The following is a 54,130-nucleotide window of genomic DNA, read 5'->3' on the forward strand; positions in this document are numbered from 1 at the left end:
GGGGTGGGGGGGGGGGGGGGGAAAACCACTGCCACTTGTTTTCTTGAGAAAAAAACGCCAAAAAGACCCCCCTCCCCAACGAAAAAAAAAAAAAAACAAAAAAAAAACAACCCCCCCCCCCCCCCCCCCCCCCCCCCCCCCCCCCCCCACGGCGAGGTCAGTCCGCTGGTTGATAGTGGTCGAGGATCTGTTGTGCCAGTTCCCTGATGCGGCGGCGGGCCTCGGGTGGGTCGAGGACGGTGACGGTGTTGGCGAACTGGAGAAGTTGGCGCACGTCCTCCAGTTCACGGCAGTGCAGGACGGCCGAAGTGCGTCCCTGCCCGTCGGGCTCGGCGATCGTGAGTCGGCTGCCGAGGATTCGCTCGGCGCGCGGGACCTGGTAGTCCTTGATGAGCAGGCGGACTGTGAAGTCGCCCTTGGCCTCCCAACCAGAGGTCAGTTCAGCAGCGATGGAGGCGAGGCGGGCTCCGGGGCGCAGCCGCCGGGCGGTGCGGAGCGGTTCCCATGCGGCGATGCGCTGGAGGTTGAGCAGCTTCGGTTCGCCGGACTCGTCGGCGACGAGGTACCAGCGTCCGCCTTTCGCCAAGAGCCCGTAAGGGTCCACGGTCCTGCGGGTCGCGGTCTCGACTGGTCGCCGGTATTCGACGCGGAGCCGCACGCCGCGGCGCAGGTCGCCGATGAGCTGCGCGGGCGTCACGCCTGCAGGTTCGCGCCCGAACCACGGTCGGTTGTCGCTGACTACGAGGTCGCCGATCGGCAGCAGGTCCTCGGGCGGTCGGGCGCCGACGACCTTGCGGAGGGCCCGGCCGGTGACCGGTTCGACCCCGAGTCGTCGTCGCTGGTCGTCGTCCAGGCCGGTGAGCGTCAGGTGTTCGCGCTCGTGGGGCGTCAGCCGGGCCGCGTCCAAGGTGCCGCCGGGGAGCATGAAGACGCCGCCGTACTTGCCGCGCCGCATGAGGACCGGGAACCCGGCGTCCTGCAGCCAGTTGAGATCCCGGATCACGGTGCGGGCCGAGACGCCGGTCTCGTCCGCGAGCGCGGCCACGGTCGTCTCGGGCCGCGATTGCAGCGCGAGCAGCAGGGAGAAGAACCTTTCGGGAGTCACTTCTCCATGTTCGCAGTGAACATGACAGATCCCGGCATGTTTCCCCTTTACGGTGGCGCCTTCGACAACATCGAAGGAGAGCAGTGATGCCCGGACCGAACCAGTTCATCGTCTACGTCAGCGACGCCCCCGCGGCGGCGCGCTTCTACGGCGACCTCTTCGACATGGAGCCGGTCTTCGAGACCCCGGGCTTCGTCGCGTTCGACCTCGCCTCGGGAATCCAACTCGCGCTGTGGAGCCGATCGGAGGTCGATCTGGCCGCGACGTCGGTTCGCACGAGCGAACTGTGCCTGGCGGTCGAAGGCGCTCCCGCGTCGGTCGACGCGCTCTACGAATCCTGGACGGCCAAAGGCGTACGGGTGGTGGCGGAACCGGTCGACGAGGTCTTCGGTCGCACTTTCGTGGTCGCCGATCCTGACGGCAACCTGATTCGAGTTGCCCCGGTCGACTGACCGACCGCATTACGCGGCAGGGTGCGCCGGGACCGCTTCCGGTCTCGGCGCACCCCGCCTACTTCGGTGCGTGCTACTTGGTGAGGGTGAACACCGGGGATTGCCAGTGCTCCCAGTGGGCCGGATTCGCCTCGTCGCCAAGGGCTTTCAAGACCTTGACGTGGAGGGTCCACTGGCCCGGTTTGAAAGCGGCGGGCCGCTGTTCGGCGAGGTCTTGGAGGTGGATGCCCATGGCGTCGTTCGGTCCGGGGGAGCGCTGGAGGTACTGCTCGCGTTCCCATTCGATGACTTCGCCGGTGTCGGCGTTCTCGGCGCTGACCTCCATTGCGGACACTTGGTGGCCGAGGAAGACCAGTGCGGCGAGGTCCGGGCCCTCGGCGAGGCTGAAGGTCTCGCCCTCTTCCAGGTCTCGGTAGTCGAACTGGTGGGTTTCCGGGTCCTGTCCGACGATGGCCGCGAGGCGCGGGAATTCGGGGTGTTCGAGGACGGGGATCGCCAGGTAGTCGCCCTGGTAGCCGGAGTAGGCGGCGGTCAGTGATTCGCCGTTTTCCGGGCGGGCGGTGATGCGGCCTCCGAAGACGGTTCCTGCGGGGAGGTCGGCGCTCGGTTCGACGGTGACCTGCACTGTTGCTGTCTGGCCCGGGTACAGGTCCAGGGTCTTCGGCTCGAAGGTCACCTTGGGTTCGGCCGCAACGAAGTCCGGGGCGCGTTCGTCGCCCGTGGTCGCGATCGTGGACTGGTGGGTGAGTTCGTACGTGCGGGTCTGGTCGTCGCGGGACTTGAGCTGCAGCTCGAAGGTGCGCGGGGCCGTGCCGTCGCCGGTGTTGACGCCGGTGGGGAAGAGGCAGGCGCGGGCGTCGAGGGCGTCGATCACGTCGATGACGCCGGTGCCTTGGCGGTGGGCCGCTTCGAGTTCGCCCAGGTCCGGGTTCTCGCCCCACGCGACCGGCTTGGCGGAGTTGGCGAGTCGCGTGCGGATGTCGCGCGGCTCCAGGCGCGGTTCGGCGTCGAGCAGGAGCGCGGCCGCCCCGGCGACGTGCGGGGACGACATCGAAGTGCCGGAAAGGGACTCGTACGAGCCGTCGGCGACCGGCACAGTGGACCAGATGCCGCCGCCGGGGGCCGTCACGTCCGGTTTGAACGAGAGGTCCGGTGCGGGACCGTAAGCGGTGAAGGAGGACGCGAAGCCGCCGCGCGGGAGGTCGACCAGGACCGTCTCGCCCGTGAACTCCAGGACCGGGGCCTTGCCGATCGCGGCCAGGTCGTGCAGGTCCGCGCCGTCGGTGTCGGTGAGGGCGAGCGCCGGGACCGGGCCGTCCTCGATGCCGCTGCCGCCGAAGGGACCCGAGCGGTCGTTGTAGATGACGACCGCGGTAGCGCCCTCGGCGACGGCCCGCGCGTACTTCTCCTTGAACGTGCAGGTGCCGCGCACGATGAGCGCGGTCTTCCCGGAAACGTCCCCTTCGGACGGATCGTCGGCGCAGGCGCGGCCGAACCACACGAGCGGGTCGGTCGTGCCGGTCGGCTCGGCGGTGTCGTCCACGGTGCGGAAACCGACGCTGCGGTCCAGGGCCGGGACGAACGCGGCGTCCATGCGCTGCTTCGGATTGTCGGTCGAGGCCACGGCGATCACCTCGGAGCCGAGGCTCGGCGACGAACCCGAGTAGACCCCGGCCTCGCCGTCGTTGCCCATCGAGGCGACCACGGTGACACCCTCTTCGACGAGCTTGTCGGCGGCCACGGCGGTCGGGTACTCCGGCCACTGGAAGGACTGGCCGAGAGAGAGGTTCACGACGTCCATGCCGTCGACGAGCGCCGCTTCGAGCGCCTGCATGATGACCTCGGAACTCGTGGAACCGTTGCAGCCGAAGACTTTGTAAGCCCCGAACTCGACGTCGGGGGCGACGCCGGTGACCTTGCCGTTCGCGCCCACGATGCCCGCGACGTGCGTGCCGTGGCCGCCGCAGTCGGCCGGGTCGGCGTCGGGCGCGGGTTCGGCGTGCTCGGGGTCGTCGGAGTCGAAGTCGTCGCCGACGAAGTCGGTGCCGTAAGCGACCCGGCAGTCGGGGCCGAAGCAGCCACCCAGGTCGGGGTGGGTGTAGTCGATGCCGGTGTCGATGATGCCGACCTTGACGCCCTCGCCGGTAACGCCCCTGGCGTGCGCGTCCGCTGCGCGGGTGGTCTGGATCGCTTGAGCCAGTTCGGGTTGCCCGGTGTCGGCGGTCGTGGCGGGGCCCATGAGGAGGACGTCGGACCAGACCTCCTCGACGAGGTCGAGCCGTTCGAGGCGGCGGGCGGTCGCCGGGTCGGTCTCGACCGAGATGCCGTTCCAGACCCGGGAGAAGTCGTGCCTCACGGTGTAGTCGAGCCCGCGGGCCGCCGTGTCAAGCGCCGAGGCGCCCGCGCCTTCGGTGAGCTCGACGAGCCAGACCTGGGACGGGCCCTCGTCCGGAGTCGCCTGCGCCGCAGGGGCAGAGGAGGCGAGGAGCGGCAGCGCGATCGCGGCGGCGACGAACGCGGCCGGTCGGCGGGAGCGTGCGGATCGTTGCGCGAGCGCGCGGGAGCCGGGCATCAGGGGTCCCTTCGAGTCGCGCCGGTCGGGCCCCGGGCGACCCCGGCGCCCGACCGGCAGCTTTGGCAGGACCTCGATCGTCGGGCATGGGGGTGCTTGAAACGCGCATTTGGCGGCGGCGGCGCGTGTCGGGATCGGGAAGGGGAGGTGGGCGGTGCGGCGGTGGTTAGGCGGTGATCAGGTGCGCTAGGGCGAAGCCGAGGAGGCCTGCGCCTAGACCTCCTGCGAGGTTCGCCGCCACGTTCCAGAGGGCGTGGTGCCAGCGGCCTTCCTCTGCTAGGCGCAGCGTCTCGTACGAGAGGGTTGAGTACGTGGTGAGCGCTCCGCAGAAGCCGGTCACCAGCAGCGCCGACCAGCCTGGGTCCGCGACCGCGACCACCAGGAACACGGCCAGACCCGAGCCGAAGACGTTGACTATCAAGGTGCCCCAGGGGAGGAACCGGCCCGCGTAGTTGGCGACCACCAAGTCGGTGATGAATCGCGCCGGTGCGCCGACGGCCGCGCCGGCCGCTACCAGCAGCAGGGTCATGAGCGGCCTCGCACTAGAAGACGGCGCGTCGCGAACATCCCCAAAGCCGCCGCGAACAGCGCCGCCGCCATCGTCGCGAACGCGAAGACCACCCCGAGCGCGGTCGCCCCGGCGTTCGCGGCCTGGCCGATGTCGACGATGTAGGTAGAAAACGTGGTGAACCCGCCCAGGATGCCCACGCCGACGAACGGCCGTATCCGGCCCAGACCCGGCGCGACCTCCGTGACCGTGATCATCAGGACCCCGATGAGGAACCCGCCCACCGTGTTCGCGATGAAGGTGGCCGTGTCGAACTCGCCCGGCTCGAACGGGAAGGCGACATTGAGGCCGTACCTGGCGACCGCCCCGATCGCGCCGCCCGCAGCCACCGCGACCAGAGCGGGTACAGAGATGCCGCGCAGCGCGCGGCGCAAAGACGGAGAGTCAGGCACTCCCCGAATCTAGTCGCAGGTCGGGCCCTTATTCCCACTCGCGGTCCCGTATGCGGTCTCTCACTGACCCTTGCGCCCGATATGCGAGAACCGCTACCGTTGGCGGGCGATGCGCTACACGATTACGAACCAGCACCTGACACGCAGGCGTCACCTCGACTTCTGCCGCGTGTCCACGGTGCTCTGTCGTTAGCACGAACCTCTTCACCGGCGGGCTCGCCGATGACTCCCTTCCCCGCTGGCCTTGAGCCCACCCCAGCGTTTCCCTGGTAATTCCCGCAGCACAGCGGTGCCCTCCGCGTGCTGTCCGCAAAAAAGAGGTTCACCATGTCCGCAACCGCGGCAGCAAACGACACGAAGCGGCGCAAACGCTTCAAGATCCCGTTCGCCTGGCAGCTCCTGATCGGCCTCGCGCTCGGCCTCGTCCTCGGGTACGTCGCCCGCGAATGGTCCGTCGCCTGGCTCGGCACCACCCTCGAGACGATCGGCACGCTGTTCGTGCAGCTGCTCTTCCTCATCGTCCCGTTCCTGGTGTTCACCGCGATCGTCGCCTCGATCGCGAACCTGCGCAACCTCGCGAACGCCGGCCGCCTGGTCGCCAAGACCCTCGGCTGGTTCGCGCTCACCTCGGCCATCGCGGTCGCCATCGGCCTCGCGATCGGCCTCACCACCAACCCCGGCCAGGGCGTGACCCTGACGAGCTCGGCCGCCGCCCCGGAGACCACCGGCTCCTGGACCGACTTCCTCACCGGGATCATCCCCACCAACGTGGTCGACGCGTTCATGAACGTCAACGTCCTCCAGATCGTGTTCCTCGCGATCGTGGTGGGCGCGGCCGCCGCGAAGCTCGGCGACAAGGCCGAGCCGTTCCTGAAGTTCAACGCCTCCGCGCTGGCGCTCATCCAGAAGGCCCTGTGGTGGGTGATCCGCTTGGCGCCCTTCGGCACCGCGGCGCTCATCGGGAACTCGGTGTTCGCGTACGGCTGGGACCTGCTGGAGCCGCTCGCGGTGTTCAGCATCGACATCTACGCGGGCGCGCTCATCGTGATGCTCGTGGTCTACCCGGTGCTGCTGCGCCTGGTCGCGAAGGTCTCGCCGATCCAGTTCTTCCGCAAGGCGTGGCCCGCGATCCAGTTCGCGTTCGTCTCGCGCTCGTCGGTCGGCACCCTGCCGCTCGCGCAGCGGATCGTGACCGAGCGCCTCGGCGTAGCGCGCGACTACGCGTCGTTCGCGTCGCCGTTCGGCGCGACGACGAAGATGGACGGTTGCGCCGCGATCTACCCGGCGATCGCCGCGATCTTCGTGGCGCAGGTGTACGACGTGCCGCTCGGCATCCAGGACTACCTGCTCATCGCGTTCGTCTCGGTGATCGGCTCGGCCGCGACGGCGGGCCTGACCGGCGCCACGGTGATGCTGACCCTGACGCTGTCGACGCTGGGCCTGCCGCTCGAGGGCGTCGGCCTGCTGCTGGCGATCGACCCGATCATGGACATGATCCGCACGGCCACCAACGTGACCGGGCAGATGGTGGTGCCGGTGATCGTGGCGAAGTCGGAGAAGATCCTCGACCGCGAGGTGTACGACGCGGCGCCGGTGCCGCTCGACGCCGAGTCCGCGTTCGACGGCTCGGACGAGCCCGTCCGCAAGGGCGAGCCCGCGCTGCAGCCCGCATAAAGGCTTTACTCTCTCTCCTGAAATATCGGGGGCCGGTCCGCACAAGGACCGGCCCCCGTTGCGCTGCTTACGATTCGCGGGCGACTGCGGTGCTGGCCCAGATGCTGGGTCGGTCGAAGGCCTCGCCGTTCTCGACCGCTTTGATCCAGTCGGCAGTGGTGACGACCGTGGCGAAGTTCGACTGCATGACGGTGAGGACGCCGTTGTGCACGGCTTCGGCGCTCATGGTCCCGGCGGCGTTCGCGAGCGGCACGGTGCCGGTGGCGTCGGCGAGGAACTCGACGGCGTAGCCGAGGTGGAAGGCGTCGCGGGCGGTGGACTCGTCGCAGTTCTGGGTCATGTAGCCCGCGATCGAGACGACGTCGACGCCCGCGAGCAGGTCGTTCAGGTTCGTGCCGTGGAAGGACGAGGCCTTGGCCTTCTCGACGAGGTGGTCGTGGGCGCCGAGGTCGGCGTGGAGCTCCCAGGCGTGCGAGCCGCGCGCGAACAGCGGGGAGGTCTCCGGTGAGGAGTGCTGCACGGCGATCACCGGGACGCCAGCGGCGCGGGCGGCATTGATGGCCGCGTTGATGTTCGCGAAGCTCTCCTCGCGGGGCGGGAACGCGATGGGGAGGTTCCCGGTGAAGTACTCGTTCTGGACGTCGATGACGACCAGGGCGCGTTGGACGGTCATGCAGCCCAAGATAATCGCGCCGCGAGCCGGTAAGCCCTGGGGCGGGTGGTGCTCTCGGGCACAGCGGGGTCAGACCCGCTGCTCGATATGGCGTTCGAGGCCGTCGAGGACGCGTTCGAGCCCGAACACGAAGTAGTCCTCCATGGCGGCCTCGGACGCGGAGCCGGGTTCGGCGAGCCGCGCGAGGTTGGGGAAGCGCGCGCGCATCGCGGGGTCGGCGAGGAACTGGAACATCTCGGTGTCGCCGTCGGTGCTGCCGCCGACCTCGGGGCGGACCGCGCCAAGCACGAAGCAGTCGACGGTGAGCACGCTGATGAGCCCGAGCTCGGCGGGGAGCCCGACGGCGGTGAGCTTCCCGAGCATGGCGTCGACCCACCCGGCCTCGCCGGGGCCCATGGCGCGTTCGGAGGTCCCGACGACCACCGCCCACGGGTGGGCGGTGAACAGGTCGCGCACGCCGAGTCCCCAGTGGCGCAGGAGGTCCCGCCAGTTGTCGGCGTCGGCGAGGGGCGCGGGCGCGGCCATGAGCGAGTCGTACATGAGGATGACGAGCTCGTCCTTGCCCGGGATGTGCCGGTACAGGGACATGACGCCGCTGCCGAGCCGCTCGGCGAGGTGCTTCATCGAGACCTTCTGCAGGCCTTCGGCATCGGCGATGGCGACGGCCTCGGCGACGATCCGCTCGCGGCTGAGTCCGGCGGGGCGTCCGCGTCCGGGGCGGGCGGTGTCGCCCCACAGCAGGTCGTAGTCGGCTTTCCCCACTGGCGCGCTCCCTTCGCTCGGTCTCGAGCAGCCTACGTCGGGGCCGGAAACCGACGGCACCCATCAGTCGTGCGTATGATGTACGCTAATTAGCGTATCGCATACGCATCGATCGGACCCCGTGATCGGAGAACCCCATGGCCGAGCCCCACGTCCTCGCACCCGCACCCGAAACCCCGCCCGCACAGGCGAAACCGAAGTGGTACCGCCGCCCCTGGATCGTCCCGCTGTTCGTGATCGTGGGCCTGTTCGTCGCGGCCCGCCTCCCCAGCTACCTCACCTTCGACACCACGGACTCGCTCGTCGAGCTCCAGGAGGCCTTCCCCGAGACGCACTACCTGATGCTCACCGGGCACATCCTGTTCGGCTCCATCGCGATCATCACCTGCTCGATGCAGGTCTGGCCGTGGCTGCGCCAGCACCACCCGAAGGTCCACCGCATCTCCGGCCGCGTGTACGTCTTCGCGGGCGTCGTGCCCTCGGGGCTGTTCGCGCTGGTCGTGAGCATCGTGTCGGTGATCGGCCCGGCCGGGAAGATCGGGAACGTCTTCCTCTCGCTGCTGTGGTTCGGCGTGACGTTCGCCGGCCTCGTCGCGGCCCGGCGGCGGCGCTTCCAGGAGCACCGGCGCTGGATGATCCGCAGCTTCGCGCTCTGCACTTCCATTGTGGTCAACCGGGTGTGGCTGGTCCTCTTCCTGTTCGGGCTCATGCCGTTCCTCGACGGCTACTACGGCGGCGACATGGACGCGCTCATCGAGGACGCCGCGGTCGCCTCGATCTGGATGAGCTGGATCGTCAACCTGATGATCGCCCAGTGGTGGCTCGACCGGAAACCCAAGCGCGGGAAGCGCTTGGCTGCCACCAAAGTCGCAGTCGGGACCTGAACCCCCGACTTTCGGGGCGGCCGGAGATACGCCTCCGGTCGCCCTTTGCGCACGTGAAAGTCCATGCCGCGGAAGGATTCTTTCGGCCCCGCGACGCGCGAACCTGAGTACATGCACACCTCTACCGCGGTGGCCCCGGCCGCCGAAACCGCGCCAGCCTCGAAGCGACTGCCGCTGCTCGACGTCCTCCGCGGCGTCGCGATCCTCGGCACGCTCGGCACGAACATCTGGATCTTCGCCTCCCCCGCCGGGGAGGCCGGGCCCCTGCTGGGCAGTTCCGGGGCCACCACCGACGACTCGTTCGTCGGCGCGCTCTTCGAACTGCTCACCAACGGCAAGTTCCTGTCGATGCTCACCGTGCTCTTCGGCGTCGGCCTCGCCATCCAGTTCCGCTCGGCCGAAAAGAAAGGCCGCCGCTGGCCGGGCCGGTACCACTGGCGGGCCCTGTTCCTCTTCGCCGAAGGCACCGTCCACTTCGTCCTCGTGTTCGCGTGGGACGTGCTCATGGGGTACGCCGTGACCGCGATCCTCGTGGCCTGGATGCTCCGGCGCTCGCAGCGGGCGCAGCGCATCGTCATGTGGACCGCGCTCGGCCTGCACCTGGCGCTCATGGGCCTCATCACGGCCGCGATGACTGCCGGGCCGGGCCTGGAGCAGCAGACCGACCCCGAGATCGAGGCGCTCTACGCCTCCGGGTCCTGGTGGGAGCAGGTGCAGTTCCGGCTCGACAACGCCCTCGCGTTCCGCATCGAACCGGTCGTCACCTTCCCGCTCCTGGTGTTCCTGTTCATGCTGGGCGTCAAGCTCTTCCGCGCCGGAGCCTTCGGAGGGGACGCGGCCGGGGGCCGCATCCGCCGCCGCCTCCTGGTGTGGGGCCTCGGGATCGGCATCCCGCTCAACCTCGCGGTGATGAACGGGCCCGACGGGCTGTTCTTCCTCGAGCGGTACGTCGCCGCGCCCGTGGTCATGCTCGGCTACATCGGCCTCGTCGGGCTCATCGTGGAGAAGGCGCGGCGCGGGATCGTCATGGGCGCCTTCGAAAGCCTCGGCCGCACCGCACTCAGCGGGTACATCCTGCAGAACGTGCTCGCCTCGGCGCTCTGCTACGGCTGGGGCCTCGGCCTCGCCGCGAGGTTCGGCTACAGCGCCTGGCTGGTCGTGGTCCTGTGGATCGGCATCAGCGCGGTCCTGCTCGTCGGCTCGCGACTGTGGTTGCGCCGCTTCACGACCGGCCCGGCCGAGATGCTGCAGAAGGCCGCCCTCCGTTAGCAAAAACGAGGTGCGGGCCGGAAGCCCCCGGCCCGCACCTCCCCCTCTGGCAGTTAAGCAGCGACGGCCTCGCGGTCGCGCACGGCCCGGCGGCGGAGCAGCGACACCAAGGGCCACAACGCGATCACGGCCACGATCGCGTACACCGTCCACGACACCGGCCCGCCGATCAGGCCCGTCAGGTCGCCGCCCGAGAGCTGCAGCGACATGCGCGCCTGGCGTTCGGCCATCGGGCCGAGGATCACGCCCACGATCATCGGCAGCATCGGAATCCCGAAGCGCCGCATAGCGAGCCCGATCAGGCCCAGCGCGATCAGGATGTACAGCTCGAACGCCTGGCCGCTGGTCGCGTACGCGCCCATCGAGGCGAAGAACAGGATGCCCGCGAACAGGTACGGCTTGGGGATGCGCAGCAGCTTCACCCACATCGGGATGAGCGGCATGTTCAGCACCAGCAGCATCGCGTTGCCCACGAAGAGCCCGGCGATGAGCGTCCACACCAGCGCCGACTCCTTCTCGAACAGGAGCGGGCCCGGCTGGATGCCGTACGTCTGGAACGCCGCCAGCATGACCGCCGCCGTAGCGTTGCACGGCAGGCCGAGCGCGAGCATCGGCACGAGCGTCCCGGCCGCCGAGGCGTTGTTCGCCGCCTCCGGGCCCGCGACACCCTCGATCGCGCCGTTCCCGAACTCCTTCTTGTGCTTCGAGAGCTTCCGTTCGGTCACATAGGACAGGAACGTGGGCACCTCGGCGCCGCCGGCGGGGACCGCCCCGAACGGGAATCCCAGCGCGGAGCCGCGCAGCCACGGGCCCCACGAGCGGCGCCAGTCGCTCTTGCCCATCCACACCCGGCCGACCGGGATGATCTCGTCCGTGCCGTTCTTGCGGCGCGCGGCCGTCCACAGTGCTTCACCGACCGCGAAGGCGCCCACGGCGACCACGACGATGTCGATGCCGTTCGCGAGCTCCGGCACGCCGTAGGTGAGACGCTGCTGGCCGGTCACGGCGTCGATCCCGATGGTGCCGATGACGAGGCCGAGCAGGAGCGACGCGAAGCCGCGGATGCGCGAGGAGCCGAGCACCGAAGCGGTCGCGACCAGCGCGAGCATCATGATCGCGAAGTACTCGGGCGCGCCGAGGCCGATCGCGAACTTCACGGTGATCGGGGTGACGAACACGAGCGCGATCGTCGCGATCGTCCCGGCCACGAACGAGCCGATGGCGGCGGTCGCGAGGGCCTGCCCGCCGCGCCCGTTCTTCGCCATCTTGAAGCCCTCGAGGACCGTGACCACCGAAGACGACTGGCCCGGCGTGTTCAACAGGATCGCCGTGGTCGAACCGCCGTACATGCCGCCGTAGAAGATCCCGCCGAACATGATGAACGCCTGGGTCGGCTCCATCCCGTACGTGATCGGCAGCAGCAGCGCGATCGCCATAGCGGTGCCCAGGCCCGGCAGCATGCCCACGGCCGTGCCGATGGTGACGCCGATGAGCGCGATGAGCAGGTTCTGCGGCGTCAGGATCGCCGCGAAGCCGTCGAGGAGCGAGTTGAGGTTCTCCATGCCAGCCCCCTACAGGATTCCCTGGAGCACGCCGGCCGGAAGGCCGAGGCCCAGGCCGATCGCGAACCCGTAGAACGTGGCGAGGCCGAGCACGACCGCCGCCGCGAGCGTCAGGAAGTACCGGCGCGAGCCGAGCACGATCGCCGCGCCCCAGAACAGGAGCGACCCGGAGATGACCCAGCCGAGCCAGTCGATGAGCAGCGCGTTCGCGATGAACACGGCGCACAGGAGGCCGATGGTCTTCCAGTCGTACTTGTCGCCCGCGTGCTTGCCCTCGTCCTCGCCGTGGCCGCCGCGCAGCACGTCGAGCGCGTAGAACGCCGCGACCGCGAACAAGAGCACCCCGAGGATGATCGGCACCGGTTTCGGGCCGATCGGGTCGTTCGACGCGGAGAACCCGCCGAGGCGGGAGGCGTCGACGATCACGAGGACGCCGAGCACCGCGAGGAACCCGCACACCCACAGCTGCGCGAGGTCCCGCTTCGGCGTCGCGACCTCCTCGACGGCCGCTTCGGTCTCGACGGTCATGCCAGGCCCAGTTCCTGCAGGGTGGCGGCGACCGTGGCGTCCTGCTCGGTGAGGAAGTCGCCGAAGTCGTCGCCGGTGATGAACGCGTCGGTCCAGCCCTGCTTCTCCAGTTCCTCCTGCCAGGCCGCGGAGTCGTGCATCGCCGTGAGCGCGTCGATCCAGGCCTTGCGGTCGGCGTCCTCGATCCCGGGCGGGGCCACCCAGCCTCGCCAGTTCGTGAACTCCAGGTCGATGCCCGATTCACCGAACGTCGGCGCGTCGGGGACGACGTCGACGCGCTCGGCGCCGGAGACCGCGAGGACCCGCAGCTGACCGGCCTCGATCTGGTCGATGAACTCGCCCACGCCGGACGCGCCGAACGCGATCTTCTCGCCCAGCAGCGCGGGCAGGAGCTCGCCGCCGCCGTCGTACGACACGTAGTTGACCTTGGTCGGGTCGATGCCGACGGCCTTCGCGAGCTGCATCGGCAGCAGGTGGTCGGGGCCGCCGGGGGAGGAGCCGCCGCCGACGGTGACGCCGTCGAGGTCGCCCTGCCAGGCCGCGACCAGGTCCTGGATCGTCTGGAACGGGGACGCGGCGGGCACGACGATGGCCCCGGACTCCTCGACGAGCTTCGCCAGCGGCGTGGTCGCCGTCAGCTTCGCCTCGGAGTTCTGCGTGTAGGAGGCGCCCACGACGCCCAGGCCCATCTGCATGGCGAGCTTGCCGTTCGCCTCTTCGCTGACCGTGCGCTGCAGGCCGACCGTGCCGCCCGCGCCTTCGAGGTTGAACACCTCGACGGCCTTGGCGATCGACTCGTCCTCCATGATGCGGGCGATGGAGCGGGCGGTCGTGTCGTAGCCGCCGCCGGGGCTGTTGGGCACCATGATCCGCAGACCGGTGAGCGGCCCGCCGTCGCCGCCGCCGTCTTCTGCGGTGAGACCGCAGGCCGTGGCCGTGGCGGCGAGGGGGACGGCCGCCGCGGCGCTGAGGAGGGCCCTCCGGGGAAATTTCATCGTCGTTGCTCTTTCATTTCGAGGGTGGTGTGAGAGACGATGGTCACCCTGACGCGGCCCCGGCGTCAGCCTTGTGTCCGTAACGATCATTGAGTTCATTGTGTTCAGCCCTCTGAAGCGCCCGACGCTCGCCGGCCAGCTGCTCGCCTTCCAGCTGACGGTGATCCTCCTCGTGCTCGCCGCCGTCGCGGGCGTCTCGCTCGCGCAATCGCAGGCGCTCTTCACGATCGAGGAGGGCCGCCGCGTCACCCAGCTCGCTGAGAGCCTCGCCGCCTCCGACCTGGTGCGCGGCCGCCTCCCCGCGCCCCTGCCCGAGCAGACGCTCGCTCCCGAGATCCAGTCGAGCCTGGAACGCTGGCAGGTGTCATCGGTGACGATCGCCGACGCTGAAGGCGAGATCGTGGCCTCCACGAACCCGCTGCTCATCGGCACTGAGCTGCCGCTCGGTACGGGCGTGTTGGACGGGCGCGGCTGGCGGGGCGAGATCGAGCTCGGCGGCCGGACCGAACTGGTCGGGCAGGCGCCCGTGATCAGCGACGAGACCTACGAGGTCCTGGGCGTCGCCGTCGTCGGCCAGGAAGTGCCCTCGGCGGGCGCGATGCTCGCCGGGGACAGCCCCGACCTGCTGCTCTACCTCGGGATCGCCTCGGCGCTCGGCGTCGCCGGGTCGGTGCTGCTCGCGCGGCGCATCAAACGCCAGACGTTCGGCATGGAGCCGCGCGAGATCGCCGGGCTCGCCGAGCACCGCGAGGCGATGCTCTACGGGATCGCCGAGGGCGTCGTCGCCCTCGACCCGCAGCACCGCGTCACCCTCGTCAACGACGTCGCGCGCCGACTCCTCGACCTCCCGGACACGGCCGTGGGCCGCACGCTGGGCGACCTCGACCTGTCCGCGCGCCTGCGCGACGTCCTCACCGGTACCGCCGAAGGCGCCGACCAGGTGGTCCTGCAGGGCAACCGCGTGCTCGTCGTCAACCGCATGCCCGTCGCCAAGGACGGCCGCCCGCTCGGCTCGGTCGCGACCCTGCGCGACCGCACCGAGCTCGCGCAGCTCGAACGCGACCTCGGCTCGTTCCGGTCGACCGCCGAGGCCCTGCGCGCGCAGGCCCACGAGTTCGACAACAAGCTCCACACGATCTCCGGGCTCATCCAGATCGGCGAGCACGACGAGGTCGTGCAGTACATCGACGCGCTCAACCGGCACCGGCAGTCCCTCGACCTGCACATCGCCGAGCCGATCCGCGACAAGGCGATCGCCGCGCTCCTCATGGCGAAGTCCGCGCAGGCCTCCGAGCGGCGCGTCCGCCTCGACATGGACCCGGGCAGCGCCCTCGCGCCGCTCGCCGCCGAAGACTCGGCCGACGTCGGCACGGTCCTGGGCAACCTCGTCGACAACGCCGTCGAAGCGGCCGCCGGGCTCGTGCGCGACGCGCCCCTGCCGCGCCGCTCCGACACCGACGCCTGGGTGCGCGTCCTGATTCGCGAAGACGAAGGGGCCGTTCGCATCACCGTCGACGACTCCGGCCCGGGCGTCCCGCCCGAGACCGCCGGGGAGGTCTTCGAGCACGGGTACACCACGAAGGCCGCCGCGGCCGAGCACGGCATCGGACTTGCGCTCACCAGGCTCGTGTGCGAGCATCACGGCGGCTCCGTGGCCCTGGAGCACACCGAGCGGGGCGCCCGCTTCACCGCGGTCCTGCCGCTCCTCTACCGTCCCGCCGTGAAGGAACCGACATGATCGATGTGCTGGTCGTCGACGACGACTTCCGGCTGGTCAACATCCACCGCGGCTTCGTCGAACGCACCCCCGGCTTCCGCGTCGTCGCGTGCGCCCGCACCGGCGAGGAGGCCCTGGCGGCCCTCGCCGAGCACCGGCCCGACCTGGTGCTCCTCGACCTGTACCTGCCCGACGTGTTCGGGCTCGACCTGCTGCCGCGCATGCGCGCCGAAGGCCACGAATGCGACGTCATGGTGATCTCGGCGGCCCGCGAGGCCGAGGCGGTGCGCGCGGCCGTGCGGCTCGGCGTCGTCTCCTACCTGCTGAAACCCTTCAGCTTCGACGACTTCACCGAGCGCCTGGAGCAGTACGCGAACCGCCGCGCGGGCCTTGCCGCCGCCGCCGTCCGCGACCAGGCCGACGTCGACCGCGCCTTCGACCGGCCCGCCACGGGGCCGATCACCATGCTGCCCAAGGGGTTCAGCAACGAGACCGCGAAGCTCGTGGAAGGGGCCCTGCGCGAGACCCCTGACTCGCTCTCGGCCGCCGAATGCGCCGAGCAGGTCGGCATCTCCAGGGTCAGCGCCCGCCGCTACCTGGAGCAGCTCGCCGAGACCGGCCGCGCCGAAGTGGCCCTGAAGTACGCGGGGCGGGGCCGCCCGGAGCGCCGCTACCGCTGGCGCTGACCGGACGGCTCCCCGCGCTAGCTGTCGGTGGTGTTCGCGTCGCCGTTCGCCGCCACCAGGTACCAGACGCTCTGCAGCCCTTGGCCGTCCGTCTCGCCCGGCTCGTCATCGTCCGCGTAGTAGTACAGCGGCCACTTGTTGTAGGTGACCTGCATGGAGCCGTCGCTGCGCTCCACGGTGCCGATGAGCGAGGCGTCGACCGCGCCGCTCGCACCCACGTCGGCGGAACCGGCGATCATCGGCGGCCACGCCGCCGCGCACGCGTCGTAGCAGGTCGGGTCGGCCTGCGCATCCGTCTTGAACAGGTACAGCGCGAAACCGTCGCTGTCCACAAGGAACTCGCCGTGGTCGTCGTCGGTGGCCGTCGCGAGCGAGGCGGCCGCGTCGGCGGTCGGCGCTTCCGTAGGCGACTCCGATGCCGAAGTGGGGTCGGTCCCGTAGGGGCCGCTGTCCGATCCGCCGTCGGAGTCGCCGCACGCGGCGGCCCCGAGCAGGGCGAACGCGGCCGCCGCGGCGGCGCACGCACGCTGGTGTCGTATCCATCTGGTCATGCCGGGAGCCTAAGCAGCGCAGGGCCCGGCCCGGGGGATTTCGGCCGCGCTGCTCAGAGCAGATCCGCCCCGGGCGGAAACGGTGGCGCGCCGGTCCCGCTCCGCCGCATCGTGGACCCATGAGTGAAAACGGGAAACCACTGATGTTCGACGACCGGGCCAGGCGCGAGCTCTACCAGCAGCGCGTGCTCGTCCTCGACGGCGCACTTGACGACGACAACGGCACCCTGCTCGCCACGCAGATGCTGTCCCTCGCAACGGAGAACCCGGCCGCCGACATCGCACTGTGGATCCACTCCCCGGGCGGGTCGGTCCCCTCCATGCTCGCGATCCGCGACGTCATGCGGCTCCTCCCCTGCGAGGTGTCCACACTGGCGCTCGGCTTGGCCTGCAGCGCAGGGCAGTTCCTGCTCTCCTCCGGCACCAGGGGCAAGCGCCGCGCCCTGCCGCACGCGCGCGTCCTCATGCACCAGGGCTCCGCGGGCATCGGCGGCGTGGCCGTCGACATCGAACTGCAGGCCAACGACCTGCGCTACACCCGCGACACCGTCCTCGGCCTCATCGCCGAGGACACCGGCCAGCCGCTCGAGCGGATCTTCGAGGACTCGCTCCACGACCGCTGGTACACCGCGACCGAAGCCCGCGACTACGGCTTCATCGACGGCATCGTGTCGTCCTTCGACGAGATCGCCCCGCCCGCGCGCCGCAGCATCGGCCTGAGCCTCCAGGGGGCCTCCGCATGAGCACCTACTCGATCCCCAACGTGATCACCAAGAACGAGCGCGGCGAGCGGATCATGGACGTCTACTCGTACCTGCTCAGCGAACGCATCATCTACCTGGGCACCGGGATCGACGCCGGGGTCGCGAACGCGCTCGTCGCGCAGCTGCTGCACCTCGACGCCGAGAACCCCGACCGCACGATCAACCTCTTCATCAACTGCGAGGGCGGCGACCCGAGCGCGATGCTCGGCGTCTACGACACGATCCGGTACATCAAGGCCAAGGTCGCGACCACCTGCGTCGGCCAGGCCGTCGCGGTCGGCGCAGTCCTCCTCGCGGCCGGGGCCGAGGGGATGCGGGCGGCGCTGCCGCACGCACGCGTCGTGCTCCACCAGCCCGCCGCGCAAGGCCGCGGGGCGATCCCCGACCTCATCCTCGCCGCCGACGAGATCGTGCGCGTGCGCGCCGACATCGAGGCGATCCTCTCGCGCCACACCGGCCAGACGCCCGAGGCGCTGCGCGCCGACACCGACCGGGACCGCGTCTTCACCGCGCAGGCGGCGAAGGACTACGGCCTCATCGACCAGGTGATGGAGGAGCGCTAAGCGGCCAGGGCGTAAGCCGAGCGGTGAACATACGCAGCCACAGAAGCAGTGAACTGCACGGAAAGCCGCTCGGCAACGGCCACAGTCAAGTCCGTCAGAGTAAGTTCCAGAGCGCCGGCAACCGCCGCGATCATCTCGCTCGAAGGGTCCTTCATCCCGCGCTCGATCTCGGAGAGGTACTGCGGCGAGATCCCGGCCCGGCCCGCGGTGTCGGTCAGCTTCTCGCCGCGGTCGTGGCGCAGGTCCCGGAGGCATTCGCCGAGGGCGTCGCGCCAGAGCGGCTCGCCGTCCGGCTTCGGTTCAGCAGTGTCGGCCATGCCTCATCGTAGGACCGCCAAACCCCCCGAGACCAGGCCGTTTCGCTGTGAGCAGATCAAGAACCCGATTTCCTTGCACTGACGATCCGGTCGAGCAATACTTAGCCATATGGCAAAGTATTCGGAGGAGCTCGACGGACTGTTCTGGGCCCTCGCCGACCCCACCAGGCGAGAGGTCGTCAGACGCCTCGGCCTCGGCCCCCAGAGCGTGGGCGACCTCGCCAGCGCGTTCCCGATCACCCTGCCCTCGTTCATGAAGCACGTGCGGACCCTGGAGGCGAACGGCCTCATCCGCACCGTCAAGTCCGGCCGGGTGCGCACCTGCGCGCTCCGGCGCGAACGCCTCGACCTCGTCGACGGCTGGCTCGCCGAGCAGCGCCGGACCTGGGAAGACCGCACCGACAGGCTCGAACGCCTCGTCACCGCACCCGAGGAGGAGCAATGAATCCCGAACTCGACCTGGCGCTCGAACGCGTCATCCGCGCCCCGCGCGACCGCGTCTGGCGCGCCTGGACCGACCCGGACCGCTTCGCCCAGTGGTGGATTCCGGCACCGATGACCTGCCGCGTCGACCGCCTCGAACCGCGCCCCGGCGGCGCGCTCGTGACCCGCATGAGCGAGGACGGCACCACGTTCGTCCCGCACCTGAACGCGTGCTTCCTCATCGCCGACGAGAACGAGCGGATCGTCTTCACCAACGGCCTCGACAGCGACTGGCGCCCATCGCAACCGCAGCCGGTCGCCATGACCGCCCAGATCACGCTCGCCGACCACCCGGACGGCACCCGCTACCAGGTACTCGTCCGCCACGGCGACCCCGCCGCCCGCGAGCTCCACGAGAAACTCGGCTTCGCCGAAGGCTGGGGCACCGTCACCGCCCAACTCGCCGCCCTCACCGAATCCGAACCCGCCTGACCGGGCCCGCAACACACAAAAACGGCACCGACCCAAAGGCCGATGCCGTTTTTCATTCTGGTGGAGCTTAGGGGATTCGAACCCCTGACCTTTTCCATGCCATGGAAACGCGCTACCAACTGCGCCAAAGCCCCTTGATTGGCGTTCTCAAGGTCGTAGACCTTGGAACCGGCACTACTTTACACGGTGTCGCGGGGCGGGCCCAGGGAGGGGCTGGAGACGGCGGTCACGTTGGCGAGCTGGGGGTTTGCGGTGCTGGTCGGGGGCGTGGCGAAGGCCCTCCGCGGCGGGCGCGGAGGGCCTTCGGCTGTGCGTCAGTCCCAGCTGAGGCCGGGGGCGTAGCGGCGCGGGCGGAGCTTCGCGATGAGCTGCGCCGCGACGTCGAAGAGGCGGCCGGTGGAGCCGGGCGGGCCGACGAGTTGCACGGTTGCCGGGGCGCCGTCGCTGCGCATGCCGACCGGGACGACCAGGGCCGGGAGGCCGGCGAGGCCGAACGGGGCGGTGAACGCGGCGGCGCTGGCGAGGTGGGTCACGTTGGCGCGCAGGGTCTCCGTGGACCACTCCTTGGCCGCGGGCGGCGCGGCGGGCAGCCCGGGGGTGATGAGCAGGTCGTAGTCCTCGAGGTCGAACCAGTCCTCGAGGTGGCGGCGGACGCGGTTGCCGTCGCCGAGGACGCCGCCGAACAGGCCCCTCAGGTAGGTCTTCTCGCCCACGGAGACGAGCCGCCTGGTGCGCCGCTGCAGGCCGTCGGGGCCGCATTTGAGGCTGCGCAGGTACGCCGCGCAGGTCCAGGCCCCGGAGGAGGCCGGGGTGAGGCGGGCGCCGAAGCGGGGCTTGGCGCGGAATGTGTCGTGGCCCAGGTCGGTGAGGGAGCGTACGGCTTTGAGCAGCCACTTCGTGGCGTCGTCGTCGACGCGGGCGGGGAGCGGCGCGATGTTCGTGGCGGCGATCCGCAGGCGTCCGGGATCGCCCGTGGAGCGCGGGTGGCGGTGGGTGAGGGCGGCGTAGGCGAGCGCTGCGTCCTCCACGGTGGTGGCCATGACCCCGGTGTGGGCGCCGAGCCAGTGCTCGGGGTCGGTGTTGATGTCGGCGGGGACGTGCTCGGGGCTGTAGGCGACGATGCCGCACGCGGCGGCCGCGGTGCGCACCCCGCCCGCAGAGCCGGGCCCGTCGAGGCCGATGCCGATGGGCGCGGCCCCGGTGGCGACGGCGAGTGCGGTGCCGCCGCTGGGGCCGCCGACGCCGCGGTCGGGGCGCCAGGGGTTGGCCGGGACGTTCCCGTCGTCGTCGGTGGCGGGCCAGAGCCCGAGCTCGGAGGAGCGCCCGAAGGCGACGATCACGGCGCCGGCGCCGCGGATGCGCTGCACCGCTTGGTGGTCGGTGTCGGCGATCGGCAGGACGGCGGCGTTGGAGCCGAGCCGGGGCGCGTGCCCGGTGACGGCGAGCTGCTCGCACACGGCCACGGGGACCCCGGCGGCGGGCAGGGAGTCGCGGTTGTCGATCTCGTCGACGGCCGCGGCCTCGGCGAGCGACTCGATCTTGCGGACGCTGGTGAGGGCGCCTTCGGCCTCCCGGTGGTCCTCGATGCGGCGGAGGTGGTGGTCGACGACGATCGCGGCGTCGGCGTCGCCGCGCCGGACTGCCTTGGCTATCTGCTGCGCGGTGGTTCCCGACCAGCTCACTGCACGTCCTTCTTTCTCACGGGGGCCTGCGGGGTGCCGTCTAGCCCAGGGCCTGGCGCAGGTCGGCCAGGAGGTCGTCGGCGTCCTCGATGCCGACGGACAGGCGCACGAGGTCAGCGGGGACCTCGAGGGCGCTGCCGGCGGCGGAGGCGTGGGTCATGCGTCCGGGGTGCTCGATGAGGGATTCGACGCCGCCGAGCGATTCGCCGAGCGTGAACACCTCGGTGCGAGCGCAGAGGTCGACGGCGGCTTGCTCGCCGTCCTTGTGGCGGAAGGAGATCATGCCGCCGTAGCGCTTCATCTGCTTGCCCGCCACGTCGTGTCCGGGGTGGGTCGAGAGGCCGGGGTAGCGGACCTCGGCGACTTTGGCGTGCCCGGCGAGGAACTCGGCGACGGCTTCGGCGTTGTCGCAGTGGCGGTCCATGCGCACCGCGAGGGTCTTGATGCCGCGCAGGGTGAGGAACGCGTCGAAGGGCCCGGCGACGCCGCCCATCGAGTTGTGGTGGAACGCGATGGCGTCGGCGATCCCGCTGTCCTGCACGACGATCGCGCCGCCGACGACGTCAGAGTGGCCGCCGATGTACTTGGTCGTGGAGTGCACGACGAGGTCGGCGCCGAGCGCGAGCGGCTGCTGCAGGTAGGGGCTGGCGAAGGTGTTGTCGACGACGGTGAGCGCGCCGTGCTTGCGGGCGAGGTCGGCGAGCTGCTCGATGTCGGCGATGTTGAGCAGCGGGTTGGTGGGCGTCTCGATCCACACCATCTTGGTGCGCGCGTTCATGGCCGCGGCGACGGCTTCGGTGTCGGCGATGGGCGCGGCGGTGTAGTCGACGCCCCAGCGCTTGGCGACCTTGTCGAAGAGGCGGAACGTGCCGCCGTAGGCGTCGTCGGGGATGACGACGTGGTCGCCGGGGGCGAGGAGGGCCCTGAGGACGGTGTCCTCGGCGGCGAGGCCGGACGCGAACGCGAAGCCGCGCGTGCCGCCTTCGATGGAGGCGAGGCAGGCTTCGAGGGCGGTGCGGGTCGGGTTGCCCGACCGGGAGTACTCGTAGCCGCCGCGCAGGCCGCCGACGCCGTCCTGCTTGTAGGTCGAGGTGGCGTAGATGGGCGGGACGACCGCGCCGGTGAGCGGGTCGGGCTCCTGCCCGGCGTGGATAGCGCGTGTGGAGAACCCCTGAGCCTCATGCATGGTCCCTACGCTAACCGACGCGAGTACCACTGCCTATGGATAGGCACGCTATCGTGCAGTCAACACTTTCCCACTTCAGTTAAGGGGCGCCTCATGGGCTTCGACGAAGTACACAAGATGGACATCACCGGTGACGGCGTCGACGAGACGGTCGGCGTGCGCCGCAACGAGGACGGCTCGGTCGAGTACCACGTGGACATCGACGGCGACGGCACCGCGGACATGAAGGCCGTGGACGTCGACGGCGACGGCGTGATCGACCACGTGCTGCTCGACCACGACGGCGACGGCAAGTACGACGCGGCCGTGGTGGACGCTGACGGCGACGGCGAGCTCGACGCCGTGGCCGAGAAGTAAGGACCCCGCTCTCCTCGGCAGGACCCACGGCTCACGCCGTACAGACTTCGCGCCGCGGGCGCCCCGTGCGATACGGGACGCCCGCGGCGTTGCGCTACCCCTCGGCGCGTTCGGCTTTGGAGCGTTCGACGCAGAACTCGTTGCCTTCGGGGTCGAGCATGGTGACCCAGCCCTTCCCGTCCGGTTTGCGGTGGTCCTCGAAGATGGTCGCCCCCAGGCCGAGGAGCCGTTCGACCTCCTCGTTGCGGGTGGTCTCGGGGGTGAGGTCGAGGTGTACGCGGTTCTTGACGGCCTTGCCGTCCGGGACGTTGATGAACAGCAGGCCCGGGCCGCCGCCGGCGGGGCCGATGAAGCACTCGGTGTGCTCAGGCAGGTTGGGGTCGTCGGGGTTCTCGGCGTAGCCGGTGACCTTCGTCCAGAACAGCGAGAGGGTGTACCCGTCGCGGGCGTCGAAGGTGATGTGGTTGATAGATGAAACCATGCGCATACGCTAACGTGCCGCTCTTGCGGCTGGCGATCGTTATTCACGCGTGACAGACTTGCCTGATGAGCACCGAGCACCCGATTCTGAAGCACCCCATCGAAGGCTCCCCCGGCCCTGACGCCGAGACGGCCTATTTCGGCATGGGCTGCTTCTGGGGCGCCGAACGCCTGTTCTGGCGCGTCCCGGGCGTTTGGACGACCTCCGTGGGGTACATGGGCGGGAACACCCAGAAGCCCTCCTACGAGGAGGTCTGCACGGGTCTGACCGGTCACGCCGAGGTCGTGAAGGTCGTCTGGGAGCCCGGCGCGGTCGCCTACGAGCAGCTGCTCAAGGTGTTCTGGGAGAACCACGACCCGACGCAGGGCATGCGCCAGGGCAACGACGTGGGCACCCAGTACCGGTCGGTCCTGTTCACCACCACTCCCGCGCAGCAGGCCGCCGCCGAGGCCAGCAAAGAGGTGTTCGACCCGATCGTGCGCGCCGCCGGGCTCGGCCCGATCACCACCGCGATCGTCGGCGCCGGCCCGTACTGGCTCGCCGAGGACTACCACCAGCAGTACCTGCACCACAATCCGAACGGGTACTGCAACCACGGCCCCAACGGCCTCTCCTGCCCCGTGGGTGTCGTCCCGGCACAGGTGGACCTGCTGCCGCCGAGTGCCGAGTAAGGCCCTCACCCCGCCGGGCCCCCCGGAGTAAGGGCCTCAGGCCCTCACGGGCGCGGAACTAAGGCCCGTAAGGGCAGGGACTGCGTGGAACGCTGATGCCCCTAGGCGGGCCTCAGCCGGAGGATTGGTGTCAGGCCGGAAAACCCGGCCAGCGACACCAAAGGAAGTTCACATGAACGACTTCGACCTCCACTACCTCCACTACGCCCGCTCCGAGGAGCTCATCAAGCAGGCCGAGAACGAACGGCAGGCCCGCGCGCTCGTGAAGGCCGCCAAGGCCACCCGCCGCGGCGGCGAGCACGTACGCCACGCCGGGATCGCGGCCCGCGTCGCCAAGGCCCTCGGCCGCGGCGAGCGGTCCGGCGAGAACGCCGGTGGACCGGGCAATGCCCGTGTCCAACCGGCGAAATGACAGGCGCGGAACGTCATAGGCCCGTGTCATGATTGCTGACATGCCGCGCCTGGGTTCCGACCTCCCCCTGTTCGCCCGCGACGCCGAACTCGCCTCGCTCCGCGAGACGCTCGACGCCGCCCGCGCAGGGCGCCCCGCGACGGTCCTCGTCTCCGGCGACGCGGGGGTCGGAAAGACCCGGCTCCTCCACGAATTCAACGACAGCGCCGGTGACGGTGTCCTCACCGTCACCGGCCACTGCCTCGACACCGCCGACTCCGCCCTCCCCTACCTCCCCTTCGCCGAGATCGTCGGCACCCTCGCCCGCGACAACCCCGACCTCGCCGCGAACCACCCCGGCCTCAGCCCCCTCCTCCCCGGCCACCCCACCCCCGCCGAAGGCGACCTCGGCCGCCTCGGGCTCTTCGAAGCCCTCCACGCCGCCCTCGCCGACCTCTCCGCCGCGCACCCCCTCGTCCTCACCCTCGAAGACCTCCACTGGGCCGACCGCTCCAGCCGCGACCTCCTCGCCTTCCTCACCTCCCGCCTCACCGGCCAGCGCGTCCTCATCGTCGGCACCTACCGGGCCGACGCCGTCCACCGCGCCCACCCCCTGCGCCCCCTCCTCGCCGAACTCGTGCGCCTCCCCGCCGTGCAGCGCCTCCACCTCGACCCCTTCGACGCCCAGCACGCCGCCGACTTCGTGCGCGAACTCAACACCGGGCTCGACGAGGAGACCGTCGCCAAGATCGCCGCCGCCTCCGAAGGCAACGCGTTCCTCGCCGAAGAACTCGCCGCCGCCGAGACCCACACGGTCACCTTCGAACTCGCCGAGGTCCTCCTCGCCCGGCTCGAACGCCTCCCCGACGCCGCCAAGCAGGTCGTACAGCTCGCCTCCGTCATGGGCCGCCGCTTCACCTACCGGCGCCTCAACGCCGCCGCCTGGTCGATGCTCGACGAGAACGGCCTGCGCCACGAACGCGAACTCGACCAGGCCCTGCGCGCCGCGATCTCGCACGGCATCATCGTCCAGAGGAGCGCCGACACGTACGCGTTCCGCCACGCCCTCCTCGGCGAGGCCGTCTACTCGGACCTCCTTCCCGGCGAACGCATCCGCTACCACCAGAAGATCGCCGCCTCCCTCGCCGACGACAACGGCAAGGGCGCCGAGGCCGAACTCGCCCACCACGCCCACGAATCCGGCGACCTCAGCTGCGCCCTGTCCGCGTCCGTGCGCGCCGCCGACGAAGCCGTCGAACTCGCCGCCCCCGCCGAAGCGCTCCTCCACCTCGAACGCGCCCTCACCCTGTTCGGCCAGGTCCCCGCGGAGCAGCGCCCCGAAGGCCTCACCGAACTGCGGCTCACCATCCGCGCGGCCGCCAACGCCGAAGCCTCCGGCGAGATCAAACGCGCCCAGTCGTACTCGGCCGCCGCCGTCAAACTCGCCGACGCGTCGGGGGACCGCCTCCAAGGCGCCTACACGCGCCGCAAGTACGCCAAGCACCTCCTCACCATCGAAGGCGACGAGCTGCAGGCGCTCCGGGTCGCCTGGGAGGCTTGGGAACTGGTCAAGGACGACGAGCCGCACACCGTCAAGGCCTGGGCCCAGGCCGTGGTCGCCCGCGCGACCTACTTCAACCGCCAGTACGAAGAGGCCGCCGTCTGGTGCGACCAGGCGATCGCCACCGCCGACGCGGTCACCGCGAACGGCACCGCCGACGAGTACTGCGGCCACCTCGCCGCCAAAGCCGACGCGATCCTCACCGCCAGCATCGGCGCCTTCCGCAACGGCACGCAGAGCCTCGAGCAGACCGTCGCCCGCAACAACGAGGCGCTCGACCTGATCCGCGGCACCGGCTGGCAGGACGTCGAACTGCGCGGGCACTTCAACAACGGCCTCGTCATGGTCGAGGCCTCCCGCATCGCCGAAGCGCTCGACCACTTCAACCGCGGTTGGGACTGGGCCCGCAGCACCGGCGACAAATGGAGCGGCTACGGCCTCGAAACCGCTGTACGCCAGGTCATCTCCAACTACATGGTCGGCCGCTGGGACGAAGTGGACGCGAACGGCGAGATGGCCTCCAGCGTCCTGCCCGGCGTCGTCCTCACCCGCCTCGCCGCCGCCGTCCTCCTCGTCGACGTCGCGCGCGGCCGGTACGAGGCGGCCGACCGGCGCCTCGACTACCTCGCCGACCGCTGGCAGCTCGACGGCCAGGTCCTCGCGCTCGCCTCGCTCTGCGGCGTCGAACTCGACCGCTGGCGCGACCGGCCCGCCGAGGCCCTGCGCCGCGCCGAGCGCGCCACCGAGCGCATGACCCGCATGCGCGGCTACTACCTCGCCGGGATCTCGGTGTGCACCGCAGGCGTCGGCGCCGCCGCCGACCTCGCCCAGCACCTGCGCCGCGACGGCGACGCCGCGGGCGCCAAGAACGCCGTCGCAGCGGGGGAGCGCCTGGCCGAGCGGGCCCGGTTCTTCCTCGAACACGGCCGCCCCCTCTCCGGCACCCTCGGCCCGGAGGGCCTGGCGTGGGTCGCCCAGCTCGACGCCGAGGAGTCGCGGCTCTACAGCGACGGCGACCCGGCCCTGTGGCGCGAGGCCGCCGCGGCCTTCGACTACCGCGTCATGACCGGCCGCAGCACCGCAGGCGGCGATGCCGATGCGGTTGCGGCCCAATCGGAACGCGGCGCCTCGAGCGCCGCCGACCCGATGCGGCTCGGCGAGCAGGAGCGGCTCGAGCTGGCACTGCGCGACCCGCTGGCCTCGGAGACCCTGGCGCTGCTCGAGGCGGCGCAGTCCGGAGGCACAGCCCCGTACGACGGGACCTGGGCCGAGCCGTACCGGCAGGCGTACGCGCGCTGGCGGCTCGCGGAGGCGCTCCTTTCGGAGAACGGCACCGGGGCCCGGGCCGAGGCGGTGGCGGTGCTGGCCGAGGCGAAGGCGACCGCGACCAGTCTGGGCGCGGCCCCGCTGGCGGCGCAGTTGTGCGCGCTCGCCGAGCGGGCGGGCCTGGACGCGGCGGTGCCGACCTCGACGCCGCTCACGCCGCGCGAACTCGCGGTGCTGCGGCAGGTGGCGCGCGGGCTCACGAACAAGCAGATCGGCGCGGAGCTGTACATCTCGGAGAAGACCGTGAGCGTGCACCTCTCCCGCGCGATGGCGAAGCTCGAAGTCGCCGGCCGCGCCGCAGCGGTGAACGCCGCCCACCTCCGCGGCTACCTCAACGAGGACTGACAGAGCAGTACGACGCGAAAGCGCCTACGAGGCCCGCGACCGGAACGGTCGCGGGCCTTCGCCGTGTCCGGCACCTCGTGCCCTCCGCGATCCCGCCCGCGAAGTTCGGAGCCTTGTGTCCTTCGCGACCCGCCCCGCAGCCCGCCCGAATGTTTTCGCAGCTCAGAAGCTTTTGTCGTACCCGTATGGGAGGGTGTCCTTTTCACTGGTAGTGGTGAAGGTGGGATCGGGTGGGTACCCGGGGCCTCCCGTACGCCCGCGCGGCGGCGCCGCGCCGCGCCGGGCCGCCGCGCGGGCGTACCGCGCCTCCGCCGTATCGCTACCGGGGGTTGACGCCGCCCGGCGGCGTAGTCCCGCAGTGGTACGCGGATTGCCTTCCCACGCCTGATGTATCGGGCGGGCCGCCGCACGAGTATTGCAAACATGAAGCGGCGTAAAGCACTCAAGTGGACCCTCATCGGCGTCGGGGGCGGCGTCGGCGCCGTCGTGCTCGGCGGGGCCGGCACCCTCGGATACTTCTGGAACAAGTCGAAGCTCGAGACCGTCGGCGCCGTCGACTTCGACACCCCCCTCGCCGTGCCCCCGCTCGCCGAGTCGACCCTCGACGCCTCGGGTGCGCGGGTCTTCGACCTCGCGATCCAGTCCGGCACCGTGGCGTTCAAGGACGGCCGCGAGACCGAGACCTGGGGCGTCAACGGCCCCTTCCTCGGCCCGACCATCCGCGCCAAGCGCGGCGAAGAGGTCGCCTTCGCCGTCCACAACGGCCTCGACGAGGGCACCTCGATCCACTGGCACGGCATGCACCTGCCCTCCGTCATGGACGGCGGCCCCCACCAGGAGGTCGAACCCGACGGCGTCTGGGCTCCCCAGTGGACACTGAATCAGCCCGCCGCGACCCTCTGGTACCACCCGCACCCCCACGGCCGCACCGGCGCCCACGTCTACCGGGGCCTCGCCGGGATGTTCATCGTCGACGACGACGAGGCCGGGAGCCTCAACCTCCCCTCCCAGTACGGCGTGGACGACGTGCCGATGATCGTGCAGGACCGCAAGTTCGACGACGACAACCAGTTCGACGACGACGGCTCCTTCATGAGCATGCAGGGCGTCCTCGGCGACGAGATCATGGTCAACGGCACCCTCGGCCCCTACTTCGACGTCACCACCCGCCTGGTGCGCCTGCGCCTGCTCAACGGCTCCGTCTCGCGCCTCTACAACTTCGGGTTCGGCGACGACCGGCCCTTCAGCCTCATCGCCACCGACGGCGGCCTCCTCCCGGCCGCGTGGGAGACCGACCGCCTCCAGCTCTCACCGGGGGAGCGCGTCGAGATCGTCGTCGCCTTCGAGCCCGGCGAGACGGTGACGCTCCGCTCCAACCCGGCCGACGAGGGCTACTCGGGCCCGCTCGGGCGGTTCAACGGCGGCGACGACCACCTCGACATCTGCGAGTTCCGCGCCGCCGCCACCCTCGCTGACACCACCGAGATCCCCGAGACCATGGGCGCCGCACCGGATCTCGCCGACGCCGACATCGCCGCCGAGCGCTCCTTCTCCCTCTCCGGGTTCAACCAGATCAACGGGGAGTCCATGGACCCCATGCGCATCGACTTCGGCGTCCGCGAGGGCACCGTCGAGGTGTGGGAGGTCGAGAACGCCGACGGCTTCATGCACAACTTCCACGTCCACGACGTCCAGTACCAGGTCCTCACCGTCAACGGCGAAGAGCCGCCGCCGCGCCTGCGCGGCTGGAAGGACACCGTCCAGCTCATCCCGCAGCAGCAGTACCGGCTGGCGATGCGCTTCGCCGACTACACCGACCCGAACCTGCCGTACATGTACCACTGCCACATCCTCGTCCACGAGGACTCGGGGATGATGGGCCAGTTCGTGGTCCTCGGCGAGGGCGAGGAGATCGGCACGGTCCCGGTCAGCGCCTCCGCCGCCTCCCACGGCGGGCACTAGCCGCCCCGGGCCGAAAGGGCCCGGGGATCGACAGCGCCCCTGAAGAGACTCGGCGCAGGACCTCCCGCCCGTAGGCACCACGAACGGGAGGCCCTGCGCCGCAACAGGTCTAGAGCGAGCAGGCCGCGATGTGCTTGGCGATCGCGGGCAGGTCCACGTTCTCCTTGAACTCGAAGCGGACCCGGCCGAGGCCGCTGAACCACAGGTCGAGCTCGCCGTCGTTGTCCATCAGGCCGTCGGTCTCGACCGAGTACGCCTGGATCTTGTTGTAGGGCAAGGAGGTGTAGTCCTTCTTGCGGCCGGTCATGCCCTGCACGTTCACGGCGATGACCCGCTTGTTCGTGAAGACCACGAAGTCGCGCACGCCCTCGAACGCGATCGCGACCTCCTCGCCGTCGACCAGCAGCGGCTGGACCTCGTCGCGGAACCCGGGGTCGTCAGTGAGCTTGAGCTTGAAAAGCGAACCGTTCTCGAAATCGATCATGCGGGCAGGATATCGGTACGGCCCCACGCCCGCGGTACGCCTAATAGTGCTCGGCCGCAAGCGCAGTGGCCTGCGCGATCACCACTTTGAGCGGACGCGACAAGGCCGCCGCCGCGGCGGCCGCGTCCTCGTACTCGACCGAAGTGTTCACGACCTCGCCGTGTTCCAGCGCGATCTTGACCCCGATCTGATGGCCGTCGACCTCGACGTGCGTGTACCGGCGTTCGAGCGCGTACTTCTCGATCTCGTAGGAGCGCATACCGATCGTGGTGGTGTGCCGCACGAGCGCCGACCGGGCCGACTCGATCATCTCGGGCCTGCACAGCACGTGGACCGTGTGCGCCGGGCGGCCCTTCTTCATGAGGATCGGCGTCAGCCAGGCGTCCGAGGCCCCGGCCTCCAGCAGCGCCGCCAGCGCGGCGGGCCACAGACGCGGATCAAGATCGTCCACATTGGTCTCAATGACGACGGGCTTCGCGGCGGAGGCCCCTTGCTCCGGGTGTGCCTGCGCCGCAGGCGAAGCGGGTTCATGCGCATGATTGCAAGCGTGCTCGTGGACCGATGCCTCGTGCGCGTGGCCGTGCCCCGCATCCGCGGCAACATGTTCATGGCCGTGACGGTGCACATGGGCCGCACCGGTCCTGCGCACCGCCACCACTTCACGGCCGATGACCAGCCGCAACAGGTTCGCGCGCTCCTGCGGGTCCCGCCCGCCCGCGCCCGCGCCGATCCGCTCCACCACCATCTCCGGCATCGACCCGTACCCCGAGGCGGCAGCAGCGATGATCGCCGCGCCCGTCGGAGTGCACGCCTCATACGGCACCGCGCCGACCACCGGCGCGCCCGCATCCGCGAGCACCCGCAGCACCGCCGGAGCGGGCAGCGGGATCGAACCGTGCGAGCCGCGCGTCGTCCCCCCGCCCACGGTCACCGTCGAAACGATCAAACGCTCGATGCCCAACGCCGCCAAGCCAGCCGCCGCACCCACGATGTCCGCGACCGAGTCGAGCGCCCCCACCTCGTGGAAGTGCACGTCCTCCTCGTCGATCCCGTGCGCCGCCGCCTCAGCGGCGGCGAGCCGCCCGAACGCCGCCAGCGCCAGCGCCCGCACCGGCTCGTCGAGCGCCGCGCCTTCGAGCATCGACCGGATCGAGCGCCAGCGCCGGTCCGTCGCGACCTCCGGGGCCTCCACGGCCACCTTCGTCGCCACGAGCCCGTGCCGCGTCACCCGCTCGGCCCGCAACCGGACCGGCTCGGTCCCGAGCGCGTCCACCGCCGCCTGCATCACCGCCAGGTCCACCCCGGCGTCGGCCAGGGCCCCCAGGAACATGTCGCCGCTCGCGCCCGCCGAGCAGTCCAGCCACGCGATCGTCACCGCTGCGCCCGCTTTCACTGTGCCGTCTTCACACTGAGCATCCGGGACGCGGCCATCGCCGCCCCGAAACCGTTGTCGATGTTCACCACCGTCACCCCCGGCGAGCACGAGTTCAACATCGTCAGCAGCGGCGCGAGCCCGCCGAACGCCGCCCCGTACCCGACCGACGTGGGCACCGCCACCACCGGCGCGGACACCAGGCCCGCCACCACCGACGGCAGCGCCCCGTCCATGCCCGCCACCACGATCACGCACGCCGCCTCCCGCAGCTCCGCGACCTTGTCGAGCAGCCGGTGCAGCCCCGCGACCCCCACATCGGCGACGAGCCGCGTGTCGATCCCGTTGGCGCGCGCCACGATCTCGGCCTCCCGCGCCACCGGCAGGTCCGACGTCCCCGCGCACACCACCGCGAGCAGCCCCGCCTCGGCAACCGGGAACGCGCCGACCGCGCACACCCCGCTCTCGACCAGCACGTCCTCGCCGAACGCCTCCCGCACCGCCGCCGCGCACGCCTCGTCGCACCGCGTCGCGACCGCCACCCGCCCCGGGTGCGCCTCCCGCAGCGCCGCAAGCGCGCCCACGACCTGCGCGGGCGTCTTCCCCGCCGCGTACACCGCCTCGGCCGTCCCCGTCCGCGCCGGGCGGCCCGTGTCGATCTTGGCCCAGCCCAGGTCGCGGTAGCCGCCCCCGACCTCGGCGAACGCCGACACCGCCGCCGCTTCGGCCGCCCCGCCCGGAGCCGTGGATTCAGGATCGTTCTGCACGAACCCATCCTCCCTCCCGGCCCGCACCCGCCGCCACCGGAACCGCACCCGTCCCAGCCGCAGGGAACCCGCCGTTCATCCAAAGCCCGCCGAGCCGGTGACGTTCACCGCCGCCACCCCGCCCGGACACCGCCAAGCAGGCCCGACGTCGGACCCACGGTCTATCGTCAAGAAATGTCCCAGCCGCTGATCGCCGCCCACCGAGGCGCGAACGAGTTCCTCCCGGAGCATTCGATCGCCGCGTTCCGGCAGGCCATCGTCGAAGGCGCCGACGGCTTCGAGTTCGACCTCCGCCTCACCGCCGACGGGCAGCTCGTCCTCCACCACGACCGCACCGTCAAACGCACCTCCGGAGCCAAAGGCGCAGTGGCGGATCTCACCCTCGCCCAGTTGCGGGACCTGAACTTCGCCCACCTGTTCCCCGACTGCTCCGGCAACCCCGAAGCCGAGCGCATCCCCACCCTCGAAGACCTCTTCGGCCTCGTCGTCGACTCCGGCAAAGACCTCAAACTGTTCATCGAGGCCAAGCACCCCTCCAAGTTCGGGCCCCGCCTCGAACTGCGCCTGTGGGAGACGCTGCGGCGCTGGCCCGGACTCGATGTGACCGTGATGTCCTTCTCCCGCGCGGCCCTCAGGACCTGGCGCGGCCTCGACGCCGACACGCCGCTGGTGTGGATCTTCGAGTACCCGTTCCGCCGCCCGCCCGAAGGCGTCCAGGTCCTCAGCTCCCGCGTCGACTATCTCGACTCGACCCCCGAATTCGTCGAACGCAGCCACGAAGCGGGCTACCAGGTGTACACCTGGACCGTCAACGACGCCGACACCGCCCACCGGATGGCGGGGCTCGAGGTCGACGTCCTGTTCACCGACCGCCCGGCCGCGATCCGCCAGACCCTCGCGGGCTGAAAGCGCCGCACCTCAAGACGGACTCAGGGTCCGTCCGTAATGCTGGCGTCATCGCAAAGCAACGGGTAGGTTGCTGTATAGCCTCCCCACGGCACGGAGGAAGGAAGGGGACCGCGATGCCCGCTGCGATACCGGCGCCAGAGCGGCTGCGCGTCCCCCACCAGTCCGGGGCCGCGAGCCAGGTCCGCCGGTGGCTGCGCGACTCCCTCCCCGACCTCCCCGACGAAGTCCGCGACGACCTCCTCGTGTGCGCGACCGAGCTCGTCTCCAACGCCGTCCGCCACGCCCGCCCGCTCCCCGGCGGCGACGTGGTCGTCAGCTACGAGCTCGGCCCCGCCGACGTCGAGGTCCGCGTCATCGACGGCGGCTCCCGCACCCACCCGCACGTGTGCGCGGTCAACCTCGACTCCGCGCACGGCCGCGGCATGTTCATCGTGTCCAAACTGTCCACCGACTGGGGCGCCCGCTCCCTCGGCGACGGCACCCAGGAGGTCTGGGCCCGCATCCCGGTGCGCTGAAAGCGAACCCGGACGAGGACAGCCCCGCCCGCACCGGCCCCGCGCGGCCTCGCACGGACCCGGCCCGGCCCTGATCGCGGAACCGAGCCCAGCCCATGCCGTCTCGCCCGGTCCAACCGCCCGACCCGGCCTCGCACGGACCCGGCCCGGCCGGACTGTCGTACCCCCGCGCGACAATCGAACCGGGGGGCCCGGGAGGCCGACACACCCGACCTCGGGGGGCGGCCGCACACCGATCCCGTTCGCGCCGTCCCCGTACGCTGTCCGGGTGTCCAACCGTCCGCTCATCATCGACCTCGCCTTCTACGGCCTGGCCGCGCTCTTCGCGGGCGCCACCGCGCTGTGGACCACCCTCGACTCGCACGCCCAGTGGGGCGCGGTCGCGTTCGGCGGCTACCTGCCCGCCGCGATCTGCGCCGCGATCCTCCTCGCCCAGCCCGGCCCGGTCTGGCGCCGCCGCATGTTCGTCGCCGTCGGCGCCGCCCTCGCCGTCACCGCGATCCCCCTGGTGCTCATGGCCGTCGAACGCGCCAGCGGCGCCAGCGGCCGCGCCCAGGAAGAAGTCCTCGTCGTCGAGTCCTCCGGCCAGCGACTCCTCGACACCGGAAGCCCCTACCTGCACGCCGACCAGATCGCGGCCCTCCCCGAGCCGCTCCTTGGCTACAACCCGTACCAGCCCGGCATGGCCGTCTTCGGCATCCCCGCCGCGGTCTTCGGCGAGCACTGGTGGACCGACGCCCGCGTCTACTTCCTCCTCGCCGCCGCGGCCTGCGCCGTCGGCGCGGCCCGGCTCCTGCGAGGCGGCCCCGGCAGCGACCCGGGCGTCGCGGGCGCCGGCAAGGGCCCGCTCCTGCGCGCCGTCCAGGCCACGTTCGTGTTCCCCGTGTGCGCCTTGACGTTCGCCACCGGCGGCGACGACATGCCCGTCGTCGCGCTCATGGTCCTCGCGCTCGCCTTCGCCCACCGCGAGCGCGGCTTCGCGGCCGGGCTCGCGATCGGCGCGGCCGCCGCCCTCAAGCTCTTCGCCTGGCCAGCGGCCGTCGTCATCGCGTTCCTGTTCTGGCAACAAGGAAGTCTGCGGTCTTGGCGAAGCTTGCGAGCCATAAATGTGCAGAGATACCTCGCCGGTTTCGCGGTCCCCGTCGCCGCGACGATGCTGCCGGTCCTGCTCGTCGACGCCCGCGGGTTCTTCGACAACGTGATCGCCTTCGGCCTCGGCCACGGCGTGGTCACCTCGCCCGCGCAGTCGCCGCTGCCCGGATTCCTTGTCGCCCACTACGTCCCGGGCGGCGACCTCATCGCCCCGGCCCTGCTCGGCCTCGCCGCGCTCGTCATCGCCGGGCTGCTGTGGACGCGCCCGCCGGTGACGGCCGCGTCGGCGGCGCTGTGGTGCGCGGCGGGCCTCTCGGCCGCGTTCCTGCTCATGCCCTCGACCCGGTTCGGGTACCTCCTGTACCCGGTGGTCCTGCTCGGCTGGTGGCTGCCGCTGCGCGACGCCGTGGCGGGCACCGTCACCGGCACGCTCTTCCAGGGCCTCGCCCAGGGCGACGAAGCCGTGGACGAACTCGAGGAGGAGACCGGGCTCGGCCCGTCCATCGCTGTCGAGTGGTGGCGCTGAGCGCCGCTTAGACCGCCATGTCGACGAAGCGCGAGAGGTGCAGCTGGGCCGCCACCGTGATCGTGTCCGTCGCGCCGTTGCGGTGCTTGGCGACGATGAAGTCGGCCTCGCCCGCGCGCGGCGACTCCTTGTCGTAGTAGTCCTCGCGGTGCAGCAGGATGACGACGTCCGCGTCCTGCTCCAGCGAACCGGACTCGCGCAGGTCGGAGAGTTGCGGGCGCTTGTCGGTGCGCTGCTCGGGACCGCGGTTCAGCTGCGCGACCGCGATGACCGGGCACTGCACCTCTTTGGCCAGGAGCTTGAGGCCGCGACTGATTTCCGAGACCTCCTGCTGGCGCGACTCGGTCTTCTTCGGCGAGGTCATGAGCTGCAGGTAGTCGACCACGATGAGCTTGAGGTCGTGGCGCTGCTTGAGCCGCCGGGCCTTGGCCCGGATCTCCATCATCGTCATCGACGCCGTGTCGTCGACGAACAGCGGCGCCTCGGAGATGTCGCCCATGCGCTTGGCCAGGCGCGTCCAGTCGTCGTCGGAGAGGTCGCCCGACCGCAGGACGTGCATCGGCACCCGCGTCTCTGCGCTGAGCAGGCGCATCACGATCTCGAGCTTGCTCATTTCGAGGCTGAACAGGGCCGCGGCGTGCCGGTGGTGGAGCGAGGCGTGCCGCATGAAGTCCATTGCGGCCGTGGACTTGCCGGCACCGGGACGCCCGGCGACGATGATCAGCTGCCCGGCCTGGAGGCCCGAGAGGAGCCGGTCCAGGTCGGCGAAGCCGGTGGGGATGCCGGTCATGAGGCCCTGGCTCGCGCCGATCGCCTCGATCTCGTCCATCGCGGGCTGGAGGAGGTCGGAGAGGACCGCGAAGTCCTCGCTCTGGCGGTTGTCGGTGACCTCGTAGACGGCCTGCTGGGCGAGGTCGACGAGGTCGTCGATGTCGCGCCCGCCCTGGCCGCCGCCGTACCCGTACTGGACGACTTTCGTTCCGGCCTCGATGAGGCGGCGCAGGATCGCCTTCTCCTTGACGATCTTCGCGTAGTACCCGGCGTTCGCGGCCGTGGGCACGGCGTTGAGTAGGTCGTGGAGGTAGGGGCCGCCGCCGATTTTCGCGAGGTCGCCGGTGTCGGCGAGGGCCGCGGCGATCGTGACGGCGTCGGCGGGCTCGCCGTTGCCGAACTTGTCGATGATCGCGTCGAAGACCATGCCGTGCTTGGGCTGGTAGAAGTCGCCCGGGCCGAGCACTTCGATGACGTCGGCGATCGCGTCCTTGCTCATGAGCATGCCGCCGAGGACCGACATCTCGGCCTGGACGTCCTGGGGTGGGGTGCGCTCGTAGGTGCGGGCACCGCCGCCGCCCGAGCCGCGGCCGCCACCGCCGCCGTCGTCGCTGAACGGGTCCTCGGGAGGGGTGTCGAAATAGGAGCTGCTGGAGCCGTTCGCTCCCCGCGAGTAGACGCCTTCCGCCGACACGTCGGTCATGCCGTCCACCCCCTCGGTCACCGTGCGTTCATGGAGAATGTACCGCCCGCATACGACAGATCGGCGGCGTCAACGACGCTATGTCGCGCCGGGCACGGTTGCAAACGGGTCTGTGGACAACCTGTGGACAAAGCTGTGGATAACCTGTGGATAACCGGGCCCGGCCTGTGGACAACCTGTGGACAAGAACGCGATTCGGGCTCGAATAGCGGCGTCGACCTGTGGCGGCGTTGTCCACTGCCTGTGGACGGAGATTCGTTCGTGCCAACTTCCCGCTAAGGTGAGGGGCGACCCCGGCACGGATCAGAGGAGCGAGACCCCATGAACGCCCCCCGGCAACCCGAGCGCAGGCCCCGGCTCGACCCCGACGGCGACGACCGCCCGGGCGAGCGGGCGTTCACGCCGACGTTGCTCGTGACGCTCGCCTGGTACGCGGTGCCGCTCTTCGTCTACCTGGCGTGGGTGCTCTCGCAGCCGCCGGTGGACGCGACGTGCGGCGACGGCGGGTGCACGGTGGCCGGGCGGCTCTCGGCGGCGATCGCGGGCGGCTGGGCGTGGACGCTCTCGGCGCTGACGGCGAGCCTCCTGGTGGCGGTGCTGCTCCGGTTGCCGCGTGCGGGCTGGCGGGCGGGGGTCGCGGGCTCGGCCGCGGCGGTGCTCGGCGCGGGCCTGGTGACGGTGGTGCTGCGGACCGCGGGCTGGGTGATCTGAGCCGGGCGTGGGGCCGGCGCGGCGCCGCCGCGCGGGCGTACGGGCGGCCCCGGGTACCCACCCGATCCCACCTTCACCACTACCAGTGAAAAGGACACCCTCCCATACGGGTACGACAAACCACCGTGAGCTGCGAAAACATTCGGGCGGGCTGCGGGGCGGGTCGCGAAGGACACCAGGCTCCGGGCATGGCGAAGGCCCGCGACCGGAGCGGTCGCGGGCCTCTTGGTCGCTTTCGCGTCCTACTTCTTGCGGCGCTTCGCCGGGGTGACCTGGAGCTTGAACTTCGCGGTCACCTCCGGGTGCAGCTTGACCGTCACGTCGTAGGTGCCGACCGACTTGATCGCGGCGGGCAGCTCGACGCGGCGGCGGTCGATCTTCGGACCCCCGGCCTCGTCGACGGCCTTGACGACGTCGACCGCGGTGATCGAACCGAAGAGACGGTCCCCGTCACCCGTGCGGGCGACGATGTGGGCGTCGGTCTTCTTCAGCTGCTCGGCCACGGTGCGGGCCTGGTCGAGGTCGTGGATCTGGCGGGCCGCACGGGCGCGCTGGATCGAGTCGACTTCCTTCTGGCCGCCCTTGGTCCAGGCGATCGCCAGGCCTTGCGGCAGGAGGTAGTTGCGGCCGTAGCCGTTCTTCACCTCGACCACATCGCCGGCCGAGCCGAGGTTGGGCACCTCATGAGTCAGGATGATCTTCATGTTGCTCATGTCGCGCTCCTTCCTTAGCGGGTCTGGCTGGTGTAGGGAAGCAGAGCCATTTCGCGGGCGTTCTTGACGGCCGCGGCGATCTGGCGCTGCTGCTGGGTGGTCACGCCGGTCACTCGGCGGGCACGGATCTTGCCGCGGTCGGAGATGAACTTCCGCAGCAGCGCCGTGTCCTTGTAGTCGACGTACTCGATACCCTCTTTTTCAAGCGGGTTCGGCTTCTTCTTCGGCTTCCGCAGGGGAGCCGATTTCGGGTTCGCCATGTGTTGTCTTGCCTCTTACTCGAGATCGTTACCGGACTGCCCTAGCGGGCAGCGCCGGTTAGAACGGCGGGTCCTCGTCGAAGCCTCCACCGCCGGCGGAAGCGCCGGCAGGGGCGGCCGAGGCCCAAGGGTCGTCAGGTGCGGAACCACCGGTGTTGCCGCCGCCCCCGAAGGAACGACCGCCACCGCCGGAACCGGCGCCGGACTTGTTGAGCTTCGCGGTGGAAAAGCGCAGCGCGGGGCCGACTTCCTCGACGTCGAGCTCGTACACAGTGCGCTTCTCGCCCTCGCGGGTCTCGTAGCTGCGCTGCTTGAGCCTGCCCTGCACGATCACGCGGGTACCGCGCGAAAGCGACTCGGCGACGTTCTCGGCGTACTGGCGCCAGACGCTGCAGGTGAGGAACAGGGCCTCACCGTCTTTCCACGCGTTCGACTCCTTGTCGAACGCACGCGGAGTTGATGCGATTCGGAACTTCGCGACGGCGGCACCGGACGGCGTGTAACGCAGTTCGGGGTCGTCGACGAGGTTGCCGATAACCGTGATGACTGTTTCGCCTGCCATGACCTGGTCTCCTAAGGTCTCGCAGTTACAGGGTCGGGTTACCGAAGCTCCGGTCGCAGCACCTTGGTGCGCAGCACCGACTCGTTGAGCCGGAGCTGACGGTCCATCTCAGCGACGGGACCGGGCTCGGACTGCAGGTCGATGACGGCGTAGACGCCCTCGTTGCTCTTGTTGATCTCGTAGGCGAGACGGCGCCGGCCCCAGACGTCGATCTTGTCGACGGTCCCTCCGGCGTCCTTGACGCCCTTCAGGAACTTGTCCAGCGTCGGGCTGACCTGTGCTTCCTCGATGTTCGGTTCGAGGATCACCATGAGTTCGTAGTGCCGCAAGATCGCTCCACCCCCTTTGGTCTCAACGGCTGCGGTCTCTCCGCAGCAGGAGGATTCACTTGCGCGTGCCGCCCCGCCCCCAGCAGGGGCCGGAACGGACGACCGGGCAATCGTACCTGCTTACAGGCGGTGCGACTGCAGTGCGCCGCCTGAGTGTGACGCTACCGGCCGGGTACGACATTCCCCGCCCCGACACCGGGCGCCCCGAGCCCCGACTGAGCTTCGCCTCACACACGGCCCGCGCACCGTGCGCGCTAAGTTGGAACGCGTGACATCGGAGTTCCAGTACACCGAACAGATTCCCCTCGGCCCCGACACCGCCGAGTACCGCCTGATCACCGCGGACGGGGTGAACACGGTCGAGGCCGCCGGGAGGCGCTTCCTCACAGTGGAGCCCGAGGCGCTCACGCTGCTCGCCCGCGAGGCCGTCAAGGACATCTCGCACTTCCTGCGCCCCGCGCACCTCGCCCAGCTCCGCTCCATCCTCGACGACCCCGAGGCCAGCGGCAACGACCGGTTCGTGGCGATGGACCTGCTCAAGAACGCGAACATCGCCTCCGGCGAGGTCCTGCCGATGTGCCAGGACACGGGCACGGCGATCGTCATGGGCAAGCGCGGGCAGCACGTCCTCACCGACGGCCGCGACGCCGAGCACCTCTCGCGCGGCGTGTGGCAGGCCTACCGCGACCTCAACCTCCGGTACAGCCAGATGGCGCCGGTGACCATGTGGGACGAGAAGAACACCGGCTCGAACCTGCCCGCGCAGATCGAGCTGTACGCCGAGGGCGACGACGCGTACAAGTTCCTGTTCATGGCCAAGGGCGGCGGCTCGGCGAACAAGTCGTTCCTGTTCCAGGAGACGAAGGCGATCCTCAACCCGGACGCGATGCTGCGGTTCCTGGAGGAGAAGCTGCGGGGCATCGGCACCTCCGCGTGCCCGCCGTACCACCTGGCCATCGTCATCGGCGGCACGAGCGCCGAGTACGCGCTGAAGGCCGCGAAGTACGCGTCGGCGAAGTACCTCGACGGGATGCCCGTGGAGGGCTCGCCGCTCGGGCGCGGCTTCCGCGACGTCGAGCTCGAGCAGGAGGTGCTGGCCCTCACCCGCCAGTTCGGGATCGGCGCGCAGTTCGGCGGCAAGTACTTCTGCCACGACGTCCGCGTGATCCGCCTGCCGCGCCACGGCGCATCCCTGCCGGTGGCGATCGCGGTCTCGTGCTCGGCGGACCGCCAGGCCACGGCCAAGATCACCGCCGAGGGCGTGTTCCTGGAGCAGCTGGAGACGGACCCGAGCCGGTACGTGCCTGACGTGCAGGAGGACGACCTCGACGAGGACGTCGTGCGCGTCGACCTCAACCGGCCGATGAGCGAGATCCGCGCCGAGCTCGCGAAGTACCCGGTGAAGACCCGGGTGTCGCTCACGGGCACGCTCGTGGTCGCGCGCGACATCGCGCACGCCAAGATCAAGGAGCGCCTGGACGCGGGCGAGCCGATGCCGCAGTACCTGCGCGACCACGCGGTCTACTACGCGGGCCCGGCGAAGACCCCCGAGGGGTACGCGTCCGGCTCGTTCGGTCCGACGACGGCCGGGCGCATGGACACGTACGTCGAGCAGTTCCAGGCGGCAGGCGGCTCGTTCGTCATGCTCGCCAAGGGCAACCGCTCCGACCAGGTCACGAACGCCTGCCGGGACCACGGCGGGTTCTACCTGGGTTCGATCGGCGGCCCGGCCGCGAAGCTCGCGCAGGACAACATCAAGTCGATGGAGGTCCTGGAATACCCGGAGCTGGGCATGGAGGCGGTCTGGAAGATCGAGGTCGAGGACTTCCCGGCGTTCATCGTGGTGGACGACAAGGGCAACGACTTCTACGCCGAGACCCGCAAGCCCGTGCTGACGGTGGGCCGCAAGCCGAAGCTGCGCGTCGGCTAGCCACGGATCAATAGGGGCGGGGCCGTTCTCGGCCCCGCCCCGTTTCGCTACGGCAGGCTGGAGAAGTGCCCGCCCACGGTGTTCGCGAACTTGTAGCCGCTGGTCTTGTCCCAGTTGATCGACCAGGTCATGGCCCCGCCGATACCGGGGTAGGCCTGGTCGGGCGTGAAGTCGCCGCAGTTGGCGAGCTTCGTGAGGCAGTCCAGGGCGTTGTTGACCATCGACGGGTCCACATAGCCCGAACCGGCGGCGCTGGACACGGCCGGGAGGCCGAGGCCGACCTGGCTGGGCGCGAGCCCGGCTTCGAGCTGGATGCACGCCTGGGCGGTCAGGAAGTCGACGTCGCCCTGGGCGTACACCTGGCCGTCGCAGCCGAGCATCGAACCGGAGTTGTAGTACTGCATGTTGACGATCGTCAGGATGTCCTTGGTCTTCGTCGCGAGCTGGTAGTACCCGGCCGAAGTGGACTGGAAGTCGATCGTCTGCGGCGCCATCGTGTACGTGAAGCCCGGCTTCGCGGCGCTGACGGCGCGCAGCGCGGTCTCCAGGGCCCCGGCGTTGATGCCGTGCTCGAGGTCGATGTCGACGCCGTCGAAGCCGTACTCGTCCATCAGCCCGATCACCGAGCTGGAGAACGCGGACGCGGTCGTCGCGTCGTTGACGGTGACGTTGCCCTTCTCGCCGCCGACCGAGATCACGACGTGGCGGCCCTGGGCTTTGAGCGCGGTGATGTCGGCCTTGAACTCGGCCTCGGTGTACCCGGCGGCGGTGAGGCTCGCGTCGAGTGCGAAGTCGACCTGCCCGGTGGTGGTCGTGGCCTCGGCGAACGCGATCGCGACGATGTCGTACGCGGCGGGGATCGCGTTGAGCTCCATGACGCCCGAGCCGTTGTCGAAGTTGTGCCAGTACCCGGTGAGGTGCGCGTCGCCCGAGCCGGGCTCGCCGGTGGGCTCCTCGGTGGGTTCCTGCGTGGGCTCACTGGTGGTGGGAGCGGTGGTGGGCGAGGTCGTCGGCTCGGAGCCGGCGCAGGCGCCGAGGTCCTGCCAGACGCCCCATTCGCCGGTGGTGCCGGGGGTTTCACCGGTGGTCCACCACTTGGCCTTGTACTCGCGGCCGTCGTGGCTGACGAGGTCGCCGCCGACGTAGATCTCGCTCGAGACCCAGGCGGTCCCGGTGCAGGCGGTCTCGGCGGAGGCGTTGCCCGCCAAAGCCATCGGCACGGCGACGGCGGCGCCCGCCGCGGCGAGGGTGGCGGCGGCGATGATCGCGGTTCTGCGGATGCGTCCCAAGGGGCCTCCAAAGATAAAGAATCCTAAATATAACCTCCTCATGTTGTCCGGACGCGCCGCGAATGTCAAGGAACCCGAAGCAGAAAAATCCGACTCGCCCGGTTTGCGGTTGCGCTCTGCAAGGCCCGCAATGGAACGAATCGGATACTTTCCTATTTGGATCGGCTACGCGGCTTTGCGGCGGACGCGGTCCCCGGCGAGGCGGCGCTCCCGCTTGCCGCGCGCCAGCTCGGTCTCCAGGGCGTCGAGCGGCCCGCTGAACGTGTCCGCGAACCGCTCCAGCCAGGCCCGGACCGCGTCGAGCCCGGCGTTGTCGACGCCGTAGATCCGCCTGGTCCCCTCGGCCCGCACGGTCACGAGCCCGGCCTCGCGCAGCACCTTCAAGTGCTGCGAGACGGCCGGCTGCGAGATCCCCGAGTGCGCCTGCAGGATCTCGGCGACGGCCCCGGCCGGGCGTTCGCCGTCGGCCAGGATCTCCATGATCCGGCGGCGCACCGGGTCGCCGAGGGCGTCGAACACCGTATCGGCCATGGGAACTCGCTTTCAGGACACGCGGGGGCGCAGGCGTGGGACCGCGCCATTATGCCGTCTCGCTATTTGCTCTCAGGCGGCACGGTGAAGAACCGGATGGCGTTCGCCGCCGCCGCGTTCGCGGCCTCGGGGTCGTCGCCGTCGGCGATCGCAGCCGCGCCCCAGGCCTCGCCCGCGGTGGTCGAGAACCGGACGCCCACAGGGCCGATCGCCCACTGCTCGGCTTCGGCCTGGTCGATGTCCTCGCCGCCGCTGACGTGCAGGTCGAGCCCGAACAGCGCCGAGTCCCAGCCGATGCCGACCGCGCCGGGGCCGAACCGGCCCCAGAACTCGGGGTCCACGGGCGCCTCGTGGACGAGTTCGAGCAGCGTGTCGTTGCCCGCTTCGCGCAGGTGCACCGCGACCCAGGACAGGCCGCCCCCGAACTCCCAGGTGACGGCGAGGTCGGCGGGCGCGTCGCACTGCTCGATGCGGCCCCCGGCGTTGCCTTCGAGCTGGTAGGTGCCGCCGAGTTCGAGGTCCCCGCTGAGCGGCAGGAACCAGCGCGGCAGCCGCTTGGGGCTGGTGATCGCGTCCCAGACGTCCGCCCGGTCGGCGCGGTAGGTGCGGCGGGCGACCACGAGCCTGGTCGGCCTGCCGTCGCGCTCACCGGTGCGGACTTCCCGCGCGACCGCGTTGACGGCCTCGATCGGGTCCACTGCGTCGAACATGTGCCCTCCTAATATAAGTTGCAACTTATATTAGGAGGGCGTCGCGGGTCGCGTCCAGGAAACCGCCGAAATCAGTGCTCGACGTAACTCAGCAAGTCCTGCCGGGTGAGCACGCCGACCGGCTTGCCCTCGGCGAACACCATGAGCGCGTCCCGGTCGTGCAGCGCCGCGACGGCCCGCTCGACCTGCTCGCCCGAGCCGATCGTCGGCAGCGCCGCGCCGATGTGCCGCTCGATCGGGTCGTGCAGCGTCGCCCGCCCCGAGAACAGGGCGTCCATCAGGTCGCGCTCGGCCACGGCTCCGGCCACCTCGCCGCTGGTCACCGGCGGCTCGGCCTTGAGCACCGGCATCTGGCTGACCCCGTACTGGCGCATGATGTCGATCGCCTCGCGCACCGTGTCCTGCGGGTGCACGTGGACGAGCTCGGGGATCTCGGCGCCCTTGCTGGCCAGGACCTCGCCCACGGTGGTTTCGCCGGAGCCGCCCATGAACCCGAACTCGGTCATCCACGCGTCGTTGAAGATCTTCGAGAGGTACCCGCGCCCGCCGTCGGGCAGGATCACCACGATGACGTCGTCCGGACCCGCATCGCGGGCGACCGCCAGGGCCCCGACCACGGCCATCCCCGCGGAACCGCCCACGAGCAGGCCCTCCTCGCGGGCGAGGCGCCGCGTCATCGCGAACGACTCGGCGTCGGTGACCTCCACGATCCGGTCGGCCAGCTTCCGGTCGTAGTTCTCGGGCCAGAAGTCCTCGCCCACGCCCTCGACCAGGTACGGCCGCCCGGTGCCGCCCGAGTACACCGAGCCCTCCGGGTCGGCGCCCACGACCTGCACCTTCCCGCCCGAGACCTCCTTGAGGTACCGGCCGATCCCGGTGATCGTGCCGCCCGTGCCGACCCCGGCGACCAGGTGCGTGATCTTCCCGTCCGTCTGCTTCCACAGCTCCGGCCCGGTCTGCGCGTAGTGGGACGCGGGGTTCGCCGGGTTCGAGTACTGGTCGGGCTTCCACGCGCCCTCGATCTCGTGGATGAGCCGGTCGGAGACCTTGTAGTAGGAGCGCGGGTCCTCCGGGTCGACCGCGGTGGGGCACACCACGACCTCCGCGCCGTAGGCCTTCAGGACGTTCCGCTTGTCCTCGGAGACCTTGTCCGGGCACACGAACACGCACTGGTAGCCGCGCTGCTGGGCGACCATCGCCAGGCCCACGCCGGTGTTCCCGCTCGTGGGCTCCACGATCGTCCCGCCCGGCTTGAGCGCGCCGGAGGCCTCGGCCTCGTCGATCATGCGCTGGGCGATGCGGTCCTTGATGGACCCGCCGGGGTTGAGGTACTCGACCTTCGCGAGCACGGTGGCCTGGACGCCCTCGGTGACCGAGTTCAGCCGCACCAGCGGGGTGTTGCCGATGAGGTCGAGCACGGTTTCGTAGTACTGCATGCTCACAGCCTAGGCCCGCCGCCCGTGCGACCGGGACAGTCCGCGCCCTGTGTCCGTGCGGGGTGTCCCGCTGCGTGGATACGATCGGCGGTGGGACCGCCCCCGCCTCGCCGCTCGGCGAGAATCGGGGCGCACACCTCTTACGCAACGTTGGGAGACCGAATGAGCACCGCTGACATCGGCGTGGTGGGGCTGGCCGTCATGGGCTCGAACCTCGCCAGGAACTTCGCCCGCCACGGCTTCACCGTCGCCGTCTACAACCGCACGCACGCCAAGACCACCGAGCTGATCGAGGCCCACGGCGATGAAGGCGACTTCGTCCCCTCCGAGGAGCTCGCCGACTTCGTCGCCTCCCTCAAACGCCCCCGCAAGGCCATGATCATGGTCCAGGCCGGGAACGCCACCGACGCCGTCATCGACCAGCTCGCCGCGCTCATGGAGCCCGGCGACATGATCATCGACGGCGGCAACGCCCACTTCGAGAACACGCGCCGCCGCGAAGCGGCCCTGCGCGAGAAGGGCCTGCACTTCGTCGGCACCGGCGTCTCCGGCGGCGAAGAGGGCGCGCTCCTGGGCCCCGCGATCATGCCCGGCGGCTCCGAGGAGTCCTACGAGACCCTCGGCCCGATCCTCGAGGCCATCAGCGCCAAGGCCCCCGACGGCACCCCGTGCTGCTCGCGCCTGGGCCCCGACGGCGCCGGGCACTTCGTCAAGATGGTGCACAACGGCATCGAGTACTCCGACATGCAGCTCATCGGCGAGGCCTACGACCTCCTGCGCCGCGGCGTCGGCATCGAACCGGCCGACCTCGCCAAGATCTTCTCGGAGTGGAACGCCGGCGAGCTCGACTCCTACCTCATCGAGGTGACCGCCGAGGTCCTCGGCCACACCGACGCCGCCACCGGCAAGCCGCTCGTCGACGTCATCGTCGACCAGGCCGGCCAGAAGGGCACCGGCCGCTGGACCGTGCAGATCGCCCTCGACCTGGGCGTCCCCGTCACCGGCATCGCCGAGGCCACGTTCGCCCGCGCCCTCTCCTCGGGCGTGAAGCAGCGCGAAGGCGCCGTCGACGTCCTCACCGGCCCCACCGGCAAAGTGGACTTCCCCGAGCACTTCGTCGAGGACGTCCGCCAGGCGCTCTATGCCTCCAAGATCGTCGCGTACGCCCAGGGCTTCGACCAGATCGCGGCCGCCAGCGCCGAGTACGACTGGAACATCGACCTCGGCTCCTGCTCGGCCCTGTGGCGCGCGGGCTGCATCATCCGGGCGCGCTTCCTCGACCGCATCACCGAGGCGTGGCGCTCCGACCCGGAGCTGCCGACGCTGCTGGCGGCGCCGGAGTTCACGAAGATCGTGACGGACGCGCAGGACGCGTGGCGCCGGGTCGTCTCGACCGCCGCGCTCGCCGGCATCCCGACGCCGGGTTTCTCGTCGGCGCTGGCGTACTACGACGGGCTGCGTTCGCGCCGCCTCCCGGCGGCCCTGATCCAGGGGCAGCGGGACTTCTTCGGTGCGCACACCTACAAGCGGGTCGACCGCGAGGGCACGTTCCACACGGACTGGTCCGGGGACCGCAGCGAGATCGAACTGTAAGGGCCGCAGGGCTTTCGACGGCGCCGCCCCCGCTCGTATCGAGCGGGGGCGGCGCCGTGCGTGTGCCTAGTGGCCCCAGCGGGGGCTGTAGGTGCCGCCGAGGTCGACCGGCTCCGTGGGAATGTCGCCGTCGCGCAGGCGCTTGACGAGCTGGACGGTGCGGTCGGGCAGGAGTGTCCCGTCGGCTGCGCCGCACTGCTCGATCGGCAGCCACGCGAACTCGAAATGCTGCTCGTAGGCGTCGCCGCCGGAGATGCGCGGCGTGAAGCGCTCGGTGCGGTGGAAGAAGTACCAGTTCTTCTGGACCAGCAGGCGGCCCTTCGGGAACGCCGTGAACACGCCGAACGCGACCGGGCCGATGAGCGCTTCCGGGTCGATCGCGTACCCGGTCTCCTCGGCGGCCTCCCGGACGGCGGCCGCGTGCAGGTCCTCGCCGTCCTCGACGCCGCCGCCGGGCGTGATCCAGCGGGTGATCCCGTCCAGGCACTGGTCGCCGCCCTCGTGGAGGACGGTGTCGTACTGGTCGAGGATCAGGATGCGGGCGGCGGTGCGGAAGGCCGCGCCGGTCTCGGACTCGATGCTCACAGGGGTGCTCCTCACGCCGCGTCGAGCTGGCGGCCGATGGTGTCGAGCAGGACGGGCTCGGCGGGGACGTCGCCGGAGATCAGCCGCTTCACCAGGTGCAGCAGCGGCTCGACCTGCTCGAATCCGTCGGTGGACAGGAACTCGTCCACCGGTATCCAGTTGAACTGCAGGTCCTGCTCGTAGGCGTCGCCGCCGGTCACCTTCGCCTCGAAGCGGTCGACGCGCACGAGGAAGAAGTGGTTCTCCTGCGTGAACACGGAGTCGGGGCGGACCTTGCGGTAGTGCTGGCGGGCGACCGGGCCGATGAGGTCGTCGGGGTCGACCCGCAGGCCGGTCTCCTCGTAGAGTTCGCGCGCGGCCGCGTCCCGCATGGACTCGCCCGGGTCGATGCCGCCGCCGGGGAGGATCCAGCGGGCGGGGCGCTCGGGGGTCGCGTATCCGCCGATGAACAGGACGCAGTCCTGTTCATCCACGATGATGCCGCGGGCGCCTCGCCGGTCGATTCGAGTGGGTTCGTTCGTCGGGCTCACCGGTCAAGTATGGGGGCGCGCTCGGTGACCGTCCAGCCCCTATCGGCGTCCCATCGCCAAGCGCCCCACGGGACCTGAACGGGCGCAACGGGAACCGCGCCGCCCAGGAGTCCCTTGAGCAGGCCCGCGATCCGGGCGGGGAACACCAGCGCGTCCGCTTCCGCGATTTCGTCGAGCGTGAGCCACCGGGCGGCGGTGAACTCGGCCTGCTCGATCTCTTCGAGCCGGTCGCGCACCGGGTCGAAATGCGGCACGCGCAGGAAGAAGAACGAGTCCCGGGAGTGGATCACCAGGTCGGGGCTGTCCGACCAGTCGCCCTCGGATTCGGCCACCACGGGGCCGAGCGCGCCCGGGTCGATCCGCAGCCCGGTCTCCTCGAACACCTCCCGGGCCGCGCCCTCCTGCAGGCTCTCGCCCGCGTCGAGCCCGCCGCCGGGCGTCACGTAGTACTCCACGCCCGGGCCCATGTAGTCGCGGCTGTAGAACAGCAGCACCCGGTCGTCCTCGTCCACGAGCAGCACCCGCGCGCACCGGCGCCGCACCACCGCGGCCTCAGGGGAATCCATGCGCCCGAGTATCCGCACGGTCTGCGCCCGCGTCCAGCCGCGCAGGTCACCCCGCTAGGTCAGGTCCACCCAGGGCAGCTCGACCGGCTCCTCCGGTCGCTCGCCCGCGAATAGGCGCTTGAGCAGGCCCGTGAGGCCGATCGGGAAGACAATCGCGTCGGTTGCGTCAAGATCCGCGAGCGAGAGCCACTCGCCCCGCAGGATCTCGTTCCGCTCGCCCTCGTCGAGGCCGCTGAAGTCGGGCTCGAAACGCGCGGTGCGCAAGAAGAAGTAGTGCTCTTCCGCATGGAACCGGCGCCCCGAGTTCGTGATCCAGGGCCCCTCCCTGCGGCACACCACCGCGCCCAGGACTTCAGGTGCGACCCGCAGGCCCGTCTCCTCGCGCAGCTCCCGCGCCGCCGCCTCGGCGAGCGACTCGCCCTCGTCGACACCGCCTCCCACGGTGAAGTAGTAGCCCGCGCCGCGCGCCGGCGACTCGCGGTTGAAGAACAGCAGCACATGCTCGTCTTCGTCGACAAGGAGCACGCGCGCCGAGCGCCGGAGAGGGGGATTCGTCATGTACACCAGACTAAGACGGGTGGCAAGCCGTTTCCGCGGGGCGCGGATCGGCCCGCGGCGGGGTGTCGCCGCGGGCCGGGTTTCCCGGTTGCGAGTTCAGGCGGTCGCGGGTGCCGCGTCCGTCTCGGCGGGCCTGCGGTCGGCGAGCAGCTGCTTCGCGTACCGACCCGAGGCCTCCGCCAGGCCCATGATCATGAGCGCGTTGATCGCGTGGAAGCCGAAGATGATCTGGCCCGGCGTCGTGCCCGCGACGCTCACCAGTGCGATCACCGACTGCAGGACCACGAGGCCGAGCACGCCCGCCGCCATGCCGACGAGCTTCCCGCCCGCCCGCGACAGCGCCGCGAACAGGATGCCCAGCAGCGCGACCGCCGCGATGAGCCGGCCGTTCATGATGTGCAGCGCGAACGACTCGTCCGGCGAGCCGGACCCGATCGCGCCGTAGCCCGCCAGGAAGAACTGGAGGCCGATCAGGACGTGCAGGACGCCGATCCAGACCCGGTAGAACCTAAGCATCGGAAGCCTCCAGAGCGTTGCTGCGCGTCTCGATCTCGTCCTGCAGGGCGTCGACGCCCGTCATCGTGCCGTAGGCGAGCAGGTGGACCACGCAGTGGTCCGAGTGCTTCTCGCCCCGCCAGGAGTCCACAAGAGACTCGTTCACGGCGCTCGGGCTGATCGCCGCCGCCACCGCGAGCCGGGCGCCCAGCGCGGGCCCGTCCTCCAGGCCGCCGCCGTCCACCAGCTCCGGCAGGCCCGCACCGATCGCATCCTCGCGGACGCCGACCGTGCGCGCCACGGCCTCCGCCGCGTCCCCGCCGATCAGGCCCGGGCCCGCCGACGCCGCGTACGCCCGCAGATGCGCGTACGCCACGCCCACAGGCGAACCCGCCGCCCACGCCGGCTCGCGCATCCGCAGCCCCCGGGCCCAGCCCGGCCGGTCCTCCAGCAGCGCCAGGCTCGCGCCCGGCTCCAGGTCCGCCATGACCGCCGTCCGCAGCGACCGCGACGCCACCGACCGGCCCAGCTTCGTGGCCGTCACCGGATGCGGCGACTCGTTGTGCGCCAGCACCTGCACCAGCCGCGTGATGAACTCGAACACCAGCGCCGTCCCGATGAACCGCGGCGCCGCAGAAGCCTTGAAGGGCCCCTCCGGACCCGGGTCCAGCGCCCACTGCGCCAGCGGCGCCCACTCCTTCGGCGGCGTCCCCGCGCGCAGCCCCTCGGCCAGCGCCGACTCGCCCAGCGCGTGCAGCAGCACCGTGTGCGCGTCCGTGCAGAACCGGCAGCCGTTGCGCACCGCTATCGCGGTCGCCACGACCTCCTTCGCGAGCCGCTCCTGCGGCCCGCCGCACATCAGCGACTCCCGCAGCAGCGACCACATGGACGCCAGCAGCTCCGGCGCGGGCGAGAGCATCTGGAACGGCGCGCCGACCGCGCCCAGCTCCCGCTTCGCCTGCCCGTACACCTCGGCGACCAGGCCGTCCGCCTGTCTGGCCTCGACCGGGTCCACATATCTGATCTGGGGCATGGGGGTCCTCCTCGAATCGCTTCCCGCCGAACCGTTCCGGCCCGGCGGGCCATGACTCCAGACTCCCCGCCGCGAGCCCTGGGCGCGTCGTCCCCGAGCCGACATTCCCGCCCCCGACGAGCGCCGCATCCGGGACCCCCGGCGTACACCCTGCGCCGTACACGGCCGCTGCACCGCGGGCCGACGCCGAGGTGACGGCCCCGCCATAGGATTGGGCCCATGCCGAATCCCCCCGGAAGCCGCCTCACAGGCCTGCGCCTCGACCTCGTCGTCGCCGCGATCCTGCTCGCCGACACGCTCGTCTCGGGCGCGGCCAAAGCCGTCGGCGACGGCCTCGCCTGGTACGGCTGGCCGCTCCTGGCGATCGGCCCCCTCGTGTTCCCGCTGTGGCGGCGCTACCCGCGCGCGGTCATGCTCGTCAGCGTCGGCGCCCTGGTCGCCGGAGGCCACCTCGGCGTCGGCCCGCTCGCAGCCGTCCCGGCACTGGTGGCGATCGCCGTCGCGATGTACCGGGGGCACCGCAGGCTCACCGTCGGCCTGGTCATGCTCGTCTCAGCCGCGACGATGCTCGGCAACTGGGCCGGTGCCGGATTCCACTTCACCGGCGCGGTCATGGAGCAGTCCATGCTCGTCATCGGCTGGCTCCACGTCGCCCTCATCTCCGGCGAGTCCCGCCGCCAGCGGGACGCCTACATGGCCGAGGCCGAGCACACCCGCGAAGAGGCCGTCAAACGCAAGGCCGCCGACGAGCGCGTCCGCATCGCCCGCGAGCTCCACGACTCCCTCACCCACTCGATCTCCGTCATCCGCGTCCAAGCGGGCGTCGCACTCCACCTGGCGCGCAAACGAGGCGAGGAACCGGCGCCCGCGCTCGTCGCCGTCGAGGCGGCCGCCAAGGACGCCACCCGCGAACTGCGCGAGACCCTCACGATGCTCCGCGACGACGAGGGCCACCGCCTCTCCCGCGTCAAGCCCCTCGCCGACCGCTACAGCGGCCTCGGCTTCCACATCGACGTCGACTGCGAGGTCGACGAGACCGCCGTCCTCGACGAGGAGGTCGACCACGCCGCCTACCGCATCGTCCAGGAGGCCCTCACCAACGCCGTCCGCCACTCCGCGGGCGACCGCGTCCGCGTCCGCGTCCGCCGCGGCGACGACGCCCTCCACATCGAAGTCGCCGACAACGGCCGCGCCCGCGACTTCACCCCCGGCCGGGGCCTCACCGGCATGCGCGAACGCGTCGACGCCCTCGGCGGCACCATCACGTTCGGGAACAGCACCGCCGGACCGGACGACGGCTTCACCGTCACCGCCCGCCTCCCCCTCCCCGAACCGCTGATCCCCGCCCAGACCGCCGCGACCGAACCCGGAAGGACCCGATGATCCGCGTACTCCTCGCCGACGACCAGCCGCTCATGCGCGGCGGCTTCCGCGCCCTCATCGACGCCGAGGACGACATGACCGTCGTCGCCGAAGCCGCCGACGGCCCCACCGCCGTCCGCCTCGCGGACGAGTACCGGCCCGACGTCGCCCTCCTCGACGTCGAGATGCCCGGCGGCGACGGCATCACCGCCGTCCGCGCCATCGCCGCCGACGACCGCCTCGCCGACCTGCGCGTCGTCATGCTCACCAACTACTCCTTCGACGCCTACGTCTTCGACGCCCTCCGCGCCGGAGCCGCCGGATACCTCGTCAAGGACACCGAACCCGAAGAGCTCCTGCGCTGCGTCCGCGCCGCCGCCGCAGGCGAAACCCTCCTCTCCCCGCAGATCGCCGCGAAACTCGTCGCCGAGTACGTCGCCCACCCGCCCTCCCGCCTCGCCGGGCAGGTCGAGGGCCTCACCTCCCGCGAGACCGAGATCGTCGCCCTCGTCGCCCGCGGCCTCACCAACGGCGAGATCGCCGAACGCCTCTTCATCAGCCCCGCGACCGCCAAGACCCACGTCCACCGCGCCATGATGAAACTCGCCGTCCGCGACCGGGCCGGGCTCGTCGTCTTCGCCTACGAATCGGGCCTGGTGCAGCCCAAGAGCACCTAGGAGACGCTCGGTTCCGAGGCCTCGCCCCCGGCGGTCCCCGCCGCATCCGCCGCAGGCTCGGCCGCCGCGTTGAACTCCGCGCCGAACACCAACGCCGCGTTCGTGATCCACAGCCACACCAGGAACACGATCACCCCGCCCAGCGCCCCGTACGTCCGGTCGTAGCTGCCGAAGTTCGCCGCGTACAGCCCGAACGCCGCCGACGCCGCGAGCCACAGCACCACCGCCAGCGCCGCCCCGGGCGCGCGCTGGCGCAGCCTCGAGCGTTTCGCAGGGGCGAGCCAGTACAGGAGCGCCACGATCACGACGACGAGGACGATCACCACGGGCCACTTCACCCACGCCCACACGGCGACAGCGGTGCCGCTCGACCCGAGCGCGTCGCCGATCGCGCGCGCCACCGACCCGCCCGTAGCGGCCACGAGCCCGCACACCGCAGTCAGCGCGCCCACGACGAGGGTGAGCACGATCCGGACGATGAGGACCGTCCACCACCTCCGGGTCTCGCCGGTCCCGTTGACCGCGTTGAGGGCCCGCGAGAACGCCGCCACGTAGTTCGACGCCGCCCACAGCGCCGCGACCAGGCCGACCAGGGCCAGGAGTCCCGCCGCGGCCGGGTTCATCTGGAGCCGCGCGACCGCGTCCTCGATGATGTCGTGGCTCTCGCCCGGGGCGAGGGAGGCGACGCCGTCCAGCAGCGCCTCGGTGGCGTCCTCGTCGAGCAGGCCGATCACGGAGGCGCCCACGAGGATCGCGGGGAACAGGGACATCACCGAGTAGTACGTGAGGGCCGCCGCGGTATCGCCGCGGCTGCCTCCGCCGAACCGCTTGGCGGCCTCCCACAGTCTGGCCATAACCCCACGGTGCCAGGCACGGTGGGAGGACGGGCCGGTTCGCGCGAACCCGGCACGCGTCAGAGCCGCCCGGCCGCCTCGCCGCGGGTGCGCGTGGCGAGCACCCAGATGGCGAACACGTCGAGCGCGATCACCACAGAAGCCCACAGTGGATACTGCGGGGCGAGGAGGACCTGGTTGACCGCGGAGACGGCCGCGACCGCGAGCGCCGGAGCGGGGTGCGCGGCCCAGCGCGTGAGGCGCCGTCCCGCGCCGAGCTGGCCCAGGCCGGTGAGGACGGCCGCGAGGCCGATCACGAGGTTCACCCAGCCCCAGCCGGTGTTGTCGCCCCGGTACCAGTAGCCGCCGCCGGTGAACACGAACGCGTCGCCGCCCGCGACGACGTACCCGATGACGACCTGCCAGGCGCCCATGAGCAGCAGCAGGATCCCGGCGAGCGCGGAGCCGCCCGCGCTGCGGCGAGGCAGCCAGTCCTCTTGAGCCATGTGCGTCCCCCCGGGGCGCCGGTCGGCGCCGCTTGCCAGCTTAGGCGACGCGCCGCGCCGCGCGCGGCTTCCACGCCGAAGCGCCGATGCGCAAGGGCCGCATGGCGACCGCCCGGTCTAGGGGGTGTTTAAGAATCCCTGACGGCCGCTATCCGGCCCGTTCGCCCGTTCGCTGCGTTGTCGGGGCCTTTGCATACAACACCGGTATGCAAAGGCCCCTCCGCCTTGCGAGCGAACGAACGGACTCGGATATCGACTCGCCACGGATTCTTAAACACCCCCTAGTCCTTCGGCAGGCGCCGCAGCCAGTTCCCCAGGAGCGCGCTGCCGTCCTCGGTGAGGATCGACTCGGGGTGGAACTGCACGCCCTCGACGTCGAGGTCGCGGTGGCGCAGCCCCATGACCGTCCCGTCGTCGCTCGTGGCCGTGACGACGAGCGGTTCGCGCACGCTGGAGGGCTCGACGGCCAGCGAGTGGTACCTGGTGGCGGTGAACGGGTTCGCGAGCCCGGCGAAGACGCCCTCGCCGTCGTGGCGGATCGGGGAGGTCTCGCCGTGCCGCAGCTCGGCCGCGCGGGTCACCTTCGCGCCCCAGTGCTCGGCGATCACCTGGTGCCCCAGGCACACCCCGAGCACGGGCACCTCACCGGCGAACCGGTCGAGCAGGTCGTGGCCGAGCCGGGCCTCGTCGGGCCGCCCCGGGCCGGGCGAGAGCAGCACCCCGGCAGGGCGCAGCTTCACGGCCTCGTCCGCGTCGGTCCGGTCGGAGCGGCGCACCTCCACCCGGGCGCCCAGCGCCCGCAGGTAGGAGACGATGGTGTGGACGAACGAGTCGCGGAAGTCGACGACCAGCACGCTACGCATCGACGTCT

At 70.8% G+C, this 54,130-nt stretch carries 58 protein-coding genes and 1 tRNA gene; 23 read left to right on the forward strand and 36 right to left on the reverse strand.

Annotated features, from left to right (window positions below; translation table 11 throughout):
- Positions 1–157: 157 nt before the first annotated feature.
- Positions 158–1,105, reverse strand: a complete 948-nt coding sequence (locus ACZ60M_RS17965) for a helix-turn-helix transcriptional regulator (protein WP_465419423.1) — start codon at positions 1,103–1,105, stop codon at positions 158–160.
- Positions 1,106–1,191: 86 nt separating this feature from the next.
- Here ACZ60M_RS17965 and ACZ60M_RS17970 point away from each other — a divergent pair, with 86 nt between their 5' ends.
- On the forward strand, positions 1,192–1,557 hold the full coding sequence (locus ACZ60M_RS17970; RefSeq protein ID WP_465419424.1) for a VOC family protein: 366 nt from the start codon (positions 1,192–1,194) through the stop codon (positions 1,555–1,557).
- Between the two features lie 73 nt (positions 1,558–1,630).
- Here ACZ60M_RS17970 and ACZ60M_RS17975 read toward each other — a convergent pair whose 3' ends face one another.
- The 3 genes from ACZ60M_RS17975 to ACZ60M_RS17985 form a co-directional block, all read right to left on the reverse strand.
- A complete protein-coding gene (locus tag ACZ60M_RS17975; RefSeq protein ID WP_465419426.1) occupies positions 1,631–4,129 on the reverse strand; it encodes a S8 family serine peptidase in 2,499 nt (832 codons plus the stop codon).
- Positions 4,130–4,295: 166 nt separating this feature from the next.
- The gene (locus ACZ60M_RS17980) at positions 4,296–4,658 is read right to left on the reverse strand and encodes a fluoride efflux transporter FluC (protein WP_465419427.1); all 363 of its coding nucleotides are present in this window, start codon (positions 4,656–4,658) and stop codon (positions 4,296–4,298) included.
- On the reverse strand, positions 4,655–5,089 hold the full coding sequence (locus tag ACZ60M_RS17985; RefSeq protein WP_465419429.1) for a fluoride efflux transporter FluC: 435 nt from the start codon (positions 5,087–5,089) through the stop codon (positions 4,655–4,657). Before ACZ60M_RS17985 ends, ACZ60M_RS17980 begins: the two co-directional genes overlap by 4 nt.
- 327 nt (positions 5,090–5,416) lie before the next feature.
- Here ACZ60M_RS17985 and ACZ60M_RS17990 point away from each other — a divergent pair, with 327 nt between their 5' ends.
- The gene (locus ACZ60M_RS17990) at positions 5,417–6,763 is read left to right on the forward strand and encodes a dicarboxylate/amino acid:cation symporter (protein WP_465419431.1); all 1,347 of its coding nucleotides are present in this window, start codon (positions 5,417–5,419) and stop codon (positions 6,761–6,763) included.
- 67 nt (positions 6,764–6,830) lie between these two features.
- Here the strand turns inward: ACZ60M_RS17990 and ACZ60M_RS17995 are convergent, their stop codons facing one another.
- Together ACZ60M_RS17995 and ACZ60M_RS18000 are read right to left on the reverse strand one after the other, a co-directional pair.
- On the reverse strand, positions 6,831–7,436 hold the full coding sequence (locus ACZ60M_RS17995; protein ID WP_465419433.1) for an isochorismatase family protein: 606 nt from the start codon (positions 7,434–7,436) through the stop codon (positions 6,831–6,833).
- 69 nt (positions 7,437–7,505) lie between these two features.
- Complete coding sequence (locus tag ACZ60M_RS18000) at positions 7,506–8,198, reverse strand: TetR/AcrR family transcriptional regulator (RefSeq protein ID WP_465419435.1); 693 nt, start codon at positions 8,196–8,198, stop codon at positions 7,506–7,508.
- 137 nt (positions 8,199–8,335) lie between these two features.
- Here ACZ60M_RS18000 and ACZ60M_RS18005 point away from each other — a divergent pair, with 137 nt between their 5' ends.
- Entirely contained in the window at positions 8,336–9,082 is a 747-nt protein-coding gene (locus tag ACZ60M_RS18005; RefSeq protein ID WP_465419437.1) for a DUF2306 domain-containing protein, read from the forward strand.
- Between the two features lie 111 nt (positions 9,083–9,193).
- Positions 9,194–10,351, forward strand: a complete 1,158-nt coding sequence (locus tag ACZ60M_RS18010; protein ID WP_465419439.1) for a DUF418 domain-containing protein — start codon at positions 9,194–9,196, stop codon at positions 10,349–10,351.
- A 53-nt stretch (positions 10,352–10,404) separates the two neighbouring features.
- On the opposite strand, the gene ACZ60M_RS18015 is transcribed toward ACZ60M_RS18010, so the two are convergent.
- Genes ACZ60M_RS18015 through ACZ60M_RS18025 form a run of 3 tightly spaced genes read right to left on the reverse strand, consistent with a single transcriptional unit; the run spans position 10,405 to position 13,436 of the window.
- The gene (locus tag ACZ60M_RS18015; protein ID WP_465419441.1) at positions 10,405–11,913 is read right to left on the reverse strand and encodes a tripartite tricarboxylate transporter permease; all 1,509 of its coding nucleotides are present in this window, start codon (positions 11,911–11,913) and stop codon (positions 10,405–10,407) included.
- Positions 11,914–11,922: 9 nt separating this feature from the next.
- Complete coding sequence (locus ACZ60M_RS18020) at positions 11,923–12,441, reverse strand: tripartite tricarboxylate transporter TctB family protein (protein ID WP_465419443.1); 519 nt, start codon at positions 12,439–12,441, stop codon at positions 11,923–11,925.
- Positions 12,438–13,436 carry a Bug family tripartite tricarboxylate transporter substrate binding protein gene (locus ACZ60M_RS18025; protein ID WP_465419444.1) on the reverse strand — a complete coding sequence of 333 codons (999 nt, stop codon included), beginning with the start codon at positions 13,434–13,436 and terminating at the stop codon, positions 12,438–12,440. The genes ACZ60M_RS18020 and ACZ60M_RS18025 overlap by 4 nt, the downstream gene beginning before the upstream one ends.
- Before the next feature lie 100 nt (positions 13,437–13,536).
- Here ACZ60M_RS18025 and ACZ60M_RS18030 point away from each other — a divergent pair, with 100 nt between their 5' ends.
- Complete coding sequence (locus ACZ60M_RS18030) at positions 13,537–15,174, forward strand: sensor histidine kinase (protein ID WP_465419446.1); 1,638 nt, start codon at positions 13,537–13,539, stop codon at positions 15,172–15,174.
- Complete coding sequence (locus ACZ60M_RS18035; protein ID WP_465419448.1) at positions 15,171–15,839, forward strand: response regulator; 669 nt, start codon at positions 15,171–15,173, stop codon at positions 15,837–15,839. Before ACZ60M_RS18030 ends, ACZ60M_RS18035 begins: the two co-directional genes overlap by 4 nt.
- A gap of 17 nt (positions 15,840–15,856) precedes the next feature.
- Here the strand turns inward: ACZ60M_RS18035 and ACZ60M_RS18040 are convergent, their stop codons facing one another.
- A complete protein-coding gene (locus tag ACZ60M_RS18040) occupies positions 15,857–16,390 on the reverse strand; it encodes a COG4315 family predicted lipoprotein (RefSeq protein WP_465419450.1) in 534 nt (177 codons plus the stop codon).
- A 119-nt stretch (positions 16,391–16,509) separates the two neighbouring features.
- Here ACZ60M_RS18040 and ACZ60M_RS18045 point away from each other — a divergent pair, with 119 nt between their 5' ends.
- Both ACZ60M_RS18045 and ACZ60M_RS18050 read left to right on the forward strand, forming a co-directional pair.
- Entirely contained in the window at positions 16,510–17,133 is a 624-nt protein-coding gene (locus ACZ60M_RS18045; RefSeq protein WP_465419452.1) for a ClpP family protease, read from the forward strand.
- Positions 17,130–17,717, forward strand: a complete 588-nt coding sequence (locus tag ACZ60M_RS18050; RefSeq protein ID WP_465419453.1) for a ClpP family protease — start codon at positions 17,130–17,132, stop codon at positions 17,715–17,717. Before ACZ60M_RS18045 ends, ACZ60M_RS18050 begins: the two co-directional genes overlap by 4 nt.
- On the opposite strand, the gene ACZ60M_RS18055 is transcribed toward ACZ60M_RS18050, so the two are convergent.
- A complete protein-coding gene (locus ACZ60M_RS18055; protein ID WP_465419455.1) occupies positions 17,714–18,034 on the reverse strand; it encodes a helix-turn-helix domain-containing protein in 321 nt (106 codons plus the stop codon). The two genes, ACZ60M_RS18050 and ACZ60M_RS18055, sit on opposite strands and share 4 nt — an antisense overlap.
- 109 nt (positions 18,035–18,143) lie before the next feature.
- Here ACZ60M_RS18055 and ACZ60M_RS18060 point away from each other — a divergent pair, with 109 nt between their 5' ends.
- Entirely contained in the window at positions 18,144–18,479 is a 336-nt protein-coding gene (locus tag ACZ60M_RS18060) for an ArsR/SmtB family transcription factor (protein WP_465419456.1), read from the forward strand.
- A complete protein-coding gene (locus tag ACZ60M_RS18065; protein ID WP_465419458.1) occupies positions 18,476–18,949 on the forward strand; it encodes an SRPBCC domain-containing protein in 474 nt (157 codons plus the stop codon). Before ACZ60M_RS18060 ends, ACZ60M_RS18065 begins: the two co-directional genes overlap by 4 nt.
- Positions 18,950–19,007: 58 nt before the next feature.
- On the opposite strand, the gene ACZ60M_RS18070 is transcribed toward ACZ60M_RS18065, so the two are convergent.
- The 3 genes from ACZ60M_RS18070 to ACZ60M_RS18080 all read right to left on the reverse strand — a co-directional run bounded on the left by ACZ60M_RS18070 (position 19,008) and on the right by ACZ60M_RS18080 (position 21,817).
- Positions 19,008–19,083 (reverse strand) — tRNA-Ala (locus tag ACZ60M_RS18070).
- Positions 19,084–19,263: 180 nt separating this feature from the next.
- The gene (locus tag ACZ60M_RS18075; RefSeq protein ID WP_465419460.1) at positions 19,264–20,631 is read right to left on the reverse strand and encodes an amidase; all 1,368 of its coding nucleotides are present in this window, start codon (positions 20,629–20,631) and stop codon (positions 19,264–19,266) included.
- Positions 20,632–20,671: 40 nt separating this feature from the next.
- A complete protein-coding gene (locus ACZ60M_RS18080) occupies positions 20,672–21,817 on the reverse strand; it encodes a cystathionine gamma-synthase (RefSeq protein ID WP_465419462.1) in 1,146 nt (381 codons plus the stop codon).
- A gap of 93 nt (positions 21,818–21,910) precedes the next feature.
- Here ACZ60M_RS18080 and ACZ60M_RS18085 point away from each other — a divergent pair, with 93 nt between their 5' ends.
- Entirely contained in the window at positions 21,911–22,174 is a 264-nt protein-coding gene (locus tag ACZ60M_RS18085; protein WP_208497153.1) for a hypothetical protein, read from the forward strand.
- 94 nt (positions 22,175–22,268) lie between these two features.
- Here ACZ60M_RS18085 and ACZ60M_RS18090 read toward each other — a convergent pair whose 3' ends face one another.
- Complete coding sequence (locus ACZ60M_RS18090) at positions 22,269–22,655, reverse strand: VOC family protein (protein ID WP_465419463.1); 387 nt, start codon at positions 22,653–22,655, stop codon at positions 22,269–22,271.
- Positions 22,656–22,720: 65 nt separating this feature from the next.
- On the opposite strand from ACZ60M_RS18090, the gene msrA reads away from it, so the two are divergent.
- The 4 genes from msrA to ACZ60M_RS18110 all read left to right on the forward strand — a co-directional run bounded on the left by msrA (position 22,721) and on the right by ACZ60M_RS18110 (position 28,911).
- The gene (gene msrA, locus ACZ60M_RS18095; RefSeq protein ID WP_465419465.1) at positions 22,721–23,326 is read left to right on the forward strand and encodes a peptide-methionine (S)-S-oxide reductase MsrA; all 606 of its coding nucleotides are present in this window, start codon (positions 22,721–22,723) and stop codon (positions 23,324–23,326) included.
- Positions 23,327–23,498: 172 nt separating this feature from the next.
- Positions 23,499–23,738, forward strand: coding sequence for a hypothetical protein (locus ACZ60M_RS18100; protein ID WP_465419467.1), 240 nt, complete (start codon positions 23,499–23,501; stop codon positions 23,736–23,738).
- Between the two features lie 28 nt (positions 23,739–23,766).
- Positions 23,767–26,949: a helix-turn-helix transcriptional regulator gene (locus tag ACZ60M_RS18105; protein ID WP_465419469.1), complete on the forward strand. Its 3,183-nt coding sequence runs from the start codon at positions 23,767–23,769 to the stop codon at positions 26,947–26,949.
- 423 nt (positions 26,950–27,372) lie between these two features.
- Complete coding sequence (locus ACZ60M_RS18110; RefSeq protein ID WP_465419471.1) at positions 27,373–28,911, forward strand: multicopper oxidase family protein; 1,539 nt, start codon at positions 27,373–27,375, stop codon at positions 28,909–28,911.
- A gap of 109 nt (positions 28,912–29,020) precedes the next feature.
- On the opposite strand, the gene ACZ60M_RS18115 is transcribed toward ACZ60M_RS18110, so the two are convergent.
- From ACZ60M_RS18115 to larB, 3 genes are read right to left on the reverse strand one after another with little or no spacing between them, the layout of a single operon-like run.
- On the reverse strand, positions 29,021–29,395 hold the full coding sequence (locus ACZ60M_RS18115; protein WP_465419473.1) for a PH domain-containing protein: 375 nt from the start codon (positions 29,393–29,395) through the stop codon (positions 29,021–29,023).
- 40 nt (positions 29,396–29,435) lie between these two features.
- Entirely contained in the window at positions 29,436–30,770 is a 1,335-nt protein-coding gene (gene larC / locus ACZ60M_RS18120; protein ID WP_465419475.1) for a nickel pincer cofactor biosynthesis protein LarC, read from the reverse strand.
- A 14-nt stretch (positions 30,771–30,784) separates the two neighbouring features.
- Entirely contained in the window at positions 30,785–31,534 is a 750-nt protein-coding gene (larB, locus tag ACZ60M_RS18125; protein ID WP_465419477.1) for a nickel pincer cofactor biosynthesis protein LarB, read from the reverse strand.
- 174 nt (positions 31,535–31,708) lie between these two features.
- Here larB and ACZ60M_RS18130 point away from each other — a divergent pair, with 174 nt between their 5' ends.
- From ACZ60M_RS18130 to ACZ60M_RS18140, 3 genes are all read left to right on the forward strand, one after another.
- Positions 31,709–32,440 (forward strand): glycerophosphodiester phosphodiesterase, encoded by a 732-nt coding sequence (locus tag ACZ60M_RS18130; RefSeq protein ID WP_465419479.1) that lies wholly within the window; start codon positions 31,709–31,711, stop codon positions 32,438–32,440.
- Positions 32,441–32,556: 116 nt separating this feature from the next.
- A complete protein-coding gene (locus tag ACZ60M_RS18135) occupies positions 32,557–32,958 on the forward strand; it encodes an ATP-binding protein (RefSeq protein WP_465419481.1) in 402 nt (133 codons plus the stop codon).
- A gap of 268 nt (positions 32,959–33,226) precedes the next feature.
- The gene (locus ACZ60M_RS18140) at positions 33,227–34,576 is read left to right on the forward strand and encodes a glycosyltransferase 87 family protein (RefSeq protein WP_465419482.1); all 1,350 of its coding nucleotides are present in this window, start codon (positions 33,227–33,229) and stop codon (positions 34,574–34,576) included.
- Positions 34,577–34,583: 7 nt separating this feature from the next.
- Here ACZ60M_RS18140 and dnaB read toward each other — a convergent pair whose 3' ends face one another.
- On the reverse strand, positions 34,584–36,071 hold the full coding sequence (dnaB, locus tag ACZ60M_RS18145) for a replicative DNA helicase (protein WP_465419484.1): 1,488 nt from the start codon (positions 36,069–36,071) through the stop codon (positions 34,584–34,586).
- Positions 36,072–36,371: 300 nt separating this feature from the next.
- Here dnaB and ACZ60M_RS18150 point away from each other — a divergent pair, with 300 nt between their 5' ends.
- Complete coding sequence (locus ACZ60M_RS18150) at positions 36,372–36,761, forward strand: hypothetical protein (protein ID WP_465419485.1); 390 nt, start codon at positions 36,372–36,374, stop codon at positions 36,759–36,761.
- Positions 36,762–37,003: 242 nt separating this feature from the next.
- Here the strand turns inward: ACZ60M_RS18150 and rplI are convergent, their stop codons facing one another.
- Genes rplI through rpsF form a run of 4 tightly spaced genes read right to left on the reverse strand, consistent with a single transcriptional unit; the run spans position 37,004 to position 38,625 of the window.
- Positions 37,004–37,465, reverse strand: a complete 462-nt coding sequence (gene rplI / locus ACZ60M_RS18155) for a 50S ribosomal protein L9 (RefSeq protein WP_465419542.1) — start codon at positions 37,463–37,465, stop codon at positions 37,004–37,006.
- Between the two features lie 23 nt (positions 37,466–37,488).
- Positions 37,489–37,734, reverse strand: a complete 246-nt coding sequence (gene rpsR, locus ACZ60M_RS18160; protein ID WP_030160643.1) for a 30S ribosomal protein S18 — start codon at positions 37,732–37,734, stop codon at positions 37,489–37,491.
- 58 nt (positions 37,735–37,792) lie between these two features.
- Positions 37,793–38,296 carry a single-stranded DNA-binding protein gene (locus ACZ60M_RS18165; RefSeq protein ID WP_465419487.1) on the reverse strand — a complete coding sequence of 168 codons (504 nt, stop codon included), beginning with the start codon at positions 38,294–38,296 and terminating at the stop codon, positions 37,793–37,795.
- 38 nt (positions 38,297–38,334) lie between these two features.
- A complete protein-coding gene (gene rpsF / locus ACZ60M_RS18170; protein WP_208497184.1) occupies positions 38,335–38,625 on the reverse strand; it encodes a 30S ribosomal protein S6 in 291 nt (96 codons plus the stop codon).
- 268 nt (positions 38,626–38,893) lie between these two features.
- On the opposite strand from rpsF, the gene ACZ60M_RS18175 reads away from it, so the two are divergent.
- Positions 38,894–40,555 (forward strand): fumarate hydratase, encoded by a 1,662-nt coding sequence (locus tag ACZ60M_RS18175; RefSeq protein ID WP_465419489.1) that lies wholly within the window; start codon positions 38,894–38,896, stop codon positions 40,553–40,555.
- A gap of 47 nt (positions 40,556–40,602) precedes the next feature.
- On the opposite strand, the gene ACZ60M_RS18180 is transcribed toward ACZ60M_RS18175, so the two are convergent.
- The 4 genes from ACZ60M_RS18180 to ACZ60M_RS18195 form a co-directional block, all read right to left on the reverse strand.
- On the reverse strand, positions 40,603–41,844 hold the full coding sequence (locus tag ACZ60M_RS18180; RefSeq protein WP_465419491.1) for a chitinase: 1,242 nt from the start codon (positions 41,842–41,844) through the stop codon (positions 40,603–40,605).
- A gap of 165 nt (positions 41,845–42,009) precedes the next feature.
- Positions 42,010–42,375, reverse strand: a complete 366-nt coding sequence (locus tag ACZ60M_RS18185; protein WP_465419493.1) for an ArsR/SmtB family transcription factor — start codon at positions 42,373–42,375, stop codon at positions 42,010–42,012.
- Between the two features lie 62 nt (positions 42,376–42,437).
- Complete coding sequence (locus tag ACZ60M_RS18190; protein ID WP_465419495.1) at positions 42,438–43,085, reverse strand: SRPBCC family protein; 648 nt, start codon at positions 43,083–43,085, stop codon at positions 42,438–42,440.
- Positions 43,086–43,156: 71 nt separating this feature from the next.
- Positions 43,157–44,521, reverse strand: coding sequence for a cystathionine beta-synthase (locus tag ACZ60M_RS18195; protein WP_465419497.1), 1,365 nt, complete (start codon positions 44,519–44,521; stop codon positions 43,157–43,159).
- A gap of 162 nt (positions 44,522–44,683) precedes the next feature.
- On the opposite strand from ACZ60M_RS18195, the gene gndA reads away from it, so the two are divergent.
- Entirely contained in the window at positions 44,684–46,114 is a 1,431-nt protein-coding gene (gene gndA, locus ACZ60M_RS18200; RefSeq protein ID WP_465419499.1) for an NADP-dependent phosphogluconate dehydrogenase, read from the forward strand.
- Positions 46,115–46,180: 66 nt separating this feature from the next.
- On the opposite strand, the gene ACZ60M_RS18205 is transcribed toward gndA, so the two are convergent.
- From ACZ60M_RS18205 to ACZ60M_RS18230, 6 genes are all read right to left on the reverse strand, one after another.
- The gene (locus ACZ60M_RS18205) at positions 46,181–46,699 is read right to left on the reverse strand and encodes an NUDIX domain-containing protein (RefSeq protein ID WP_465419501.1); all 519 of its coding nucleotides are present in this window, start codon (positions 46,697–46,699) and stop codon (positions 46,181–46,183) included.
- Between the two features lie 11 nt (positions 46,700–46,710).
- Positions 46,711–47,229, reverse strand: a complete 519-nt coding sequence (locus tag ACZ60M_RS18210) for an NUDIX domain-containing protein (RefSeq protein ID WP_465419503.1) — start codon at positions 47,227–47,229, stop codon at positions 46,711–46,713.
- Positions 47,226–47,795 (reverse strand): NUDIX hydrolase, encoded by a 570-nt coding sequence (locus ACZ60M_RS18215; RefSeq protein ID WP_465419505.1) that lies wholly within the window; start codon positions 47,793–47,795, stop codon positions 47,226–47,228. Before ACZ60M_RS18215 ends, ACZ60M_RS18210 begins: the two co-directional genes overlap by 4 nt.
- 54 nt (positions 47,796–47,849) lie before the next feature.
- A complete protein-coding gene (locus ACZ60M_RS18220; RefSeq protein WP_465419507.1) occupies positions 47,850–48,353 on the reverse strand; it encodes an NUDIX hydrolase in 504 nt (167 codons plus the stop codon).
- 96 nt (positions 48,354–48,449) lie between these two features.
- The gene (locus tag ACZ60M_RS18225; protein WP_465419509.1) at positions 48,450–48,869 is read right to left on the reverse strand and encodes a DUF6220 domain-containing protein; all 420 of its coding nucleotides are present in this window, start codon (positions 48,867–48,869) and stop codon (positions 48,450–48,452) included.
- Positions 48,862–49,881: a carboxymuconolactone decarboxylase family protein gene (locus tag ACZ60M_RS18230; protein WP_465419511.1), complete on the reverse strand. Its 1,020-nt coding sequence runs from the start codon at positions 49,879–49,881 to the stop codon at positions 48,862–48,864. The genes ACZ60M_RS18225 and ACZ60M_RS18230 overlap by 8 nt, the downstream gene beginning before the upstream one ends.
- Before the next feature lie 219 nt (positions 49,882–50,100).
- Between ACZ60M_RS18230 and ACZ60M_RS18235 the strand changes: the two genes are divergently transcribed.
- Together ACZ60M_RS18235 and ACZ60M_RS18240 are read left to right on the forward strand one after the other, a co-directional pair.
- Positions 50,101–51,264: a sensor histidine kinase gene (locus tag ACZ60M_RS18235; protein WP_465419513.1), complete on the forward strand. Its 1,164-nt coding sequence runs from the start codon at positions 50,101–50,103 to the stop codon at positions 51,262–51,264.
- Positions 51,261–51,920, forward strand: coding sequence for a response regulator (locus ACZ60M_RS18240; protein WP_465419515.1), 660 nt, complete (start codon positions 51,261–51,263; stop codon positions 51,918–51,920). The genes ACZ60M_RS18235 and ACZ60M_RS18240 overlap by 4 nt, the downstream gene beginning before the upstream one ends.
- Here the strand turns inward: ACZ60M_RS18240 and ACZ60M_RS18245 are convergent.
- The 3 genes from ACZ60M_RS18245 to ACZ60M_RS18255 all read right to left on the reverse strand — a co-directional run bounded on the left by ACZ60M_RS18245 (position 51,917) and on the right by ACZ60M_RS18255 (position 54,122).
- Entirely contained in the window at positions 51,917–52,774 is an 858-nt protein-coding gene (locus ACZ60M_RS18245) for a YihY/virulence factor BrkB family protein (protein WP_465419517.1), read from the reverse strand. The genes ACZ60M_RS18240 and ACZ60M_RS18245 overlap by 4 nt on opposite strands.
- A gap of 59 nt (positions 52,775–52,833) precedes the next feature.
- Positions 52,834–53,259 carry a DUF7144 family membrane protein gene (locus tag ACZ60M_RS18250; protein ID WP_465419519.1) on the reverse strand — a complete coding sequence of 142 codons (426 nt, stop codon included), beginning with the start codon at positions 53,257–53,259 and terminating at the stop codon, positions 52,834–52,836.
- A gap of 281 nt (positions 53,260–53,540) precedes the next feature.
- Entirely contained in the window at positions 53,541–54,122 is a 582-nt protein-coding gene (locus ACZ60M_RS18255; protein ID WP_465419520.1) for an anthranilate synthase component II, read from the reverse strand.
- Positions 54,123–54,130: the final 8 nt, after the last annotated feature.

The sequence above is a fragment of the Glycomyces sp. NPDC050141 genome (assembly GCF_055586545.1).

Coding starts and splice junctions, on each gene's coding strand:
- ACZ60M_RS17970 (WP_465419424.1), top strand. CDS start 1,192: ATGCCCGGACCGAACCAGTTCATCGTCTACGTCAGCGACGCCCCCGCG.
- ACZ60M_RS17975 (WP_465419426.1), bottom strand. CDS start 4,129: ATGCCCGGCTCCCGCGCGCTCGCGCAACGATCCGCACGCTCCCGCCGA.
- ACZ60M_RS17980 (WP_465419427.1), bottom strand. CDS start 4,658: ATGACCCTGCTGCTGGTAGCGGCCGGCGCGGCCGTCGGCGCACCGGCG.
- ACZ60M_RS17990 (WP_465419431.1), top strand. CDS start 5,417: ATGTCCGCAACCGCGGCAGCAAACGACACGAAGCGGCGCAAACGCTTC.
- ACZ60M_RS17995 (WP_465419433.1), bottom strand. CDS start 7,436: ATGACCGTCCAACGCGCCCTGGTCGTCATCGACGTCCAGAACGAGTAC.
- ACZ60M_RS18005 (WP_465419437.1), top strand. CDS start 8,336: ATGGCCGAGCCCCACGTCCTCGCACCCGCACCCGAAACCCCGCCCGCA.
- ACZ60M_RS18010 (WP_465419439.1), top strand. CDS start 9,194: ATGCACACCTCTACCGCGGTGGCCCCGGCCGCCGAAACCGCGCCAGCC.
- ACZ60M_RS18015 (WP_465419441.1), bottom strand. CDS start 11,913: ATGGAGAACCTCAACTCGCTCCTCGACGGCTTCGCGGCGATCCTGACG.
- ACZ60M_RS18020 (WP_465419443.1), bottom strand. CDS start 12,441: ATGACCGTCGAGACCGAAGCGGCCGTCGAGGAGGTCGCGACGCCGAAG.
- ACZ60M_RS18025 (WP_465419444.1), bottom strand. CDS start 13,436: ATGAAATTTCCCCGGAGGGCCCTCCTCAGCGCCGCGGCGGCCGTCCCC.
- ACZ60M_RS18035 (WP_465419448.1), top strand. CDS start 15,171: ATGATCGATGTGCTGGTCGTCGACGACGACTTCCGGCTGGTCAACATC.
- ACZ60M_RS18040 (WP_465419450.1), bottom strand. CDS start 16,390: ATGACCAGATGGATACGACACCAGCGTGCGTGCGCCGCCGCGGCGGCC.
- ACZ60M_RS18045 (WP_465419452.1), top strand. CDS start 16,510: ATGAGTGAAAACGGGAAACCACTGATGTTCGACGACCGGGCCAGGCGC.
- ACZ60M_RS18050 (WP_465419453.1), top strand. CDS start 17,130: ATGAGCACCTACTCGATCCCCAACGTGATCACCAAGAACGAGCGCGGC.
- ACZ60M_RS18055 (WP_465419455.1), bottom strand. CDS start 18,034: ATGGCCGACACTGCTGAACCGAAGCCGGACGGCGAGCCGCTCTGGCGC.
- ACZ60M_RS18060 (WP_465419456.1), top strand. CDS start 18,144: ATGGCAAAGTATTCGGAGGAGCTCGACGGACTGTTCTGGGCCCTCGCC.
- ACZ60M_RS18065 (WP_465419458.1), top strand. CDS start 18,476: ATGAATCCCGAACTCGACCTGGCGCTCGAACGCGTCATCCGCGCCCCG.
- ACZ60M_RS18080 (WP_465419462.1), bottom strand. CDS start 21,817: ATGCATGAGGCTCAGGGGTTCTCCACACGCGCTATCCACGCCGGGCAG.
- ACZ60M_RS18085 (WP_208497153.1), top strand. CDS start 21,911: ATGGGCTTCGACGAAGTACACAAGATGGACATCACCGGTGACGGCGTC.
- ACZ60M_RS18090 (WP_465419463.1), bottom strand. CDS start 22,655: ATGGTTTCATCTATCAACCACATCACCTTCGACGCCCGCGACGGGTAC.
- msrA (WP_465419465.1), top strand. CDS start 22,721: ATGAGCACCGAGCACCCGATTCTGAAGCACCCCATCGAAGGCTCCCCC.
- ACZ60M_RS18100 (WP_465419467.1), top strand. CDS start 23,499: ATGAACGACTTCGACCTCCACTACCTCCACTACGCCCGCTCCGAGGAG.
- ACZ60M_RS18105 (WP_465419469.1), top strand. CDS start 23,767: ATGATTGCTGACATGCCGCGCCTGGGTTCCGACCTCCCCCTGTTCGCC.
- ACZ60M_RS18110 (WP_465419471.1), top strand. CDS start 27,373: ATGAAGCGGCGTAAAGCACTCAAGTGGACCCTCATCGGCGTCGGGGGC.
- ACZ60M_RS18115 (WP_465419473.1), bottom strand. CDS start 29,395: ATGATCGATTTCGAGAACGGTTCGCTTTTCAAGCTCAAGCTCACTGAC.
- ACZ60M_RS18130 (WP_465419479.1), top strand. CDS start 31,709: ATGTCCCAGCCGCTGATCGCCGCCCACCGAGGCGCGAACGAGTTCCTC.
- ACZ60M_RS18135 (WP_465419481.1), top strand. CDS start 32,557: ATGCCCGCTGCGATACCGGCGCCAGAGCGGCTGCGCGTCCCCCACCAG.
- ACZ60M_RS18150 (WP_465419485.1), top strand. CDS start 36,372: ATGAACGCCCCCCGGCAACCCGAGCGCAGGCCCCGGCTCGACCCCGAC.
- rplI (WP_465419542.1), bottom strand. CDS start 37,465: ATGAAGATCATCCTGACTCATGAGGTGCCCAACCTCGGCTCGGCCGGC.
- rpsR (WP_030160643.1), bottom strand. CDS start 37,734: ATGGCGAACCCGAAATCGGCTCCCCTGCGGAAGCCGAAGAAGAAGCCG.
- ACZ60M_RS18165 (WP_465419487.1), bottom strand. CDS start 38,296: ATGGCAGGCGAAACAGTCATCACGGTTATCGGCAACCTCGTCGACGAC.
- ACZ60M_RS18185 (WP_465419493.1), bottom strand. CDS start 42,375: ATGGCCGATACGGTGTTCGACGCCCTCGGCGACCCGGTGCGCCGCCGG.
- ACZ60M_RS18190 (WP_465419495.1), bottom strand. CDS start 43,085: ATGTTCGACGCAGTGGACCCGATCGAGGCCGTCAACGCGGTCGCGCGG.
- ACZ60M_RS18195 (WP_465419497.1), bottom strand. CDS start 44,521: ATGCAGTACTACGAAACCGTGCTCGACCTCATCGGCAACACCCCGCTG.
- gndA (WP_465419499.1), top strand. CDS start 44,684: ATGAGCACCGCTGACATCGGCGTGGTGGGGCTGGCCGTCATGGGCTCG.
- ACZ60M_RS18215 (WP_465419505.1), bottom strand. CDS start 47,795: ATGGATTCCCCTGAGGCCGCGGTGGTGCGGCGCCGGTGCGCGCGGGTG.
- ACZ60M_RS18220 (WP_465419507.1), bottom strand. CDS start 48,353: ATGACGAATCCCCCTCTCCGGCGCTCGGCGCGCGTGCTCCTTGTCGAC.
- ACZ60M_RS18225 (WP_465419509.1), bottom strand. CDS start 48,869: ATGCTTAGGTTCTACCGGGTCTGGATCGGCGTCCTGCACGTCCTGATC.
- ACZ60M_RS18230 (WP_465419511.1), bottom strand. CDS start 49,881: ATGCCCCAGATCAGATATGTGGACCCGGTCGAGGCCAGACAGGCGGAC.
- ACZ60M_RS18235 (WP_465419513.1), top strand. CDS start 50,101: ATGCCGAATCCCCCCGGAAGCCGCCTCACAGGCCTGCGCCTCGACCTC.
- ACZ60M_RS18240 (WP_465419515.1), top strand. CDS start 51,261: ATGATCCGCGTACTCCTCGCCGACGACCAGCCGCTCATGCGCGGCGGC.
- ACZ60M_RS18245 (WP_465419517.1), bottom strand. CDS start 52,774: ATGGCCAGACTGTGGGAGGCCGCCAAGCGGTTCGGCGGAGGCAGCCGC.
- ACZ60M_RS18250 (WP_465419519.1), bottom strand. CDS start 53,259: ATGGCTCAAGAGGACTGGCTGCCTCGCCGCAGCGCGGGCGGCTCCGCG.
- ACZ60M_RS18255 (WP_465419520.1), bottom strand. CDS start 54,122: ATGCGTAGCGTGCTGGTCGTCGACTTCCGCGACTCGTTCGTCCACACC.